The 55851-nt window shown below is 69.2% G+C and carries 55 protein-coding genes and 2 pseudogenes (1 of these 57 only partly in view); 30 read left to right on the top strand and 27 right to left on the bottom strand.

The window, feature by feature from the left end; genetic code table 11:
- Both ABZ297_RS05110 and ABZ297_RS05105 read left to right on the top strand, forming a co-directional pair.
- Positions 1-706: the 3' portion of an SDR family oxidoreductase gene (locus ABZ297_RS05110; protein WP_355339600.1), read on the top strand. The gene continues 50 nt to the left of window position 1, outside the view; the window shows 706 of its 756 coding nt (coding positions 51-756); its start codon lies off the left edge, out of view; it ends in the stop codon at positions 704-706.
- Positions 707-759: 53 nt separating this feature from the next.
- Complete coding sequence (locus tag ABZ297_RS05105; protein WP_355339597.1) at positions 760-1527, top strand: FCD domain-containing protein; 768 nt, start codon at positions 760-762, stop codon at positions 1525-1527.
- 59 nt (positions 1528-1586) lie between these two features.
- Here the strand turns inward: ABZ297_RS05105 and ABZ297_RS05100 are convergent, their stop codons facing one another.
- Together ABZ297_RS05100 and ABZ297_RS05095 are read right to left on the bottom strand one after the other, a co-directional pair.
- Positions 1587-3479, bottom strand: a complete 1893-nt coding sequence (locus ABZ297_RS05100; protein WP_355339594.1) for a hypothetical protein — start codon at positions 3477-3479, stop codon at positions 1587-1589.
- On the bottom strand, positions 3464-4216 hold the full coding sequence (locus ABZ297_RS05095) for an ABC transporter ATP-binding protein (protein WP_355339591.1): 753 nt from the start codon (positions 4214-4216) through the stop codon (positions 3464-3466). The genes ABZ297_RS05100 and ABZ297_RS05095 overlap by 16 nt, the downstream gene beginning before the upstream one ends.
- Before the next feature lie 126 nt (positions 4217-4342).
- Here ABZ297_RS05095 and ABZ297_RS05090 point away from each other — a divergent pair, with 126 nt between their 5' ends.
- The 6 genes and pseudogenes from ABZ297_RS05090 (at position 4343) to ABZ297_RS05065 (ending at position 7838) form a co-directional block, all read left to right on the top strand.
- On the top strand, positions 4343-4921 hold the full coding sequence (locus tag ABZ297_RS05090; RefSeq protein ID WP_355339588.1) for a TetR/AcrR family transcriptional regulator: 579 nt from the start codon (positions 4343-4345) through the stop codon (positions 4919-4921).
- A gap of 411 nt (positions 4922-5332) precedes the next feature.
- Positions 5333-5563 carry a hypothetical protein gene (locus tag ABZ297_RS05085; protein ID WP_355339585.1) on the top strand — a complete coding sequence of 77 codons (231 nt, stop codon included), beginning with the start codon at positions 5333-5335 and terminating at the stop codon, positions 5561-5563.
- Between the two features lie 102 nt (positions 5564-5665).
- A pseudogene (locus ABZ297_RS05080) lies at positions 5666-6325 on the top strand (recombinase family protein).
- A 58-nt stretch (positions 6326-6383) separates the two neighbouring features.
- Positions 6384-6716, top strand: coding sequence for a hypothetical protein (locus tag ABZ297_RS05075; RefSeq protein WP_355339582.1), 333 nt, complete (start codon positions 6384-6386; stop codon positions 6714-6716).
- Positions 6713-7138 (top strand): hypothetical protein, encoded by a 426-nt coding sequence (locus ABZ297_RS05070; RefSeq protein ID WP_355339579.1) that lies wholly within the window; start codon positions 6713-6715, stop codon positions 7136-7138. Before ABZ297_RS05075 ends, ABZ297_RS05070 begins: the two co-directional genes overlap by 4 nt.
- 562 nt (positions 7139-7700) lie before the next feature.
- The gene (locus ABZ297_RS05065) at positions 7701-7838 is read left to right on the top strand and encodes a hypothetical protein (protein ID WP_355339576.1); all 138 of its coding nucleotides are present in this window, start codon (positions 7701-7703) and stop codon (positions 7836-7838) included.
- A 211-nt stretch (positions 7839-8049) separates the two neighbouring features.
- On the opposite strand, the gene ABZ297_RS05060 is transcribed toward ABZ297_RS05065, so the two are convergent.
- Entirely contained in the window at positions 8050-8337 is a 288-nt protein-coding gene (locus ABZ297_RS05060; protein ID WP_355339573.1) for a hypothetical protein, read from the bottom strand.
- 235 nt (positions 8338-8572) lie between these two features.
- Between ABZ297_RS05060 and ABZ297_RS05055 the strand changes: the two genes are divergently transcribed.
- A complete protein-coding gene (locus ABZ297_RS05055) occupies positions 8573-9820 on the top strand; it encodes a hypothetical protein (protein WP_355339570.1) in 1248 nt (415 codons plus the stop codon).
- Positions 9789-10319, top strand: a complete 531-nt coding sequence (locus ABZ297_RS05050) for an NUDIX hydrolase (RefSeq protein ID WP_355339567.1) — start codon at positions 9789-9791, stop codon at positions 10317-10319. Before ABZ297_RS05055 ends, ABZ297_RS05050 begins: the two co-directional genes overlap by 32 nt.
- Before the next feature lie 155 nt (positions 10320-10474).
- On the opposite strand, the gene ABZ297_RS05045 is transcribed toward ABZ297_RS05050, so the two are convergent.
- Positions 10475-11749 carry a DNA cytosine methyltransferase gene (locus tag ABZ297_RS05045; protein ID WP_355339564.1) on the bottom strand — a complete coding sequence of 425 codons (1275 nt, stop codon included), beginning with the start codon at positions 11747-11749 and terminating at the stop codon, positions 10475-10477.
- A gap of 85 nt (positions 11750-11834) precedes the next feature.
- Here ABZ297_RS05045 and ABZ297_RS05040 point away from each other — a divergent pair, with 85 nt between their 5' ends.
- Positions 11835-12332 carry a very short patch repair endonuclease gene (locus tag ABZ297_RS05040; RefSeq protein ID WP_355339561.1) on the top strand — a complete coding sequence of 166 codons (498 nt, stop codon included), beginning with the start codon at positions 11835-11837 and terminating at the stop codon, positions 12330-12332.
- A 43-nt stretch (positions 12333-12375) separates the two neighbouring features.
- Here the strand turns inward: ABZ297_RS05040 and ABZ297_RS05035 are convergent, their stop codons facing one another.
- From ABZ297_RS05035 to ABZ297_RS05020, 4 genes are all read right to left on the bottom strand, one after another.
- Positions 12376-12969, bottom strand: coding sequence for a hypothetical protein (locus ABZ297_RS05035; protein ID WP_355339558.1), 594 nt, complete (start codon positions 12967-12969; stop codon positions 12376-12378).
- 8 nt (positions 12970-12977) lie between these two features.
- The gene (locus ABZ297_RS05030; protein ID WP_355339555.1) at positions 12978-14735 is read right to left on the bottom strand and encodes a DEAD/DEAH box helicase family protein; all 1758 of its coding nucleotides are present in this window, start codon (positions 14733-14735) and stop codon (positions 12978-12980) included.
- Complete coding sequence (locus tag ABZ297_RS05025; protein ID WP_355339840.1) at positions 14735-17248, bottom strand: ATP-binding protein; 2514 nt, start codon at positions 17246-17248, stop codon at positions 14735-14737. Before ABZ297_RS05025 ends, ABZ297_RS05030 begins: the two co-directional genes overlap by 1 nt.
- Before the next feature lie 480 nt (positions 17249-17728).
- Entirely contained in the window at positions 17729-18268 is a 540-nt protein-coding gene (locus ABZ297_RS05020) for a hypothetical protein (protein ID WP_355339552.1), read from the bottom strand.
- A gap of 112 nt (positions 18269-18380) precedes the next feature.
- Between ABZ297_RS05020 and ABZ297_RS05015 the strand changes: the two genes are divergently transcribed.
- From ABZ297_RS05015 to ABZ297_RS04995, 5 genes are read left to right on the top strand one after another with little or no spacing between them, the layout of a single operon-like run.
- The gene (locus ABZ297_RS05015; RefSeq protein WP_355339549.1) at positions 18381-18914 is read left to right on the top strand and encodes an RNA polymerase sigma factor; all 534 of its coding nucleotides are present in this window, start codon (positions 18381-18383) and stop codon (positions 18912-18914) included.
- Positions 18898-19656 (top strand): hypothetical protein, encoded by a 759-nt coding sequence (locus ABZ297_RS05010; protein WP_355339546.1) that lies wholly within the window; start codon positions 18898-18900, stop codon positions 19654-19656. The genes ABZ297_RS05015 and ABZ297_RS05010 overlap by 17 nt, the downstream gene beginning before the upstream one ends.
- Complete coding sequence (locus ABZ297_RS05005) at positions 19653-20339, top strand: hypothetical protein (RefSeq protein ID WP_355339544.1); 687 nt, start codon at positions 19653-19655, stop codon at positions 20337-20339. Before ABZ297_RS05010 ends, ABZ297_RS05005 begins: the two co-directional genes overlap by 4 nt.
- Positions 20336-21139 (top strand): hypothetical protein, encoded by an 804-nt coding sequence (locus ABZ297_RS05000; RefSeq protein ID WP_355339542.1) that lies wholly within the window; start codon positions 20336-20338, stop codon positions 21137-21139. Before ABZ297_RS05005 ends, ABZ297_RS05000 begins: the two co-directional genes overlap by 4 nt.
- 1 nt (position 21140) lies before the next feature.
- Positions 21141-22010: an ABC transporter ATP-binding protein gene (locus ABZ297_RS04995; RefSeq protein WP_355339539.1), complete on the top strand. Its 870-nt coding sequence runs from the start codon at positions 21141-21143 to the stop codon at positions 22008-22010.
- A gap of 203 nt (positions 22011-22213) precedes the next feature.
- On the opposite strand, the gene ABZ297_RS04990 is transcribed toward ABZ297_RS04995, so the two are convergent.
- Positions 22214-23044, bottom strand: a complete 831-nt coding sequence (locus ABZ297_RS04990; RefSeq protein ID WP_355339536.1) for an NAD(P)H-binding protein — start codon at positions 23042-23044, stop codon at positions 22214-22216.
- 75 nt (positions 23045-23119) lie between these two features.
- On the opposite strand from ABZ297_RS04990, the gene ABZ297_RS04985 reads away from it, so the two are divergent.
- Positions 23120-24067: an AraC family transcriptional regulator gene (locus tag ABZ297_RS04985; RefSeq protein WP_355339533.1), complete on the top strand. Its 948-nt coding sequence runs from the start codon at positions 23120-23122 to the stop codon at positions 24065-24067.
- A gap of 131 nt (positions 24068-24198) precedes the next feature.
- Here ABZ297_RS04985 and ABZ297_RS04980 read toward each other — a convergent pair whose 3' ends face one another.
- A complete protein-coding gene (locus tag ABZ297_RS04980; RefSeq protein WP_355339530.1) occupies positions 24199-25830 on the bottom strand; it encodes a sensor histidine kinase in 1632 nt (543 codons plus the stop codon).
- A 123-nt stretch (positions 25831-25953) separates the two neighbouring features.
- On the opposite strand from ABZ297_RS04980, the gene ABZ297_RS04975 reads away from it, so the two are divergent.
- The 3 genes from ABZ297_RS04975 to ABZ297_RS04965 all read left to right on the top strand — a co-directional run bounded on the left by ABZ297_RS04975 (position 25954) and on the right by ABZ297_RS04965 (position 27390).
- A complete protein-coding gene (locus ABZ297_RS04975; RefSeq protein ID WP_355339526.1) occupies positions 25954-26325 on the top strand; it encodes a hypothetical protein in 372 nt (123 codons plus the stop codon).
- A gap of 123 nt (positions 26326-26448) precedes the next feature.
- Positions 26449-26781: a cupin domain-containing protein gene (locus tag ABZ297_RS04970; protein WP_355339523.1), complete on the top strand. Its 333-nt coding sequence runs from the start codon at positions 26449-26451 to the stop codon at positions 26779-26781.
- Positions 26782-26841: 60 nt separating this feature from the next.
- Positions 26842-27390, top strand: coding sequence for a DUF488 domain-containing protein (locus ABZ297_RS04965; protein WP_355339520.1), 549 nt, complete (start codon positions 26842-26844; stop codon positions 27388-27390).
- A 27-nt stretch (positions 27391-27417) separates the two neighbouring features.
- Here ABZ297_RS04965 and ABZ297_RS04960 read toward each other — a convergent pair whose 3' ends face one another.
- From ABZ297_RS04960 to ABZ297_RS04910, 11 genes are all read right to left on the bottom strand, one after another.
- Positions 27418-27978, bottom strand: a complete 561-nt coding sequence (locus ABZ297_RS04960) for a hypothetical protein (protein WP_355339517.1) — start codon at positions 27976-27978, stop codon at positions 27418-27420.
- A gap of 151 nt (positions 27979-28129) precedes the next feature.
- Positions 28130-28297, bottom strand: a complete 168-nt coding sequence (locus tag ABZ297_RS04955; RefSeq protein WP_355339514.1) for a hypothetical protein — start codon at positions 28295-28297, stop codon at positions 28130-28132.
- An 18-nt stretch (positions 28298-28315) separates the two neighbouring features.
- On the bottom strand, positions 28316-32416 hold the full coding sequence (locus ABZ297_RS04950; protein WP_355339511.1) for a hypothetical protein: 4101 nt from the start codon (positions 32414-32416) through the stop codon (positions 28316-28318).
- Positions 32417-32436: 20 nt separating this feature from the next.
- Positions 32437-32742, bottom strand: a complete 306-nt coding sequence (locus ABZ297_RS04945) for a hypothetical protein (protein ID WP_355339508.1) — start codon at positions 32740-32742, stop codon at positions 32437-32439.
- Positions 32743-32871: 129 nt separating this feature from the next.
- The gene (locus tag ABZ297_RS04940; protein WP_355339505.1) at positions 32872-34884 is read right to left on the bottom strand and encodes a hypothetical protein; all 2013 of its coding nucleotides are present in this window, start codon (positions 34882-34884) and stop codon (positions 32872-32874) included.
- A 109-nt stretch (positions 34885-34993) separates the two neighbouring features.
- Complete coding sequence (locus ABZ297_RS04935; RefSeq protein WP_355339502.1) at positions 34994-35557, bottom strand: LysM peptidoglycan-binding domain-containing protein; 564 nt, start codon at positions 35555-35557, stop codon at positions 34994-34996.
- 13 nt (positions 35558-35570) lie between these two features.
- Positions 35571-36470 (bottom strand): hypothetical protein, encoded by a 900-nt coding sequence (locus ABZ297_RS04930; RefSeq protein ID WP_355339499.1) that lies wholly within the window; start codon positions 36468-36470, stop codon positions 35571-35573.
- Between the two features lie 76 nt (positions 36471-36546).
- Positions 36547-36912, bottom strand: coding sequence for a YbaB/EbfC family nucleoid-associated protein (locus ABZ297_RS04925; RefSeq protein WP_355339496.1), 366 nt, complete (start codon positions 36910-36912; stop codon positions 36547-36549).
- A 295-nt stretch (positions 36913-37207) separates the two neighbouring features.
- The gene (locus ABZ297_RS04920; protein WP_355339493.1) at positions 37208-38401 is read right to left on the bottom strand and encodes an FAD-dependent monooxygenase; all 1194 of its coding nucleotides are present in this window, start codon (positions 38399-38401) and stop codon (positions 37208-37210) included.
- Positions 38398-39069 carry a TetR/AcrR family transcriptional regulator gene (locus tag ABZ297_RS04915; protein WP_355339490.1) on the bottom strand — a complete coding sequence of 224 codons (672 nt, stop codon included), beginning with the start codon at positions 39067-39069 and terminating at the stop codon, positions 38398-38400. Before ABZ297_RS04915 ends, ABZ297_RS04920 begins: the two co-directional genes overlap by 4 nt.
- 283 nt (positions 39070-39352) lie before the next feature.
- Positions 39353-40123: an amino acid racemase gene (locus ABZ297_RS04910; protein WP_355339487.1), complete on the bottom strand. Its 771-nt coding sequence runs from the start codon at positions 40121-40123 to the stop codon at positions 39353-39355.
- 211 nt (positions 40124-40334) lie between these two features.
- On the opposite strand from ABZ297_RS04910, the gene ABZ297_RS04905 reads away from it, so the two are divergent.
- Together ABZ297_RS04905 and ABZ297_RS04900 are read left to right on the top strand one after the other, a co-directional pair.
- Positions 40335-43253, top strand: coding sequence for an alpha-L-fucosidase (locus ABZ297_RS04905; RefSeq protein WP_355339484.1), 2919 nt, complete (start codon positions 40335-40337; stop codon positions 43251-43253).
- 17 nt (positions 43254-43270) lie between these two features.
- On the top strand, positions 43271-45010 hold the full coding sequence (locus ABZ297_RS04900) for a glycosyl hydrolase family 28-related protein (RefSeq protein WP_355339481.1): 1740 nt from the start codon (positions 43271-43273) through the stop codon (positions 45008-45010).
- Between the two features lie 424 nt (positions 45011-45434).
- On the opposite strand, the gene ABZ297_RS04895 is transcribed toward ABZ297_RS04900, so the two are convergent.
- Positions 45435-47336: an ABC transporter ATP-binding protein gene (locus ABZ297_RS04895; RefSeq protein WP_355339478.1), complete on the bottom strand. Its 1902-nt coding sequence runs from the start codon at positions 47334-47336 to the stop codon at positions 45435-45437.
- A 398-nt stretch (positions 47337-47734) separates the two neighbouring features.
- On the opposite strand from ABZ297_RS04895, the gene ABZ297_RS04890 reads away from it, so the two are divergent.
- Positions 47735-48529 (top strand): alpha/beta fold hydrolase, encoded by a 795-nt coding sequence (locus ABZ297_RS04890; RefSeq protein WP_355339476.1) that lies wholly within the window; start codon positions 47735-47737, stop codon positions 48527-48529.
- 155 nt (positions 48530-48684) lie between these two features.
- On the opposite strand, the gene ABZ297_RS04885 is transcribed toward ABZ297_RS04890, so the two are convergent.
- Complete coding sequence (locus ABZ297_RS04885) at positions 48685-49863, bottom strand: cytochrome P450 (protein WP_355339473.1); 1179 nt, start codon at positions 49861-49863, stop codon at positions 48685-48687.
- A gap of 48 nt (positions 49864-49911) precedes the next feature.
- On the opposite strand from ABZ297_RS04885, the gene ABZ297_RS04880 reads away from it, so the two are divergent.
- Positions 49912-50466: a TetR/AcrR family transcriptional regulator gene (locus tag ABZ297_RS04880; protein WP_355339470.1), complete on the top strand. Its 555-nt coding sequence runs from the start codon at positions 49912-49914 to the stop codon at positions 50464-50466.
- Here the strand turns inward: ABZ297_RS04880 and ABZ297_RS04875 are convergent.
- A complete protein-coding gene (locus ABZ297_RS04875; RefSeq protein WP_355339467.1) occupies positions 50463-51209 on the bottom strand; it encodes an SRPBCC domain-containing protein in 747 nt (248 codons plus the stop codon). The two genes, ABZ297_RS04880 and ABZ297_RS04875, sit on opposite strands and share 4 nt — an antisense overlap.
- 227 nt (positions 51210-51436) lie before the next feature.
- On the opposite strand from ABZ297_RS04875, the gene ABZ297_RS04870 reads away from it, so the two are divergent.
- The 5 genes from ABZ297_RS04870 to ABZ297_RS04850 are packed head-to-tail and all read left to right on the top strand — an operon-like array spanning position 51437 to position 54489.
- Positions 51437-52021: a hypothetical protein gene (locus tag ABZ297_RS04870; RefSeq protein ID WP_355339465.1), complete on the top strand. Its 585-nt coding sequence runs from the start codon at positions 51437-51439 to the stop codon at positions 52019-52021.
- Positions 52022-52049: 28 nt separating this feature from the next.
- Positions 52050-53210 (top strand): histidine kinase, encoded by a 1161-nt coding sequence (locus ABZ297_RS04865; RefSeq protein ID WP_355339462.1) that lies wholly within the window; start codon positions 52050-52052, stop codon positions 53208-53210.
- Positions 53207-53860 carry a response regulator transcription factor gene (locus ABZ297_RS04860; protein ID WP_355339459.1) on the top strand — a complete coding sequence of 218 codons (654 nt, stop codon included), beginning with the start codon at positions 53207-53209 and terminating at the stop codon, positions 53858-53860. The genes ABZ297_RS04865 and ABZ297_RS04860 overlap by 4 nt, the downstream gene beginning before the upstream one ends.
- A gap of 28 nt (positions 53861-53888) precedes the next feature.
- Positions 53889-54239 carry a nuclear transport factor 2 family protein gene (locus tag ABZ297_RS04855; protein ID WP_355339456.1) on the top strand — a complete coding sequence of 117 codons (351 nt, stop codon included), beginning with the start codon at positions 53889-53891 and terminating at the stop codon, positions 54237-54239.
- Between the two features lie 37 nt (positions 54240-54276).
- The gene (locus tag ABZ297_RS04850; RefSeq protein WP_350807983.1) at positions 54277-54489 is read left to right on the top strand and encodes a hypothetical protein; all 213 of its coding nucleotides are present in this window, start codon (positions 54277-54279) and stop codon (positions 54487-54489) included.
- Between the two features lie 3 nt (positions 54490-54492).
- Here the strand turns inward: ABZ297_RS04850 and ABZ297_RS04845 are convergent, their stop codons facing one another.
- Positions 54493-55017 carry a GNAT family N-acetyltransferase gene (locus tag ABZ297_RS04845; RefSeq protein ID WP_355339452.1) on the bottom strand — a complete coding sequence of 175 codons (525 nt, stop codon included), beginning with the start codon at positions 55015-55017 and terminating at the stop codon, positions 54493-54495.
- Between the two features lie 17 nt (positions 55018-55034).
- Positions 55035-55250, bottom strand: a complete 216-nt coding sequence (locus tag ABZ297_RS04840) for a hypothetical protein (RefSeq protein WP_355339449.1) — start codon at positions 55248-55250, stop codon at positions 55035-55037.
- On the opposite strand from ABZ297_RS04840, the gene ABZ297_RS04835 reads away from it, so the two are divergent.
- Positions 55239-55475, top strand: a complete 237-nt coding sequence (locus ABZ297_RS04835; protein WP_355339446.1) for a 3-oxoacyl-[acyl-carrier-protein] synthase III C-terminal domain-containing protein — start codon at positions 55239-55241, stop codon at positions 55473-55475. The genes ABZ297_RS04840 and ABZ297_RS04835 overlap by 12 nt on opposite strands.
- Before the next feature lie 89 nt (positions 55476-55564).
- Here ABZ297_RS04835 and ABZ297_RS04830 read toward each other — a convergent pair.
- Positions 55565-55851, bottom strand: a pseudogene (locus ABZ297_RS04830) (glycosyltransferase); the annotation flags it as partial.

Here is a 55851-nt window from a genome sequence, read left to right as displayed (position 1 = left end):
CATCGGCGCCGCCATGGCCGCCGAGCTGACCCGCCGGGGCGCCCATGTCACGCTGCTCGACGTCAAGTCCCCGGACGAGGCGCAGGAGTGGATCACCACGGCCTCCGCGTACGGCGAGGTGGGCTACGTGCGAGCCGACGTACGGGACCGGCCGGCTCTGGACACGGCGCTGGAGCGACTCGGCAAGCTGGACATCGCGATCGCCAACGCGGGGATCGTCGAATCCGCCCCCTTCCTGGAGATCACCGCCGAGCAGTGGGAGCGCCACCTGGACATCAACCTCACCGGCACCTTCCACACCGCCCAAGCCGCCGCCCGGCGCATGGTCACCCAAGGCGGCGGGGGCCGCATCGTCCTGACGGGATCCTGGGTGGGCACGGTTCCATGGCCGGAGATCGCGGCCTACAGCGCGTCCAAGGCGGGGGTGGCGATGCTGGCCCGTTCGATGGCCAAGGAGCTGGCACCGCACGGCATCCTGGTCAACGCCCTCGCACCCGGGATCGTAGCTGCGGGCCTGGCCAAGTGGCAGTTCGAGAACGAGCCGGCCTACGCCGCGCGGGCGAGCACGGCGATCCCCCTTGGGGCGCCGCAGACCGCGCAGCAGGTGGCCAAGGCGGCGGCGTTCCTGTGTTCGCCGGACTCCGACTACATCACCGGCACAACGCTGCTGGCCGACGGTGGCTGTTCACTGTTCAACCAGGAATGATCGGATTTCACCGGAGGGTGTCGGTCCTCGATCTTGAAGGTAGCGTGGCAGGGATGATGGCAAGCGAAGACGCCTCCGCGCGCGACAGGCGCCCCCCAACCAAGGAGGCCGTGGCCAGACGGCTCGAGCTGGAACTCCTGTCCGGGCAGCACCCGGCCGGATCGAAGCTGGAGTCGGAACGGGTGCTCTCCCAGCGGTTCGGCGTGAGCCGCCCGATGATCAGGGAGGTGCTCCGGGGGCTGGAGCAGCAGGGCATCATCGAGGTCGTCCCGGGCCGGGGCAGCTTCGTCCGCGACGTGCGGATCACCGACGCGGTCCGCCCGCTCGACGCGCTTTACCGGCAGCGCAAGCCGACCTCACGTGACGTGATCAGCGCCCGGATGATGCTTGAGCGCGAGACCGCCGCACTCGCCGCCCAGCACGCGACCCCCGAGGACCTGCGTGTCATCGAGGAGATGCTGCTGCGCTTCGATGAGGCTCGCGACCTGGTCTCCCGAGCCCGAGCCGACGTCGCCTTCCACGCCGCCGTCGCGGCGGCGTCGCGCAACCCGGTGATCGAGGCCATGTTCGGCTCGATCGCCACGCTCACCTTCGAGCTCATGCTCCGCAGCCTGGGCGACCCTTCGGTCTCCCGCGAGGGCGTGCCGTACCACCAGGAGATCCTCGACGCGATCAAGGCCCGCGACCCGGAGGCCGCGAGCGACGCCATGGCCGCTCACCTTGAGGTGGCCCTGCGTACCTACGGCGACGACCTCGACCGGAGCCTCGACCTGGTCGCCCAGCGAAAGATCGAGCAGCTCATGGACCTGTCCGAGGACTGACCCCGGCATCCCACGCTCGCCTCCCTGTCCGGTACCGAGCGATTGACCTGGCCTTCTAGCTAGACGCCGACGCGGCGTGATTTGACCAGATAGTAGAGGCCCGTCGCCAGGCCGGTGGTCAGCAGGACGAGCCCTATGCCGATCATGGCGATGATCGTCGCCCAGCGCAGACCTTCCGGCAGGTGCAATGCCAGGAACCATGAGCGATTGGCCTCTCCTGTGGCGAGCATGATCGCGGGGACGACCCCTTGGGCGACTAGTGGCACCCAGCACAGGGTCAAGCTGGCGACGACGTAGGCCCGTCGTCCGGTGGGGGCAAGGTCAAGACCGAGCCGTTGCAGGCCCAAGTCGGGCCTGGGCAGGCCGACGTCGTGGTTGTGGTGCCTAGCGGGGACGGGCTGCAGGTTCCTGTGTGCGGGCCGGGCGCCGGAGCGGAAGTAGTGGAGGAGTTCGGGGGCGGTGCTGTGGAGTCTGGCGATGGCGATTCGGCCCAGCAGCCACGCCAGCGCCGTGCCACTGATCACGCCTGCCACCGGCCCCGCCCAGGTGGGGCCGAGCCGTACGGCGAAGAAGGCCGGAGTGGCGGTGGCTGCGGTCAGGACCAGCATCAGCAGGACCTGGGTGAAGTCGGTGCCGTTGTCCAGCAGGTTGCCGCTCCTGCGATGTGGGTCGGCCAGCGGGACAGGGCGCAGCACTGACACCAGCACGCTTACGCCCGCGCCGCCGCCCAGCACTGCGGGGACGAGCGCGGCCAGCCATGGCCACTGCTCGTACTGGCCGGAGACGAAGACCAGGCCGATCGTGAGGATCACGGTGGGCGGCGCGGTGACCAGGAGCCAGCCGACCTGGCGGCCGCGCACGTCGTGCCCGATCGCGCCGGAAATCATGATCTTGCCCCACAGTTCGGTGCCATCGTCGCTGTAGAGGTTGGCGCAGATCGCGGACATCCACAGTGCGAACAACAGCCCGGTCCATGGCAGGAAGAGCGATGCGCCGACGGCCAGCGGCAGCATGCAGAACACCAGCGCATAGCCCATTGCGAAGCAGACCAGGTGGAAGCGGTGCAGGTCGCGAGTGTAGGTGCGCAGTTCCCTGGCGGCGACCGCGGTGACCGGGCCACGCGCCCACCGATCGGCGGCGACCTTGGCGGGGCGTCCATGTGCGCGGCGGGTGGTCAGCCGTCGCCGCATCAGGACGGCCCAGCCGTACAGGCACCCGGTCCCGAGCAGCGCCAGAGCGGCCAGAGCGGCGAGCGCGACGGGCCACTCAGCGCGCCCGGCTGCCTCGACGGCGGCCAGACCCCATCCTGACGGCAGGATGCGCATCCCCGTGGCCAGCCCGCTGGGGAATCCCGTGTTCAGGGTCGCGCTCACCAGGGGCGACAGCACCCAGCCCGAATGGAGGGCGGCCAGGGTGGCCGCGCTGATGAACGCCGCCAGTGCGGCACCTAGCCGCGAGCGCATGACCTGGCCGAAGACGGCGGTGACCAGCCGGGAGGCCAGCACGCTGAAGATTAGCTGAAGCGGGACTGAGAGCACACCGACGATGATCGCGCCCGGGCCGAGTCCGGCGGAGACAGCCCCGACCACGAGCCCGGTGAAGGCCACCAGAGTCACCACCGGGGTGACACCGACGAAGGCTGCCGCGGTCAGGCCGGCCGTCAGCGCGCGCGGGGTCAGCCCGTAGTGGGCGAAGTGCTCGGGGCGCAGGGTCTCATCCCCGCCGCCGAACAGGGCCGGCCCCAGCAGCCATCCTGCCGTCCAGACGGCCAGCGCGGCGCCGAGCAGGTCGAAGCGCAGCGACGCGAGCGGGTAGTCGCGGCTGGCGAGTAGGAGTACGGCGGCCGCGAGAGCCAGGCCGACCAGACCACCGACGATCATCTGGGCGGCGCGTTGGCTGGTCATGGAGTTGCGCTGGACGGCCAGCTTCATCCGGATCAGGATGCCAACCATGCCAGCTCCTCCACCTGAGGCAGCGGGCCACCGACCAGGCTCACGAACCGTTGCTCCAGGCTCAGTCCGGCGCGGACCCCCGTCAAGGACCCGGCAGCCGCGACCCGGCCGGAATTGATCACGGCTACGTGGTCACACAGGTCTTCCACCAGCGCCATCACATGACTGGACAACACCACGGTCCCGCCGCCGCCGACGAACCATTTCAAGATCTCCCTAATGGTCGCCGCGGAGACAGGGTCGACCGCTTCCAGCGGCTCATCCAGCACCAGCAGCTTGGGGGCGTGCAGCAAGGCGGAGGCCAGGCCGATCTTCTTGCGCATGCCTGTGGAGTACTCCATTACCAGGGTGCGCTCGGCTGCCTGCAGGCCCAGGGTCTCCAGCAGTTGCCCGGCGCGATCCTCGACGTCGGCGCGGTCCATGCCGCGCAGCAGACCGGTGAAGCGCAGCAGCTCGCGCCCGGTTAGCCGCTCGGGCATGGCCAGCCCGTCGGGCAGCACGCCGATCAGCGTCTTGGCGCGGACGGGGTCTGTCCACACGTCGATGCCGAAGATCTCGGCCCGGCCGGCATCCGGACGCAGCAGACCTACCGCCATCGACAGCGTGGTGGTCTTGCCCGCTCCGTTGGGCCCGACCAGGCCGAAGAACGATCCGCTCGGCACCTCAAGCTCGATGTGATCGACGACGCGGTTGCCGCCGAGCGTCTTGACCAGGCCGTCGAGCCGAAGCCCCGGCACTGTGGTTGGCGATCTCACGGGACACCCCTCATGTCTGTACGGCACGTGCCGTATCGAAAGTTGAGCATGGCAACACAGAATCCGAATTGTCAATACGGCACGTGCCGTACCGCTATCGTGGGTGACATGACCGACAAGCGCAGCCGGCGTGCCGCCGACAGAACCGAGGCCATCATGCGGACCACGCTGGAGCTGGGCCAGGAGATCGGCTACGCCAAACTCAGCATCGAAGCGGTCGCGGCCCGCGCCGGCGCCGGCAAGCACACGATCTACCGCCGTTGGCCGTCCAAGGGAGCCCTGTTCCTCGACTCGCTGCTGTCGTTGAACGAGCCCAGCTTGGACTACCCCGACACCGGCGATATCGTCGCCGACCTACGCAAGCAGATCCACGCGGCCGTCGACCTGCTGAGCACACCGCCCTTGGGCCCCCTGTACCAGGCCCTGGTTAGGGAGGCCCAGCACGATCCCCAGGTCGCCGCCGAGCTCAACGAGCGCTTCATCACCCCGCAGGCGGAAAGGACCGTCGCCCGGCTCAAGGCGGCCCGCGACCAGGGCCAGCTGTCGCCCGACTTCGATCTGGACCTGGCGATGGCGATCCTGTCCGGTCCGCTGTACTTCCAGTTCCTGATCACTCAGGAACCACTGACCCGCGACTATGTCGACCGGGTTCTCGACGCCCTCTTCAATGGGATGAGGCCACGGTAGTTGTCCGTTCTCGCTGAAGTCAGCCCAGGGTCATGCCTGGTGCGCTCGGTCGGCAGTGCCGGACTGAGCGGGCGGTGGTCGATGGGACGGTGTCGTTATTCGCCCGTCACCCGGTGGCCCTGCTTGAAGCCATGAGGCTTGGCCCTTCACTCTTCCAGCTCGGTCGCGTCCGAGATGCGGTGTAAAAGTCTTCTGTGCCCTGTTGTGACGCCCGGCGGGACGTGAAAATTGAGTAGCTGCTCGCCGACGTCGGGTTCTCTTTGGTGCCTGGTTGAGGCCGCGTAAAAGTCTGACGCTGGGAGCTGGCCAGGGGCCCCGCATTGTGCTTCGAGCACGAGAGTCCGATTCTGTTCCGCCCCACAGCTCCCGCGAGCAGCTGTTCAGATATACCGAGCGACACAGGCGGTGGTCATGGAAGAGGTCAGCGAGGAGCCGGTGGACCTGGTCGAGCGGATCTGCGCGATCGACATCGGCAAGACCACGGTAGTGGCCTGCGCGCGCGTCCCGCACGAGGTCAAGCCCGGCAGGCGAGTGCAGGAAGTGCGCGAATTCAGCACACTGACTTCATCGCTGATGGAACTGTCCGACTGGCTGCGCTGCCAGCAGGTGCGCAAGGTAGCGATGGAGTCCACTTCCACGTAATGGAAGCCGGTCTACTACCTGCTGGAGGCCGAAGGGTTCGACTGCGAACTGTTCAACGCCAGACATGTCAAGAACGTCCCGAGCCGCCCCAAGACCGACAAACTGGCCGCCGACGACCTCCTTGGCGCCGAACCCACAGTCCTCACCGGAGCGCTCGTCGGCTACGCCCGGGTCTCCACCCGCGATCAGCGCCTCGACCGACAGACCCGCGCGCTCGAAGCCGCCGGCTGCATCCGCATCTTCGCCGACAAGCTGAGCGGCAAGAACACCGACCGCGAAGAGCTCACCAAGGCCCTGGACTACCTACGGCCCGGCGACACCCTCGTCGTCCCCTCGCTCGACCGGCTCGCCCGCTCCCTGGCTGACCTCGTCACGATCGTCGCCGAGCTGCGCCGCCGCGGCGTTGGCTTCCGGTCCCTGTAGGAAGCCCTCGACACCACCACCCCCGGCGGCCGCCTCGTCTTCCACGTCTTCGCCGCCCTGGCCGAGTTCATCCGCGAGCTGATCGTCGAGGGCACCTACGAGGGCCTGGCCGCCGCCAAGGCTCGCGGCGTGCGACTCGGCCGCCCACCCGCGATGACCCCCGAGCAGGTCCGGCACGCCCGTGCCTTGCTCACCCAGCCCGATGCCACCGTGTCCTCAATTGCCCGGCTGCTGAACGTCAGCCGCTCCACGATCTACAAGTATGTGCCCGAACTCGCCACGGGCCGCCCTGCCGTCGAACAGCCGGCAGTGCGAGCCGAGCTGGAGACTGGCGGCTGATTCCCCAGGTCAGCGCCTACTTGGCGGCTGATGGCGCGTTGGTTGACGGCACCCCGTGTTGCTCGTCGAGATCTCGGTGAACGTGTCCACCCCGGCGGGCGGCGAGCGGGTCGACGCCGTGGTGTCCTGGGGGATCAAGCACGGGCTCCACCGGGTTGCCGCGCTCGACAGTGCCCTCGACGTCGCGGCGGGCTGGCGGGTGGAGTTGCCCGGCGGGACCGTGCTACGGGTCGACGGCCCGGGCGGCATGCTGTTCGACGGCGCGGTGACGCTCGCCCCCGGGTGGCGGCAGGCCGTCACCTTTGCACATTTGAGCGATCTGACCTCCTCTGTAAGTTCTCTGTGCGATCATCATCAATCGCAGTTCTGTAGGGAGAAAGGAGAGCTGTGACTGCCTTGTCGGCATTTTCCGAGGATGAGGTGAATCAGCTGCTGCATGCACCGAGGCAGGTGATGTGGGCGGCGCTGCAGGCCGAGAGCGATGGCATCATCGGGTTCGCCAAGGAGATCTATGCGGGCGGCAAGGCATTAGAGGACTCCAAGCAGCACAGCAGCGAGCTGATCAGGACGCTTGTGTCCCGCGACCCGGTGGGTGAGGCGGCCGGTTCGACGCCGGAGGAGGCCATCGCGGACGCGCTCGACAAGGTTCCGGGGGCCATCGCCCTGCTTCGCTCCAAGGTAACCGAGGAAGACGTGCACGCCTATGGACAGTGGCTGATCGAGATCGCCGTCAAGGTGTCCGAAGGCGCCAAGGGGATCTCCGGGGCTGAGCAGAAGTTCATCGACCAGCTCACCGCGGCGATCAAGGGCTGACTGCTCGTAGAGTCGCCTTTGACGGCGTGCATCTGCGAGCAGCAGAACCAGAACTACCGCAGCCGCGAGCGCTGTTCGAAGGGGAAACCGAAGACCATTCATCCTCGGTTGCTTTTCTTCGTTGAGCCTGGCAACCCGAACCGACCGCGTTCTTTGAGAATGCCGGTCGATTCGGGCGCTCGCTCGGAGGTCACCTCCTCCGCCAAGATGCGCCACCACCGCTGCAGGGCTTCGGCGTTGTGGATATTTTGTCCGGTTCTCTGGCCACGTGATGCCGAGAACAGCGACGGGCGGACCCGTACTTTATGTGAGTGGATCCGGAGATGGTGAAGGGGAGGCCCTGATCGGAAGGTAGCAGTCCGACGACGGGCGACTGGAGCCGTGCCGGACGGGTGTCGGGGTGGTCTGCCGGTCAGGCTCGCGGATCCACGGAGCGGTCTACGTTTCGCGACGGTGTGGTTACTGGTGTAGAAGTGCTGTGGCTGGTCGCTTGGGGAGGGGACCGCCGCGCACGGGCATCTAGCTAGTAAGAGACAAGGACGGGAAGACCGTAGGGGCCTACGTGCTCGCATGGCACCAGGACGGCTCCAAGATGCTCTCCATCAGAATCAACCAGGGCGCCCCGGGCCGTGATCATCAGGCGGACGCCATCGAGTTCGCCAGGCAACTCAAGCCGCTCCTCCTCACCCCAGCGCCGTGATCCAAGACCTGCAGCCCACGGCATACAGCTTGACGATCATCTCGACCGGGCTACTTCAGACGATCGGCCGTGCGATGTCGAAAGCGTCGACAAGTGCACAGCTCAGTGATGTTCAGACTCCGCCCTCGGCCAGATCGCCCAGCCCACTGATCTCCCGCCTGTCGTCCCCACCGTCCTGACCGGCCGTGCCGTAAGCGACGGCTCTCACAGATCATCGGGCCTCGCCACGGAGGAGACGCCGCCACAGCTCCATCGCCGCGGCGCTGACCAGCCAGCCGGACTCGTGGACCGTGACCCCTCCGGAGTCCCGCAGCGTGCGCCGTATGAAGAGCTGACCACCCGCCTGGCACAGCTCGAACAGTACGGAGTCGCACTCGCATGTGTGCTCCCGAACCCTGACCCTGTTGCACCGCGACACCGGCACACCCCAGTCGACCTCGACGTGCCCTGGCTGCGGCGGAGCGAAGTGAACACCGTGGAACTCACCGAAAGTCCCCATGCTGTCCTCCGAGCATTCGCCGATTTCCGTCAACTGCAAGTAGAAGGTCGGCCGAGATTGCGGTCACGGTGACATGGCAGGACAGGCACGGACACGCCCCCTCGCGTGTCGCATTCACGGGGTCCCTCTGGAGGGATCCAGATGCCGAAAGGCAGGCCAATCCCAGGAGAGGGCCTGCGTACCGGCGCACGGTCACTGACAATGAGAAGCGCCGACGAATACGAAGAGCGTTCGGATGAACACGGAGGTGCATGCCGTGGAGTCACCCCAATGGGCGGCACGGATCCGAGCCGTGCGCAAGGCGCGACTCTGGGACGTGCACACGATGGCCCGAAGGCTTCGCACAGCTGCTGGAGACGATGGCCGCGACCTACCTGATCACGAGTCGCTCGTTCGGTCCATCCGCCGGTGGGAGTCGGGGAAGATCTCCGTCCTGAGCGAGCGATACCGGCTGCTGTTCTGCCGGGCTCTCGAAGTCGCCGAGGCCAGCCTGTTCTCCGACCCCATCGAGGTTCCCGCACCTCGCCCCCAGTCGGCCGCCCATCACGATCTGGACGCGATGTCCTCCTTCCGTGGCGCCGATCGGCGCGTCGGCGGAGGCCATCTGTACGCCACCGTCATGGGATACCTGGAACAGGACGTCGCGCCCAGGCTGTTCGGCGGCTCGGACGGGGCGACAGCGTTCGTGGCCGCCGCCGCGTTCACCGAGATGGCCGGCTGGATGGCACACGACGCCGGCCAGGACGACGCCGCCCACCGCCACTTCGCTCGGGCGCTCGACCTCGCGGGCGTCGGCGGAGATCGAGAGCTTGAAGCTCACATCCTGGGCAGCATGAGCTATCTTGCCCGGCATCTTGGATGCCCTGACGATGCCGTCCAGCTCGCGCAGCGCGGGACCACCATGCTGGTCGATACCCGAACTGCGGCACCCGCGATGAAGTCACGTCTGCTGACCATGGCGGCCCGAGGGTTCGCGGCCCAGGGCGAGGCCGGTGAGTGCACACGATTGCTGATCCGAGCAGAGAAGGCCCTGGGGCAAAGGATGGGCGAGGCCGCGTCGCCGTGGACCGGACCATTCGACGAAGGCGCGCTGACGCTCGACGCGGCTCGGTGCATGCTGAGACTGGGGCATCTCGGTGAAGCACAGCGACAGGCTCGCCGCGCCATCGCGCTGCGTCCGGCCGACCGGACGCGGAGCAGGGCGTTCGGACAAGTCGTGCTTGCGAGGGTGCTGCTTGCCGAGGGGCAGCTCGACGAGGCATGCGCATTGATCATCGACGTCATCGCCGACACGCGCTCCTTGAGCTCGCTGGTCGTCACTCGACAACTGGCGGGTCTTCAGGGACTCCTGAAGGCGTACCGTGGGAACAAGACCCTCACCGAGCCTCTGAAGGTGCTGAATGGAGCGCTGCGGGAGCGGTGCTGGCTTTACCAGTGGGGAGGTTCTCGTCGTGAACCCGGAGGCCCCGCTCTACGAGCGTGACCCCGAGGCGTGGAATGCCTACCTCGCCGAGGGAAATGCGAAGCAGGCCCGCAAGCGCGTTGGGGCAGACGTTCTGATCCGCGACGAGCACGGCCGGATTCTGCTGGTGGACCCGAAGTACAAGCCGGACTGGGACCTGCCTGGAGGCATGGCCGAGGCGAACGAGTCACCCGCCGCAGCCGCTCGGCGCGAGATCAAGGAAGAGCTCGGCCTGGACCTGGAGATCGGACGGCTGCTCGTGGTGGATTGGGTACCGCCGCATGCGCCATGGGACGACTCGCTCATGTTCATCTTCGATGGCGGGACGATCGCCACAGACCTGTCCCGCTCAATCGTGCCGATGGACGACGAGATCCTTCAAGCGCGCTTCCATCCCGCAACTGACGCCCAGAACTTGCTCAGACCATACGTTTGGCGTCGGCTTCATGCGGCGCTCAACTCCCTGAAGAGCTATACGCCCACCTATCTTGAATATGGATTCCCCCATCGCGGAATCTGAAGTGTTCAGCCCTCATGGGACAACTGGTAGGGCCAATCCGGCAAAGACCATACCCAGCCTCCAACATGCCGCAAGACGTTATGTGACTCAGACTACGACGGAGCACTGTTACGCAACAGAAGGCTTTGCCCGGCGAGAAGACCTGCCTGCGACATTTAGCTAATCTTCGTTCGAAGTTGCTGGAATTGCCGGTGGCGGACATGGTCGTCCTGACCACGGAAGGCTTTGAACTCGCCGAGCCTGTATGCGGTCGAGGACTTACCATTACTTATTTCAATGTGGAAGTCGCGGCCGAGCAGGCTGATTCGACGCTCCAGTTCGTACGGCTCCAGCGGAGTCTCTATAGCCCGGGCGATCTGTGCTGCAGTCATGAAGTCAGACTTGGCACGCAAGACCCGGTAGATGGGGTCATGTTCGATATCCGGGTCGCGTTCACGCTGCTCAGCTGTCCGGTTCAAGGCGGAGGCGATTGCGGTACCGAGTGCCTTGGCTACTGGCGGAGGGAAGGCATTGCCAATTTGCCGATAGTTCGAAGTCTTCTTTCCAGTAAAAGTCCACCTGAATTCGCCGTCGTCCCAACCCTGAATTCTCGCCACCATTTCACAGGTGAGCTTCGGGCCCAATTCCGTCATTGGCCGCGTCGGAGGATAGGGAGGTGCACTGTCATGAACCCCAAAGGCGTCGACGCCCAGTGCTGCCCAGGCACGCTTCGCTCGCGTCGGCCCAAGGTCAGCACCACCGTGCTTCTTGGAGCCACCGACGATTGTGGGGGCGATGTCGTTGGCTTTTTCAGCCCAATCCTCGGCGCCGTCCCAGCCGTTCGCGGCCATCAGCGGGAAGAGGGTTTCACCCACGGTCGGAGGCTTCCCGATCGGCTCAGGCCAGTGGAAGTACGAGAAGTCCTCTGGCGCCATAGCTACGAGTACGAATCGAGGGCGAAGCTGGGGCACACCGTAGTCTGATGCCTGAAGCAGGCGCCACTCGGCGGCGTATCCGAACTCACGTAGCCGGTCGAGGACGTGCTGTCGGTAGCCGGCGAAGCGCGGCAGGCTCAGCCCGCGCACGTTCTCCAGCATGAGCGCCCGCGGCTTGATGATGTACACCAGCTCGATTGCCCAGGCGAACAGATCGCGCTCATCCGTGGCCCCGAGTTGCTTGCCCGCGATGGTGAACGGGGGACATGGAACACCACCCGCTAGGAGGTCTATAGGACGCCCACTCTCGCCCGGGGCATAGTCTTCGGGGTTCCACACGTGCACATCCGCGACATCCCCCTCAGCGATCTTCCACTGTGGGCGGTTGTGCCGCAGCGTGTTAACAGCGTTTGGGTCGAGTTCGACGGCCAGCTCGTGTTCGAAGCCGGCCCGTTCGAGGCCCAGTGCCTGCCCTCCCGCGCCGGCGCAGATCTCAATGACCCGAAGTTCAGTCACTGGAGGTTCCTTTCGTTGGTGCCGGGCGGGTGCCAGCTGTATCTTCGCGGATCCGGAAGGCCTCCGGGTAGATACTGTTGTTGACGTGTCGGGGATCGATAGAGATCAAGCGCGCAAGCAGGCCCATGCGAAGGGCCTGTACCCGGCGCCTCTCAACGAGGGGCGCTCCAGGAACATGCGTGCCAACCGCCGGGCTGATACCAAGCCCGAGGTAGTACTGCGGAGTGCACTGCACCGGCTCGGCCTCAGGTATCGCAAGGATTTCCGGCTCGATCTGAACGGTGTGAAGGTCCGCCCAGACATCGTCTTCACGGCTAAGAAGGTTGCCGTTTTCGTGGACGGCTGCTTCTGGCATGCCTGCCCGGAGCATGGGCGTGCGCCGACGACGAACGACTGGTACTGGACACCGAAGTTGCGCCGCAACGTGGAGCGGGACCGTACCGCTGACACGGCCCTCAGTGATGCTGGCTGGCAGGTTGTGCGCCTGTGGGAACACGAACCGTTGCCCTCTGCGGTAGAGGCCGTTGTTGCTGCGCTGTCGTCTCACACCGAACATGTGTGCGACGTTAGCGAGGAGGTCTGACAATTTAGATCGATCCGTGTCGGCGATCAGTCGCGAGGGCGGCTCAGCCGCGGACCAGGCTCAGCAGATGCTTCTTCTCTGCCTCTGGGATGCTCCTGTTCGCCTTTACGGTGTTCGTGACAATGCTGTGGATGTAGGACTTGTCGATCTCCACGGATCTGAGGCTGTACGTATCGGTTTCCGCCATCTTGGCAGAGACCACTGGAAGTCCTAACTCCCTCAACTCCCGGACACGCCGCTCCGCGTGGACGGCATCTGCCGTAACCACTCGCAGGTAGTCGCCAGGCACGGCCTGACCGAGGCGCTCGGCGAGAAGGCTGAACAACTCCTGGTGCGTTCGGGAGTTGTATGGGATCTTCCGTGCCCAGTCTGGGAGCAGATGGCCGTATTCGCGTTCCATCTCGTACTCCAACGTGTGGCGAACCGTCTGCCAGGCCGTTTCCTGATCGGGGATGTTAGCCCGAAGTAAGGCCTGGTAGGCCGCTGCGGACAACCGCTTCGCCGCGAGGTATGCATCAAGCAAGTCTTGGTGAGATGTGGAACCCTTCAACTGCTCTACCAAAGTCGAGTAAGCGTCCAGGAGGTCCGGCCTCAGGCGCTTCCACTGCTCTTCGAGAACTGAGTCGCCGCTGGGCATGGGGGCTCCTATCTTCGCTTGGTAGCGTCCGGCACGTATTCGGGCGGATACCGAAGAATATGCACATCTTCCCCCGCTTCTTCCACCGCTTTCAGATCACCGAGCCACTCCCGGAGGAACTGTGCACCCGCCTTGTCCTCGTCGTTGGCGTGGAGGAACGTGATCTTACTGCCAAGGCGGACTCGGGATGTCGTCCGCTCCCGAGTGGTGTCGAGCGAGTCTTGCAGGTCGAGCCCTGCGGCGAAGCGCCGGATGTCGGAGACGAAGTCCAGGACCACGACACGGTTCTTACCTGGGGCGAGGCGCAGGCCGCGACCAAGCTGCTGGACGAAGATTCTCCTGCTGTGGGTGACTCTCTGGAACACGACGATGTTGACGTCAGGGACGTCCACCCCCTCATTGAGGACATCGACCGCACAGAGGACGCCGGTCCGTCCCTCAGCGAAGTCCCAGAGGGCCTTGTTGCGGGCGACGGGGTTCATGGCTCGTCCGGTCACGGAACGTGAGTAGATGGCTTCCGCGCGCGTGAACGCCATCGCGTTGATCCGAGATGCCATCTTCTCAGCGTGATCGATCGTGCCGCAGAAGACGATGGCCCGCGGGTTCGCCTGCTCTGGCCATACCTCCGCGAGGCGTTCCACGACAGCGTCGTCCCACTCCTCGATGAACAGGCTCCGGTTGATGCCCTTCGGACTGAACCGTTCGCCCTGAAGTTGCCGCAGGGCGTCCCAATTGATGTTGTCCGTGTACATCCGGTAGTCGACATTGGCCAGGTATCCCTCACGGAGGCCACGAACGAGATCGATGTTCACCACGGGGTGGTCAAACCACTTGCCTAGAGCGCTGCCATCAGGGCGCCAAGGTGTCGCGGTCATTCCGACCAGGAAGGCGCCGCCGTCGCCCGCCGAGAGTTCGTCGAGGACTGCGTTGTACGCCAGTGTGCCCAGGTGGTGACACTCGTCCACTACCACCAGATCGAAGTGCGGAAGCTCCCGGCCAGAGGCCAAGCTGGACGCGACACTGTCGACGCAGGCGAATACGACATCCAGATCCTTCAGCGCATCCGGATCGGGCCGCTCATGGCCATTCCAAATCCCAGTGGACTGAGAGGAACGAAGCATCGGCCAGAACGATCGCTCAAGCTGGTAGACGAGCTCGTTGCGGTGTGCCAGTACGAGCGTCTTGGCACCGGGCCGAGTGAGCGCGAAGCGCCGGTAAAACTCGGCCGCTACGAAGGTCTTCCCCAAGCCTGTGGCGAGCACGATCAGAGAGCTGCGGGAACCACGAAGAAGCTCGCCCATGATTCGGTCGACGGCCTCGGCCTGATAACTGCGCAGTTCGAATCGCTCCGGCAGGCGTTGGGCCAATGACTCGTTTGCTGCGAGTTCTGCTTGTTTGAACAGCTTCCTGCTGTCCCACAGTTGCAGCGGGATACCCTGCGCGATCAGTTGGCGCTGCTGCTGATGCACCGCCTGTGTGAAACCGCTCCTGCTTACGATCACGGGGACGTCGGCCTCGTAGCGCTGACTCGCAGCCAGAGTCTCTGCGACGATGTCCGACCCCACTGCTGCCCGCCATCGCTTGACCTGGAAGAGCCACCGTCTCCCGGCTTTGGTCGCGACAACGTCTGCTCCGCCGTCACCGGAAGTTCCCGCAAGCCGCACGTGTTCGAACCCGCGTGCTATGACCAGTCGCATGACCATCCGCTCGAACGCCTGCCAGCCGGTGCCGCTGAGCAGCAGGTCACTCACAATCCGCTGGGCCATCAGAGCTTGCTGTCTAGGAAGTCCGCCGCAGCGCGCGCCCGGATGACAAGCAGGGGCTCCGGCCGCTGGTAGCGCAAGTAAGAGGCACAGTCCTCCAGGCAGCGCAGGTACTTCGTGGCGAGTTCCTCTTGAAGACCGGCGGCGACCATGGGGCCGAGGTCGTCGCTCGGCCAAGGGTCCCGCCAAACCCTCCCGCTGAACCAAGACTGCGGGAGCTTTCGAAAGAATGCCACCAGCGCGGTCGCGTCGCAGTAGCGGAGATACTCGCCAGACTGCTTCATTCGGCCGAGTTCGCTCAGGTCGATCCCAGAAGAGATCATCCCTTCGGCGAGCGAACGCTGCTGCTTCTCATCCAGGTCGGCGTAGAAGTCCTCGGCTTCAGGGATGCCGGCGAGCCGCTCAGCGATGAGCCGGAAGAGCTGTTTGATCTCCTCACGTACCCCTTCGGGCGTCTCGGCGACCAGGTCGCTCCAGGCGCGTCGCAGCACCTCAGCCATGAGGACACCCGGAGAGTGCCCGTTCTGTCCGGTTAGAGACGCGTAGTTGTCGTAGAAGAATTGCGCGGTTTCGGCAGCCACCACGTCCTCAGGGCGCATGCCCAGTTCGCTGAAGGCAGGGTGGGATCGGTCGATGAAGACGGTGATCTTGCCGATCTTCTTGTGGCTGAGGACAGGAATCGGCGCTCGGCCGTATGCGGGGATAATCGGCCGCTGCATCATCCGGGAAACGACATCCACGGGCGCACTGGTCGTGCCGTCAGCCAGGCCGATTGCCAGGCCGATTGCCGAAAGGTCGTTCCACTCCTCTGAAGCGGCAAGCAGCTCGGCCTCGCTGGCGGGGTGGGCTGAGCCGCGAACCAGCCCGCAGGTCAGACATGCATCGTCGTCGGCTGTGTTCGTATCGGCGCAGAAGGCGCAAGTCCACGGAACAATGACTTCGGGGATCTGGGAGCTGCCGCAGACGTCACAGCTCACGGCAGACTTGGCCAGCTCTGCGTCGCAGTGGGTGTTCAGGCACGCCTTGCCCACCAGGATGAAGTCACACGCCTCGCAGATCTCCGCCCTTGGGGCGTTCTGGAAAGCGCACTCAGGGCACTCGGGCAGCTCGTCGATCGGCTTGTCATTGGCGCCCTCAACGAGCTCCCACCAACGGGCGTCGTCGTAGTAGCCGGTCTCCTTTCCCTGGAACCGCGAGAGATACTCCCGCTCGACCTCGCGAGGTATGCGCTCGGCCTTCCCCTTTGCCGGGTTGTACTGCCCCATGTACATGTCGGCCCGGCCGAAGTTGCGGACCTTGCGGTAACCCTGGAAGAGCATCGACACGTAGGAGGAGTTCGTTTCGCCCGCGGCCCACTTGCTTGGCAGCAGGGAGCCACCCCGCAGGAACTCCATCGCGGTATGCCACTCGTCACTTGTCCGCTGGAAGTCCTGCTTGGAGAAGTCAACCGGGACGTGATCGAGGTGGACCTCCCCGACGATCCGGCCGTACTGCTGGTCGATCGGGTATTCCTTCTCGGCCCTCTTGGTGTTCTCGTCGATGTACTCGAAGAACGCGGACTTCTCACCGATGCGGATCGCCCGGCCGTTGCGGATCAAGTCGATGCCGTACTCATTCTGATCGTCATATCGCTGGATCCCCACCCAACCCCAGACACGCTCCGCGACCTCCCTAGACTCCGTGCCGCCGCACCTGGCGCAGGGCAGGCCGTTCATCAGAGTCCCGTCTTTAAGGCAGCGAATCGACTTGGCGAGTTCCCTGTCGAACGGAATGCGGGCGGGGATCCGACCATGTCCAGTCCGCTCAACAAACCGACTGGCGTCCCACACGCAGTGCTCGAACGCTGAGTACGACTCGCCGTTGACCGTGATCTTCGTACGGGTACCGCCCTCACCTCGCAGGAGGGTGGCGTATCGGCGAGCTAACTGCTGGCGGATGACGTTCTTTCCCAGCCCTGCGAGCTTGCGGATGAACGCGTTGTTCGGGTCGCCCTCCGGCCACCAGTCGCGAACCTCCACGATCGTCCCGTGCTCTAGCCCGTGAGGCTTGTCGATGACCTCAGCAGGCACCTCGAAGTTCCCCTGCTCAATCAGTTTGGGCAGGTCTACGGTGACTTGAAGTGCATAAGAATCCTCGACGCGGGCGGACGTGAGCCTCGTGACTCTCCCCAGCTTTCCTGTGGCGATATTGAACCCCATGCCGAACAGGCCCAGGGTGTCGAACGCGTTCTTGGAGGAGTAGCCAGCTCTCAGCGCGTTCGCAATCTGCTCCTCTGTGAGACCTGGGCCTGAATCACGCACTCGCACGTAGCCCTCGCCCCTGGCCACCTCAGATGCACCTGGCACCTCCAAGAAGATGTGGCGGAACGTGGACGGCTTGCCCAGGATGTCCGCAGCGCGGAACGAGTCGATGGCGTTGTCCACAAGCTCGCAGAGCGCATCGAGCGGATTGATGGGAGTGCGAGTGAGCGCCAATAGGACATTTGGCGTGGGCTGGATATCCACGAGCTTGTGCATGCTCACGGTGGCTCCTTGACCATCAACTCGGAAGAGAACAGGCACAGCGTACGATGCGCCTGCGACAAAAGCCGTCCACATGATTAAGCCTGCAGGGAGCGCCACGTCCGAGGCGTGGTCGGGCGGTGCAACGCTCACCGGGCGCACATGACAGGCCGCCGCAATGGCACCCCTGACCGGTTGATGGCGCGCATTCGCTCGACAAGACCTGCAACGACATCACCGCGGCCACCTGGTGCTCAGCCGAGTTTCCCAACGTCCCGCACGACAACGAGCCGAAGACCCAGGTGTTCATCGACGCCGGGAGGATGGGACTTCTCCAAGAAGAGCACGAGGAGATGCATTGACGCCGGTGTCGTCGCACGGAACGTCTACGTGATGGGCACCGCTCCCTGCAACTGGTCGTCACGGTCGCGGCGTTTCTCTCTCGGTTAGCTCCTGATCGCAAAGCGCGGTTTCCCGTCAGACCGAATCTGGCGACTACAGCCAGCTGGCCCGGACGCTGACAGCCGCTTCGTCGCCGGGCGGCCTGCCGAGCTCCCCCTTCTGCACCCTGGTGAGCAGGCGGTTGACGCTGTCGAGGATTTCGGGGACGCACGCGCGAACCCTGGCGACATCCGCCGCGATCACGTCGTCGCGCTCTATCCCGGCCTGCTCCAGCACCCCGTCGAGATCCGCCAACCTCTCCGCCAACCAGTGGAGGGGGTCGCTCGACAGCTCCTTCGTGAACACGCGCCTGCCCGGCTCCCACTCGCTGAAGACCGGGTGATGGTGGGTCCGGTCGAAGCTGCCGTACGGTCCGGCGACCGATTCCAGCAGATCGACGCGCCAGATGGGACGGTCGACGTGGATGGGTCGCGCGGAGTAGATGGACCCTTTCAGCTGCCCTTGTTCGAGCATGCGTACTTCGAGACGTACGCCTCTCTCGGCTCCTTCCTGCCCCTTGCTCGGATTCGGGTCGACGAAGTAGATGTTGCTCACGGCCACGCCGATCCGCTCGAAGCCGAAGACGTACAGCACGCGGTCCCTCCTTACGTCGGGTGTCACTCGAAGTATGAACAACGTGTCGAGTGTCTTCAAACGTTGTCGGTTGAGTGAACCGGAAGGGGGTGGTGGTGCTACTCACATACCGATGAAGGGGACTGAGCCGGATGCGGGCGTTCTGGTGCGGGTGGCCGAGGGGGATGCCGGTGCGCTGTCCGAGCTGTATGAGCGGTACGGCGGGCCGCTGTTCGCCTTCCTGTTCCGGCTGGCCGGTGACCGGGGGACGGCGGAGGAGATCCTTCAGGACACGTTGCTCGCCGTGTGGCGCTCAGCCGGGACGTTCCAGGGGCGGTCCAGCGTGAGTACGTGGCTGTTCGGGGTGGCTCGCCGTCAGGCGCACAACCGGTTACGACGGGTTCCGCCGCCTGCCGCCGCCGAGCCATGTGACCGGGCCGACGGTCTCCCCGGGCCGGAGGAGTTGGCCGTCGGAGGCGACTGGTTGGAGGCGGCGCTGGCCCGCCTGCCGCTCGCGCAGCGCGAGGTGGTCGTGCTCCACTTCCTTGACGACATGGCGCACCAGGACATCGCCGACGTGCTGGGCATCCCGGTCGGCACGGTGAAGAGCCGCCTGCACCACGCTCGTACGAAACTCAGGGAGAGCCTTGATGAACAGATGGCCTGAGCTGGACGGGGTGCCCGCTCCGCCGCCAGCGGACCAGATCGTCCCGGCGGTCCTGAGGGCGTCCGCGGTGGACGGTGGGCTCGGGGACGTGCGCGCGCACACCGTGTCGGCGCCGCGGCGGGCCTGGCAGCTACTGGTGGTGGAGGCGCGGCTGCTGAATCCGAGGGTCTGGGCCGCGTCGTTCGTGGTCATGGCCGTGTGCGTGGGGTTCTCCCTGGTGAGGGGGGTGGTTCTGGAGGCCGTCCTCAGCCTGGGGGCTCCGCTGGTCGCCGGGGTCGGGGTGGCGGGCCTGTACGGGCCGGAGCGCGATCGCGCCTTCGAGGTCGTCGCGGTCACTCCCACGTCGCCGCGAGTCCTGCTGCTGGCGCGGGTCACGCTGGTGTTCGGGTACGACCTGGCGCTGGCGCTGCTCACCTCCGCCGTGCTGGCCGTGGCCGGGGGACCTGCCACGGGGGTGGCCACGCTGGTCGCCGCCTGGCTGGGGCCCATGGCGCTCCTCGCCGGTCTCAGCCTGCTGCTGTCGGTGTGCTGGCATCCGGGGGGCGCGACGGGGGTGGCGCTGGCCGTCTGGAGTGTGCTCGCGCTGTCCCATACGGATCTGCCGATTCCACCAGAAGTCCAGCTGATCTGGTCGAGCGGTCCGTTGACGCTCGGCCTGGCCGGGCTGCTCACCGCCGCCGCCATCGCGCTGGCGGGTCGCGTTGAACCGATGCGGCGAGGCGGCGCTACCCACCGTCCGTGAAACCCCTGGATCTCTGGATGTACGAGGCGAGGCGGGCAGGGCTGGCCGCCCTGCTGGGGCCTCCGGTGCTCGCCGTCCTCACCCTGCTGCTCGCCGTCTTCGGCACCCGGCTCGGCTCGCGCGTGGAGAACACCCGCTGGTTCCTGATGGGCGCCCTGGAGATGGGGGTGCCGCTCCTGGCAGGGGTGGTCGCCGCCTCGCTGCCCGGCCGCGATCCGGCGGCCGAGATCCGGCTGAGCGTCGCTCACGGGTACCGTCCCGCTCTGCTGCGCCGCCTGGCTGTGGCGCTCGGCTGCACCGCCCTCTGCGCGCTGTCCGTCTCGGCGGCGCTGATGGCCTCCGGCTGGTGGACGTTCAAGTACGGCGGGCTGGCCGGTCAGCTCGTCTGGCTGGCTCCCGCGCTCTGGCTGGCAGCGGTCGGGTTCTTCTCGGCAACCGCCCTGCGCAGCACCGCGGCGGCCGCGTCCCTGGTCGGCATCGTCTGGACGGGCGAGCAGCTGATCGGCGGCACCCTGTCGGACAACGCGACCTACCGCCTCCTGCACCTGTTCGCCACCACCTCCAGGCTGCCCGACTGGCCGGTCAACCGCCTGTTCCTGCTGTCCACCGCGCTGGCGATGGTCGCCGGGGCGTGGTTCCTGCTCGGGAACGCCGAGCGCGTCCTCAGAGGGGAGACCGAATGATCGCCACCCTGCGCTACGAGTTCGTCATGCAGATCCGCCGCCCGTCGCTGTGGATCGTCTACGGCCTGGTCTTCGCGGTGCTCGTCGCCACGCTGTCGTACTGGTCGCTGGACCTGGGGCTGAACGACGCGCACGTGCCCAGGAGGGCGATGGCGACCGCGGCCGAGCTCCTCGTCCTGCTGCTGCCGATCGTCTACGGGTGCATGCTCGCCGACCGGCCGCAACGCGACCGGCTGCTGCGCGTCGACTCGATCCTGGACGCCACGCCGACCGGCCGGACCGCGCGGCTGGTGGGGAGGTATCTGGGGGTGTGCGCGGCGACCGCCGTGCCGTTCGCCCTGGCCTACTTCGGCCGGGTGCTGCTCTACGTGGTCGCCGAGGGGAAGCCTTCGGCGTTGGGCTGGGCGACGCTGTTCTTCCTGGGGTCCGTCCTGCCGGGGCTGCTCTTCGTCGGCGCGCTGGCGTTCGCGGGGCCGCTGCTGGTGCCGCCGATGGTGTTCCGCGTCCTGTTCGTGGCCTACTGGTTCTGGGGCAACCTCATCCCGAAGGACCTGCTGCCCACCCTGTCGCACACGATCCTCACGGCGACCGGCGAGTACGTCAGGAACGCGGTCGCGCCACGCTCGCTCGAGTACCTGCCCGGCGACCTCGAATATGCGGACGCCCCTCCTGCCGTGCTCGACTTCCTGCGTCCGGAGGCCACCCCGGCCGTCGCCTTGCTGTGGGTGGGCCTGATGGTCGCGCTCACGGTGGCCCTGCTCTCCGTCGTCCGTCTCCACGCGTCCCGAAGCGAGTCCTGACATGCGCATCGAAGTCACCGGCCTGACCAAGACCTACAAGGACGGCGCACGCGCCCTGGACGATCTCCACCTCGACGTCCCGACCGGCATCTACGGCCTGCTGGGCTCGAACGGCGCGGGCAAGACCACGTTCATGCGCATCCTGGCCGGGTTGCTCAGGCCCACCTCGGGCCGGGTGCTCGTCGGCGGTCACGACCTTGCGACCGCGGAGGGACGGCTGGCCGTCCAGCGCACGCTCGGCTACCTGCCGCAGGACCTGGGCGTCTATCCGGACCTGACCGCCCGCCGCTTCCTCGACTACATCGCCCTGCTCAAGGGGCTGCACTCCAGGCCGGAGCGGCGGCGCAGGATCAGCGAGCTGCTGGAGCTGGTCGCGCTCTCCGACGCCGCCGACCGCAGGCTCAAGGGCTTCTCCGGCGGCATGCTGCGCCGGGTCGGCGTCGCGCAGGCGTTGCTGGCCGACCCCCGCCTGCTGGTCGTGGACGAGCCGACCACGGGGCTCGACCCGGAGGAGCGGATCCGGTTCCGCATGCTCCTGTCGCAGCTGGCCGGGAACCGCACGGTCCTGCTCAGCACGCACATCGTGGACGACGTCGCGCAGACCTGCCAGCACCTCGCGGTCCTGGCCAGGGGCCGCCTGGCGTTCCAGGGCTCGGTGGCCGACCTGGTCTCCCACGCCCACCAGCGGGTGTGGACAGTGACGACGTCAGGCGCCGCGCCCACCAGCGGCCGGGTCGTATCCGCCCTGCCTGAGGGCACGGGCATGCGCTACCGGATCATCGCGTCCGCACCACCGGACCTCGGCGCCCGGCCTGCCGAACCCACCCTGGAGGACGGCTACCTGGCCCTCATGGACAGCGTCCACGCCTGAGCCCTGTTCGCGGTCATGCGCGACACCGCCACCTACGTGGCGACAACTCCGGACCGGCATTTCACCGCCCCTGTGTGGATCAGCGAGTTCGGCGCCGGCAAGTCCGCCACCGATCAGGACAAGGTGTCGGCCGGTACGGCACGCCGGACGCCCTGTACTGCCGGAAACTCTGAAAGGCCGCAGTCCCTCGTCTGCTCAGCCGGTCAGGTCCAGGCCGCTTTCACGTACTCCTCGAAGGCGCGCGGTTCGCGGCCGAGCGCGCGCTGGACGCCGTCGCTGACGTAGTCTCCGGAGCCGTGCCCGATCGCCTCCAACAGCCGGGCCAGGATGTCGGCGAGGTCGGCGGGCACGCCCCACGTCGCCAGTTCGGCGGCGTAGGCGGCTGGCTCGACGTGGCGGTAGCGGATGCTCCGCCCGCTGGACTCGGCGATCATCGAGACGGCCGTGCCGAACGACAGCGGCCGCGGTCCCGACAGCTCGTAGACCTGTCCCGCGTGCCCGTCCTGCGCCAGCGCGGCCACGGCGACGTCGGCGATGTCCTCGGCGTCCACGAACGCCTCCCTGCCCTCCCCGGTGGGAAGAGCGAGCTCGCCCGCCTGTACGGCGCCGGCGAACAGGCCCTCGCTGAAGTTCTGCGCGAACCAGGACGGCCGCAGGATCGTCCACTCCAGGCCCGACTCCCGCACCGCCCGCTCGGCGAAGGGCTCGCCCGCGTAGTCGGCATCCCTGGCCGACAGCAGCACCAGACGCCTGACCCCGCCGTCTGCCGCCGCGGCGGCGAAGGCCTGGACAGTCGCAATGTCCGGATGCTCGTTGGGGAAGACGATGTAGACGGCGCCGGCGCCGTCCAGCGTTGACGCCCAGGTGCCGGGGTCGTCCCAGTCGAACCTGGCCAAGGAGGAGTGGTGGGCCGAGGCAGATCGAGAGGCCGCCCGCACGGGCAGGCCGAGGTCGGTGAGGCGGGCGACGACCCTGCGCCCGGTCTTGCCACGCCCGCCGAGAACGAGGATCGGTGCGGTGCTGGTGAAGTTCATGATCCCGAGCCAACCGTACCGGCCTGAGACGGAACATGGTCAGAACACGTGGGGGCATATGGCATCGTCTCGGGCATGGATCTGCTCGACGACTACCTCTCGACGGTCAGGGCGCACGGCGCGCTGTTCGCCCAGTCAATCGGGACCCCGCCGTGGTCGCTGCGCTTCGTCAAGCCCGCCCCGCTGATGCTGGTCACCATGCTGCGCGGCGACGGCTGGATCGTTCCCGCCAGAGGGCGCCCGCTCCCGCTCGGCCGCGGCAGCGTCGGCCTCGTCCTGGCCGAGGGCAGCGGCGCCTGCACACTGGCCGACCAGCCCGAGACCGCGCCCCAGGTCTTCATCAACGCCGACAACCTGTGCTACGCGGCGGGCGAGGATCCGGCGAGCGCGGGCGACCACTTCAAGGTGGCTACCCGCACCTACGGCGCGGCCGACGGCAGCGACGTCGTGGTCACCGCGGCGTATTCGATGCACGGCAACGTGTGCAGGCGCCTGCTCCACTCGCTGCCTGGCGCGCTGGTGGTCCCGCACGAGCCGCAGTTCGCGCCGCTGCTCGACCTGCTGGCCACGGAGATCGCCGGTAACCGGCCAGGCCAGCAAACCACCCTGGACCGGCTGCTCGACCTGCTGCTGGTCCGGGTGCTGCGATCCTGGTTCGCCCATCCCGACGCGCGGCCGCCGGCGGGTTACCTGGCCCTGGCCGACCCCAGGATCGGGCCCGTCCTGCACCTGCTGCACCGCCACCCCGACCGGCCGTGGACGGTGGCGACGCTGGCCGGCGCGGCGGGCATGTCCAGAGCGGCCTTCGCCCGCAGGTTCACCGCCCTCGTCGGCCGCCCGCCGCTGACCTACCTCACCGACTGGCGGATGACGCTCGCCGCCGACCTGCTCCAGGAGCCGGCCACCACGATCGCCGCCGTGGCCCGCCGCGTCGGCTACCGGGACCCGTTCACCTTCAGCGCCGCCTTCAAGCGCGTGCGCGGCACCGCCCCGAGCAACCTGCGCCACCGCCACGCCACCTGACGCGCCAGGAAACACCGGCCGTCCCAGCCGCCACACGTCCTGCTCGCCCCAGCTACACCGGCTTCACCCTCTTCGGCTAACGCCGGGAGTTCCGGCCGTCAACCGGTGACGGCTTGGTGCTCCGAGGAGGCTCAAGCCCGGTTTCGGTCTTCTCTCTGAGCCGTGCCGACCAAGGTCGAGCTCTCGTCCGTTGCCTGGGACGGCTCGGGGGCGGAGAGAGGCAGCATGACCTCGACGCGGGTGCCCTTGCCCGGTTCGCTGGTGACGACGCAGATGCCGCCGAGTTCGGCGGCGCGCTCGCGCATCGAGGTGAGGCCGACGCCCGAGCGGCGCGCCTCGGGCAGGCCGCGCCCGTCGTCGCTCACCTGCACCCGCAGGGCGGACCGGTCGCGTTGGAGGACGATGCGACCGCGGCTCGCCTGGGCGTGACGCCGGATGTTGGTGAGGGCTTCCTGGACGATCCGGTAGACGGCCACCTCGACGGCCGCCGGCAGCTCCGACAGGTCCCCTTCGACCGCTACCTCGGCGGACTGTCCGGCCAGTTCCCGGACCGCGCGGGCCAGGCCGAGGTCGTCGAGGGCCGGCGGGCGCAGGCCGTAGACGAGTTCGCGGATGTCGCCGGTGACCGCGTCCATGCCGGAGCGCAGCTCCTGGAGCAGGGCGTCGGCCGAGTCTGGGGAGTTCTTCAGGGTGCTGCGGGCGATGTTGATGGCCATGGCCATGCCCGACAGGGTCTGGCCGAGCCCGTCGTGCAGGTCGCGCCGCAGGCGGCGGCGTTCCTCCTCCCGGGCGGTCAGGATGCGCTCTCTGGAACGTTGCAGGTCAGCGGACATGCGCACGGCGTGCGCGACGTCGGCGGCGTACGGCGTGAGCGTGGCGAGCACCCGCTCGTCGTGCGCCGCGGGGAAGCGGCGCGGGCCGGGCGGGCCGACGAGCAGGCGGCCGACCCGTTCGCCGTGCCAGACCAGCGGCACCTCGCGGGCGGCGTCCCCCACCCGCCCGTTCTCGACGTACTGGGGCTTGCCGTCGGCCACCTCGACGGCGACGCCCTCGACGGCGAGCCCGTCGCGCAGCACGCTCAGCACGGACGTCAGTGCCTCGGCCGGGTCGCCCCTGCGCACCGCCTGGGTCAGCCGCTCGGCGAGCACGCGGGGGTCGCCGACGCGTCCGTACAGCAGGCGGTCGACGGCCCGTTGCAGCGCGCGCCGCAGCGGCTGGAAGGACGCCCCCGCGAACAGCGCGGACGCGAGCCCGGCGACCTGGTCGTAGCCGGAGACCAGCAGGCTCGACACCGCGCCGACGCCGAAGTAGACGGCGCTGACGACGACCAGCAGCCCGGCCGCGACGAAGGCCCGGCTGATCACGGTGTCGATCCCGTAGAGCCGGTAGCGCATCACCGAGAACGCGACGGCGACGGGGATGAGCGCCGCCCAGGCGATCGCGAGCCACGCCAGCTGGGACGCGAACACACCCACGACCAGGAACACGATGTACCCGGTGAACGCGAACAGCGGCCAGCCGATCTGACGTCGCCCGACCGGGTCGGCGTGCCGCAGCCGCAGGGCCAGGGAGAGCGCCGCCACCGCCATCGAGACGTAGATGGCCGTCCACGCGAGCGTGGAGATCGTGTCGTTGTACGGCGCGAGCGCGGGAATCTGCAGGGGGTTGTGGATGACGACGGGAACGGGTAGTCGGCGGCGGGCGGGTCCGGGCGGAAGATCGCGCGGACCATCTCGGTCGTGAGGGCGGCCGTGCCCAGCCAAACGGCCAGGCGCCAGCGCGGGGAGGGCAGCCGCCCGTCGGGCGAGTACAGCGGCACCAGGGTCGTGAGTGTCAGGCCGCACGCCGCCCACCCGACCTGGCCGGGGAGGCGCAGGTAGCCGGCCGTGACGATGTCGCCGTCGGCGGCGACGCGGAGCATCAGCGCCTGGGTGAAGTCGCTGACGCCGCCCGCCAGGCCGCCGCCGCACATCAGCCAGGCCATGTTGAGGCGGGGCCGCTGGAAGAGGAGGAAGGCGCCGACGGCGGGGAACGTCAGGGCGGCGGCCGTCTGGGGGGTGGCGATGGTCGCGGGCTGCCACTCCCCGGGCAGCCGCGCGAAGATCATTAACGCGGCCGCCGCGAGGATCGGGGACACCACCGCCGTGGCGACGGCGGCGACCCGCGCCACGGTCACCTTGACCGCCCTGGAACTCCCGGCCATCCCGTCCCCCGCCCTCTCCAGCCGCCGACGGCAGGACAGGATTATGGCCCCTTAATCGTGATATTCCGCCTGTCGTGGCCGGGCTGTTACCGCCGGCCGCCTCCGGTGATCAGGAAGGATCTCGTGTCACGCGTCGGGATCCGCGGCTCGGATACGGGCTCCTGACAGACTCGGTCGCATGCAGAAAATCTCCTTGGACGCGCTCGTGCGGGAGCATCTGAAGCGCGCCGCCGCCTCCTCGACCGGGCGCAGCGCCGAAACCGTCTTCGGCGGCCACGAACACGTCCTGCGCCAGACCCTCATCACCCTGACAGCGGGCACGTCGATGGCCGAGCATGAGAACCCCGGCGAGGCGACCCTCACCGTGCTGCACGGACGGATCCGGCTACGCAGCGGCGACGTCTCCTGGGAGGGGATGGCCGGGGACTTCCTGGCGGTGCCGCCGTCCCGCCACAGCCTGGAGGCGCTGGAGGACTCCGCCGCCCTCCTCACCGTCGCCAAACTCCCCTGACCGGGTGACACGCACCCCGGAGACGGGGCCCGGGGCCGGGCTGGTGACAGACTCGGTCGCATGCAGGCACGGGAGCAGCAGAGCTCCACGACTCTGGTGACGTTCGGGCACGGCCTCGCCACCCGCGAGCAGCTGGCCGAGCTCCTGCAGGGCGCCGGCGTCCAGGCCGTCGTCGACGTCCGGACCGCTCCCGGCAGCCGGCGCAACCCGGACGCCGGACGCGACTCCCTGAGCAGGTGGATGCCGGCAGCCGGGCTCGACTACCGGTGGGAGAAGCGGCTGGGCGGCTTCCGCGAGGCCGCGCCGGACTCACCCGACGTCTTCTGGAGGAACGCCTCCTTCCGCGGGTACGCCGGACACACCCGCCACCCCGACTTCGTCGCCGCCATGGACGAGCTGCTGCGGCAGGCGGCCACCGCCCGCACGGCGGTGATGTGCGCCGAGGCCGTGTGGTGGCGCTGCCACCGGCAGCTCATCGCCGACTTCGCCGTCCTGGCCCGGCACGCGCACGTGCTGCACCTGGCGCACGACGGCGGGCTCACCGACCACCAGCCGACCTCCGGCGCCCGCCTCCGCGACGACGGGCTCCTCGTCTACGACCAGCTTTGACATCCTCCCCCGCCTGCGAGCGTCGGGCTAGCCGCGCCGCAGCTCCTCGATCGCGTGGCGGGCGGTGGCCTCGTCCACCCGGGGGCACCGGTATCCCTGGGCGGCGATGTGCGCGCACAACCCCTCGTCGGGACGGATGCGATGCTTTTCGAGGTAGTAGGTGATGGTGTCGGTCCAGATCCAGGTGCCGTCGGTGCGGAAGGTGAGCGGCACCACCTCGCCGCGCGCGGGGTCGAGGAAGTCGACGTTCGTCCCGGTGGTCGACAGGATCGGGGTGCCCGCCTTCAGGTACGCGGCCAGGCGGGGGTCGTCGTCGCGCGGATGGTCGGGCAGGAAGTACGGCTCGCCGTCACGTACCCCGTCGAACACCTTGGCCAGCGTGAGCGCGGGCATGATCTGCACGTAGCCGTTGCTCCACCCGCGCAGCTCGTCGAACGTCTCCTGCGAGGTCCAGCCGCGAGCCGTGGCCATGGTCTCGACCATCGAGCGGATCTCGGCCGAGCTGAACTCCAGCCGCCCATCGGGCTCCTGGGTGAACGTGCCGAGCACGTCGCCCGACCTGACCTCCAGCACCTTCAGCGTGCTCATGCGCCGCGCACCCCGCTCAGCCGGACGACTCCGGCCTGGTGCAGGCTCCGCAGCAGCGAGAGGTCGTCGGCCGGTGGGGCCTGCGCGGCCGAGGTGTTCCTGATGCGTGGGCTCACGCCGTCAATCCTCCAGCATCTGTCTCATCACGTCCTCAGGGGGCTGCCAGCGGGTGACCGCGAACAGGGCGGCGAGCTGGTCCCTGTCGGCCTGCCTCGGGAACGTCCTCGTACCCGTGGTAGAGCTTGAGCAGCCGCACGTGGTCGGCCACCGAGGTGCCGTAGTCGGGGACGCCGACGTGCACGTGTCCGCCGGTGTGCATGGTGACCTCCCCGCCGTGCTAGTCCCAGCCGAAGTGGTGCTCCGTCCGTCCGGCCGGGCCCGTCTCCGTCGCGATCAGCGGGGTGTCGCCCGTCGCATGCTCCGCCACGTGGTAGAGGCGGTCCATCGTGAACTCGTACTCGCGCAGCAGGTCGTGCCGCTCGAACTCGGGGCGCAGCGCCTGGATTCGCTGGGTGATCAGCTCGATGTCGCTCCTGGTGAGCGGGTTGTCGACCCAGCCGAACAGGCCGTCGGGCCGCCGCCCGAAGAAGTTCCGGGCGAACGGCTGGCCCCTGTAGATCCTGAGCCCCTCGGAGTTGTACGCCCGTGCGTGGTCGATGCCGAAGAGCCGGCCGTCGTCGGTCACCAGCAGGTTGCCCGCGTGCCGGTCCACGTTGCCGGTCAGAATGTCGAGCAGCCCGATGAGGATCGCGTCCCGCCGGGTGCGATAGCCGGGCAGGGCGTGCGCTATCTCCATGGCGGACGAGCCCTCGATGTACTCGCCGATCACGGCGCCGCGCTTGTACGGGTCGAGGATGACGTGCGCGACGTTGGCCTCGATCGCCCGCCCCACCTGCGAGACCACCGCCTCCAGGCGGGCCAGGCGCTGGGCTCCGCTGTGCATGACCTTCTTGACGGCCAGCGGCCGGCCGTCGTCCAGGACGAGGTCGACCGCCCCGTCCTCACCCCTGCCCAGCGGGACGTGGTTGACGTCCTCCGATTCGGCGGCCCGGTGCAGCGCCTCGGGGACGGCCGGCAGGTGCTGCCCGGCCGGGCGAACGTCGGCGGCCACCGCAGGGGGTTCGATCCTGGTATCGGGCACGGCGATGTGCCAGGCGCCGTCGTCGCGGCCGGGGAAGATCGGGCGGCCATCGGGGGTGTAGCCCTGGACAGCGGCGGTGTGCGCCTGACGGTCGGCGCCGATGTAGACGAGCCGGTCGCCCGCGATGATCTCGCGGCCGGTCGTGTTCGCCAGGTCCTGGAGCAGGCGGTGGTTGGTGGCGGTCTCGCAGCCGAGTACGCGCAGGGCCGCGTCCGGGTCGGCGAGCAGTCGCGGGTCGTGCACCAGCATGGTGCCCAGGTCTCTGGCGGTGAGTCGTTGCTCGCCGATCAGGAAGTGCGTGCCATCGCCGGCGATCCCGACGTCCAGGATGCCGTCGGTGGACCGCAGCAGCCTCGGGTCCGCCGTCGGCATCGTCGTGGCGGTGGGGTCCCGGTACCAGACGCCGGAGTCGGTCTCCTGCCTGAACCGCTCGATCAGCTCCCGATGCCGCGGCTGGAGGTCGGGCGCCTGTCGCACCGGCAGCGGCTCCGGGCCGAGCTCTACCATGAAGAGCCTGGTGCCCGGCTGTCCGTCGGGCGCGCGGAAGGCCTGGTGGTGGGCGCCGATGATCTTCATTTTGGTGCCCGGGGCGTGGGCCACCCGGCCGTCGCCGAGGTCCCGGCCCGTCCTGGAGTAGGTGACGACCTCCAGGGGCGCGCGGTGGTTGATGTTGTAGGCCAGCCCGCTGACGACCGTCTCGGGCAGCGTGAACTCCTTGCCCGGCTGAAACCTTCTGACCGGGATGTCCTCATCCCGGTACACGGTGCGCGCCGGCTCGGTGTCCCGGCCGAAGTGCTGCTGGGCGCCGCCCGCCCGGTCCTGTGGGTGGGCGATGAGCGGGGTGTCGCCGGTCGCGTGCCGGGCCACGTGGTAGAGCCGGTCCATCATGACGTCGTACTCGCGCAGCATGTCATGCCGCTCGAACTCGGTGCGCAGCCCGTGCAGGCGTTCCGTCATGAGCTCGACGTCCTGCCTGGTCAGCGGGTTGTCGATCCAGCCGAACGTTCCGTCAGGGCGCCGGCCAAGGAAGTTGCCGCGCAACAGCAGGTGCTCGTACACGTCGAGGCCGCTGAACTTGAGGTTGAACGATCGCCCGTGGTCGATCCCGAAGAGGCCGTCGACGGTTAAAAGCAGGTTGCCCCGATGCCTGTCGAGATTGACGACCAGCACGTCGAGCAGCTCAAGCAGGACCGCCCCCGGCCGGAACCGCACGTCCGCCCCCATGGGCGTCCGGCCCGGGACGTACTCCATCAGGACGGCGTCGGGCCGGCCAGGGTGCGGCCTGGCGTCCGCGACCGGCGCCTCTATGCTCTTCGCGACCTGCGACACCACCAGCTCGGTGGCGACCTGCTTGGCGTCCCCGTGCATGATCTTCCTGACCACGCCGGTGCCGTCGTCCAGCGTGAACAGGTCCGCCAGCCCCTCGCTGCCGGCGCCCAGCTCGTGCCACTGGCTCTCATGGGCGGCCGCGGCCGCCTGGACGGTGTCGGCGGTCAGGCCGCGCTCCGGCTCGGGCCAGACGACGGGCACCTGGGCGGGGCGCTCGGGCGGCAGGACGCGCGACTCCGGCACGGCCCGGTGCCAGGCGCCGTCGTCGCGGCCGGGGAAGATCGGGCGGCCATCGGGGGTGTAGCCCTGGACGGCGGCGGTGTGCGCCTGGCGGTCGGCGCCGATGTAGACGAGCCGGTCGCCCGCGATGATCTCGCGGCCGGTCGTGTTCGCCAGGTCCTGGAGCAGGCGGTGGTTGGTGGCGGTCTCGCAGCCGAGTACGCGTAGAGCCGCGTCCGGGTCGGCCAGCACCCGGGGGTCGTGGGCGAGCATGGTGCCCAGGTCCGTGGCGGTGAGCCGTTGCTCGCCGATCAGGAAGTGCGTGCCGTCACCGGCGATCCCGACGTCCAGGATGCCGTCGGTGGGCCGCAGCAGCCTCGGGTCCGCCGTCGGCATGACGTGCGTGGCCGGGTCCCGGTACCAGACGCCCGCCGCCACCTCATGCCTGGACTGCCTGATCAGCTCCTGCTGCCTGGCCGTGAGCTCCGGGGCCGGCCGGGGCTGCCCCTCTGCCCGGGGCCCCTCCGCCCGCGGCGGAGGCTCGGGGGAGGCGGCGGCCGGGCTGTCACCGTCCCGGCCGAAGTGGTGCGCCAGGGGGTCGATGATCGATCCGGGGCCGCCGGCGCTCTCGCCCCCTTCGGCGTTTCGCCCCCAGTTGATCATCTGGTCGATGTCGCCGGCCCGTGGCGCCCGGTGCGCGGTGGGCTCCGGGTGCGCGGTGGCCAGGGCCGTCTGACGCTCGGACGTTCCGTCCGCGGCACGCGCCACGGTCCCCTCCGGTACGGCGTACGTCGCCGGGTCGGCGAGGTCCGGCCGGTGCGGCGGGGCGGGCATGGCGTCGTCGCCGTCGCGGATCCGGATCGGGACGGTGGTCTCGGCCCCACCGAGAGCTCGGGGAGGCGTGCCGGGATCGCCTCCGCGGGGTGGCGGGTGGCCTCCGCCGTGCGGGCTCCAGCTTGCCCAGTGCGCATCGGCCCCGCCCAGCACCCCCGAGGTGAACCCCTTGGCCACTACTTCCCAGTCGATCGGTCGCCCGCTCATCGCCTCCGCCGCCAGCGTCGCACCCGCCGACGCCACCCCCGAATGCCCCATCAGCATCCACAGCGACCGCGTCGGCAGCGCCCATGCCAGCCCGGTGAGCAGCCCGCCCGTCAGCGCCCCGATGCCGGCCGAGGACCCCACCTGCGCCCAGTCGATGCCGTCGCGCCGCGTCTGGGACGCCTGCACGTACAGGTCCATCCCGCCCATCAGCAGGCCGAAGAACGCCACGTTCATCAGCAGACGCTGCGCGAACTGCCGTACCGTCCATCGCGCCGCCTGCGCCCGCACGCCGAACGTCGCCGCCGCGGTCAGGCCGCCCACGGGGTTGGCCAGGGCCCACACCAGCCACGCCATCTGCACGATGAACAGCAGCACGGCCAGCTTGATCATCCGCTTGGTGTACTGCACCTGCACGCCGAGCCCGTTGAGCCCCCGGGCCAGCGCCACCAGCTGCCCCACCAGCTTGGCCTGCCGCCCGCCGACGACCTCGCCGACCCGCTTGGCGAACGCCTTCAGCGCCTCGCCGTCCCACTCCCCTTGGACGCTGTCGGCCAGCCGGGCCCCGTCACCGCCGGCCCCGACCACGACCTTCCGCGCGGCCAGCACGCAGCCGTCGGCCAGCCGGAACAGCACCCGCTCGTCGGCCTCCGGCCAGTCGGTGCCGACCACCCAGCCGACCCAGGGCCGCAGCCATTCGGGGATCCCCATCCCATCGAGCCACAAAGAGATCAGCCCTCGGGGTTATCGGCGTTCTCGTACCCCTTGGCGCCGTTTACCAACCCGTCCCTGATTCCGTCGAGGTCGTCGATGTAGTCGGCGAACAGGTCGAAGATCGCCGCCTTGTCCGCCGGGAAGGTCTTGGCCAGCTCCGCGCCGTACTGGTCGCCGCCCAGGGGGTTGCTCTCCGCCGCGAACAGGGCCCGCAGGTCGTCGCGTACGGTCGCGACGTACTCGGCCTCCTCCCGGGCGTCCTCCCCGCGGCGACGGAGGCCGGTCCAGTTGGCGTAGTAGCCGTCGTCTCCCTTTGGCCCCAACCAGCTCTCCTCCCTCAGCGACACCAGACCACTATGCCCCCTATTTGCGCATATCGCAGCTCACGGAGCATGAAACGGTGTTCTGGAGAACAAGGCATCCAGGCTGTAGGCACACGGTGACGCTGCGACCTAGCGCTTCCTCCGCTTCCCGCGGCCGGTGTGGCGGCCGCGGGAGCCGGGGGCGTGGGTGGAGTGGAGGCGTAGGCGGCGGGGTCGGGACCTCAGAGGTTCGGCCACCAGGGCGCGCAGGTCCGCCATGGACTCCGTGGCGGGGTGGCCGGCGGCCAGGACCGTCTCGACCAGGTCGAGGGCGTCGTTTCCCGCCAGTTCCGTGAGCTGTTCCATGACCATGTCCGGGCCGCCCAGTTCCAGGACGGCGAGCAGCCCCTCAGCCATCAGCGGCAGTTGCTCGTCGGGGGCGAGGTCCTCGGGGGTCAGGTCTCCGGAGTCGAGAAGCTCCGTGACGGCGATGGGGCCGAGCGCCGGGTCGCGGCGCAGGCGCCGGAGCATCGAGCGGCCGTCGGGGCGTGACTCCGCCAGGGTGCGAAGCATGGCCGCCGCCCGGGTGCGGAACGGGCAGGCGCGGACGGCGTCCAGGAGCGGCTCGACGTCGTTCCCGTGGGCCGCGAGCCAGCCTTCGAGTTCGACGGTGGCGGTCTCAGGGGTGTAATGCTGCGCGAGCACCCCCAGGAGTTCGGCCGGCTGGGCATCGGCCAGCTCCCCGACCAGCGGGACGTCGCGGCCCTCGGCGAGCATCCGCTCCCGCATGCCGCGCAGGCCCAGGGGCGTCAGCTGGACCAGCAGGCCCGGCTCGACCAGGCGTGACAGCAGCCGCTCGCGAGCCTCACGCGGTAGTGGCTGGTCGTCGTCGTCGAGGTCGCTGGAGTACAGCTCGTCGGGGACGCCGTGGGTCAGCTCCACGGCGCCCAGTTCGGCGAGCACTTCGAAGGTGGCGAGCAGGTCCTCGTCCGCGTCTTCCCGCCAGATGTCGTCCACGTCGGGGCTCACGTCGGGCCCGTACACGAAGTAGTCCTGAAGGGACAGCCAGACGGTCTCCTGGAGACGGAGCACGGGAACGGGGCTGGGCATGCCGTACACGGTGTTCAACACGTCCGGCAGCGTCTCGTCGAAGGTCTCGACCAGCATCGAGGGGACGTCCCAGGGTGAGGCGGGCGCGCCGATCTCGGCGCCCAGATCGAAGATCGCCTCGAACGCGCGCCGCCACAGGGCTTCCGGATCGCGCAGGACGGGTGCGGCCTTCGCCACCCGCACCAGGCGTCCCTTGGTCACCCGGACCAGGCGGGCCTTCTTCGCCCAGGTGAGCAGGAGGTTCACCTGACGCAGCTCGGCCGAGCTGCGGACCTTCAGATCCTGCTCGCCGGTGCCGAGCAGTCCGGCCAGGTCGCGGGCGTCGGCCAGGCGCAGGTTCCCGGCAGCGGTGAGCGGACGCCCGTCAGGCCCCACCCAGCCGGTCAGGGCGGTGAGCCGCCGCACGATCTCGCTTCCCGCCGCCGCCTCGGCGAGCTCCGCGGCGGGCGGCAGAACCAGCGGAGGCTGGCTGAAGGCCCGCTCCTCCTCCAGCTCGGGGCTGGTGAGGCGGGCTTCCACCAGCTTGTCGAGCAGGTCGGCGTCGTACGGCACCCGCCCGGCGTCGATGTCGCGCTGGAGTCGGTCGAGCGCCCGCTGGTCGGTCAGGTCGACGCCGCTGTCGTGCGCCACTTGCGCCCAGAACTTCCCGAGGCCCTGCCGGAGCGGGTCGGCCAGCGCGTCCGGATACTCCGCGGCGGACGCGGCGACGGCCGCCTCCACCTCCGCCAGAGGGCCGCCGCGAGGATCGCGCAGCCCGGTCGCGGCGAGGTAGCGCAGCAGCGTCAGCAGGGTGTCGGGCGCGGTGTCGAGGACGTCCGGGGAGGCGACGACGTGCTGGGGAAGCCATCTCAGCAGGAATCGGCGCACCTGTTCCGGACCCCAGTAGGCCAGCCGCCCGTCGAGGGCGTGGTGCCGGGAATCCAGCGCAGCCGACAGCACCACCTCCTCGGCCCGCATGCCGCGCTCCTCGGCCCAGGCCAGGCAGCGGCGGATCAGTAGGTCCTTGGCCGCGTCGAACTCTTCGGCCTCTTCCGGCTCGAAGTACGTCCTCATCGTGTGCTCCTCGGGGAACGGGCGCCCTTTCGTGACAGCCCCACTCAGCCGTGCGCTCGCAGCAGCCTCCAGAGCCGATCCTAGGGTCCGCGGGCCACGCGCCGGCTGATCAGCGTCCCGGCTCCCCCCACACCGGACGGTCCTCCTCGGGCTCCGGGATGGTGGACAGGACGGCGGCGACGCTGTCCCAGTCGGCGACCTGAACCCGGTCGGCCATGAGGCGCAGCCGGACGGGGACGTCCTCGTGCGCCTCCAGCAGGGCCTCGACGCCTTCCATGACCCGGCCGGAGACCGCCTCGTAGCCCGTGCCGCCGCCCTGGCCCTTGAAGAAGTCGGTTCCCAGCTTGCCGCCGCCCCAGAAGTCGCCGATGCCGTTCAGCTCCTCCGCCGCCTGCCTGACGGCGGCGGCGAGCTCGCCTTTCTCGACCTCGAAGACGTGCGCGACGGACCTGAGGTGGTCCGGGTAGATCTCCATGGGCAGGCGGAGCGTCATGCCCGGCCGGATCGCGTCGGGGTCGTCGAGGACGTCCCGGTTCGCGGCGTAGATGCGCGGCCAGAGCGAGCCGTCCTCGAACAGTTCCTCGGCGATGTGCCAGAGGGTGTCGTAGGTCCCACCGGGTGGCGAGACCGTGACGGACTCCGGCCGCTGCGGCGGTTCCGGTGGTGCGGTCATGGGGGATCACTCCTCAGCCGGGCGGTTTGTGGGCCATGGTGAAGTACAGGAGGGCCCTGCCCAGCGTCTGCTTCCAGGTGGGGACGAGGTCCCAGCCGCTCTCGCCGTTCAGGGCGTCGTACGTGGGGCCGTAGCCGATCGAGCCTCCGGCCATCCGGCCCAGGAAGTTCTGCAGCTCGGGGTGCAGCTTCTTGAGGGCGGGCGCGACCGCGTCCGACACGCCGTAGAACGCCATCGAGGCGGTCCACTCCTTCAGCGCCTGCTTCGCGTTGTCGCCGAACGAGCCCGGGTCCTCGCCACGCCACTTCTTGACGCCCGCCACCGCCGTCACGTCGCCGACGGCGAAGAACGTGCTGCCGATGGCGGCCTCCGTCAGCATGGTCAGGACGATCTTCGCGATGTTGTGCTCGAGCAGCTTGGCGAGGAGTTTCGCCTGTGCTCGCCGGATCAGGAACTCCGTTATCTTGCTGGCGACCACGTGCTGCCACGGGAAGGTGGTGATGAAGATGAAGCTGGCGAAGTTCGCGAGGGCGGCGGTCCAGTAGGCGTGCTGTGCTCGCTCGATCACTTCGGCGTACTCATCGCACGCGCGGGCGTTGCGGCGGCAGGCGAGGGCGAGGCGGCCGGGGAAGCTGACCGCGGGAGGCAGCGGGTAGAGCCCGGGAGTCACGGCCTTCTTGAACGCCTCTACGGGTTCGCCCCCGTTCTTCTTCCAGACCGCCTCGGCGGACGGGTAGGTGTTGTTCGGGCTCTGTTCGAGGCGGTCGGCGAGGCGGTTCCACACGTCGCGGGCCTGGCGGGCGCGCTCAGGGTCGCCGTCGGGGTACTCGACCGCGAGCATCTTGAAGACGAACGCCGCGATGCCCGCCACCCCGGCGCCGTAGATCGCGACGCGGCCGGGTCTGTAGCTCAACGGCGCTCGACCGGCCCTCCGGCCCCCGCCGCCCGGCGGTGGGCGGCGGATGCACAGGACGACTGAGCGGATCCCCTCATCGTTCGCCTTGGGACGGCGGCAGGGGCGAGTCCAGCAGGGTGCCGGCGATGAAGGGGGTCATCAGCTCCTGTGTCTGCTGCTCGGCGTCGCGGACCGCTTCGCCGGCCGCCTGGAGGATGGCCTCGGCCAGCTCTTCGGAGCCCAGCCGCATGGCGCGGGCGTCGAGCGTGAGGCCGGCGAGCGCTCCGGTCTGCGACACCTCGGCGGTGACGCGTCCCTGCGCCGCCTCGCCGCGTCCGCGGATCGCGGCGATCCGTCCCTGGAGCTGTTCCAGCTCCGTGATCTCTCCCTGGAACTGGTTCAGCAGCCTGTCGAGCTCCTCGTCGCCGCTTCCGCGCAGCGCCTCGAAGGGGGAAGTCATAGCGCTCCCGGACGTCGGGACGGTAGGACGGCGCGAATGTCGGGAATGTCGGTCATCACCCTCCCCAACGTATCGCACGTCGCGATCAAGAAACACTACTGGTAGGTAAACTAGGTTTACGCCATCACGGTAAAGGGCTCTCCACTCGGGTCGACGCGATGGGTCCCAAGCTGTGGGTGACGTTTCAAAATCGCCTCGTAGCAGTCACGACTGGGCGATACCACACAGTATTTACATGGTCACAAATCATGGTTCTCCCTGATCTTCGGTACGGATCAGGAGAAGCTACGCGTGCTCAGTGCGGGTAGTGCGGCAGGGGCAGTCGCACGTCGGCGATGCGACCGGTGGCGCGCTTGGCGAGTAGGGGAAGCGAGAGCAGGCTGGCCAGGGTGTCTTGCAGGTGGCGGCCGAGCGGCGTCTTGGGGATGACCCAGCGGGTGGAGCGGCGTACCTTGTCCTGCTGGGCGGCGATGAAGGGCTGCAGGCGGGCCTGGTAGGCGGGGAAGGCGGTGGTGTGGTCGCCGCCGGCGGCGTGCAGTTCTCCGGCCAGCACGTAGGCGGCGGCCATGCCGAACGCCGAACCCTGCCCGGAGACAAGGGAGGGGCAGGCGGCGGCGTCGCCGGCCAGGGCCACACGGCCGTGGTGCCAGGCGGGCATGCGGGTCTGGGCCACCAGGTCGAAGTACAGATCGTCGCTGTCGCGCATCGCGTCCAGGATCTTGGGGACCTGCCAGCCGGCGTCGGCGTAGGCGGCACGGACCAGGTCGCGGTGGCGGGCGGTGTCGCGGGGCTGGAAGCGCGGTGCGGGCGAGGCAGCGAAGATCATGGAGAACGCGGTCCGGCCGTCGTCCAGGCCGTAGCACCAGGTCTGCCGGCCGGGTTCGAGGTAGCCGAGGTAGACGCCTTTGCTGCTGTCGGGGTAGTCATCCACGATGAACGCGGCCACGCAGTAGCCGAGGTAACGGAGGAACGGCTGCTCGTCGCCGAACACCAGCCGCCGGGTGCTGGAGTGCAGCCCGTCGCAGCCGATGACCAGGTCGAAGCGGCGGCTGCCGGAGCACGCGAAGTCGACCTCGACGCCGTCGTCGTCCTGCCGCAGGGCCAGGATCCGGTCGTCGAAGACGGTCTCCACGCGGTCCTCCAGCGCCTGGTAGATCACCTTGGCCAGGTCGCTGCGGGCTATCGTCAGGTACCGGTCGCTGGAGGCACCGAGAGTGCGGCGCATGTCGATGCGCTGCTTGACGCGGCCGTCCTGGCCGATCAGGTGCGTCTCATCGACGCGTATGGCGTGCCGGGACAGCTCGGGCAGCAGATCCATGCGCTGGGCGACGTCGTAGCCGGCGCCGGAGAAGTCCAGGAGGTAGCCGCCGGTGCGCAGGGCTGGCGCGCGTTCGACCAGAGTGGGGCGAAAGCCGTAGGCGGCCAGCCAGTAGGCCAGGGTGGGGCCGACGACGCCGGCGCCGCAGATGAGAATGTCGCGGTTGTTCACGGGGTTGTCTCACTCTCGAGGTGGGGGTCGTGCGTGATCGCGGCGAGCAGGAACGCGACGACCTGGTCCCGCGTCCGGTCCCGGGCGGGCTCAGCGCCGGTCAGCTGCTGCTGCAGGGCCAGGGCCGAAGGTGCCGACCAGCACATCTGCAGGGCCAGGACGGCAACCAGGCCGACATCGAGATCCGGCCGGACGGTGCCCGCCCGGTGTGCGGCGGCCAGCACGGCGGTCAACCGGGCCAGGTCGTCGGTGTCGAAGCGGCCTGCGATCTTGGCGTAGGTCTGCCAGCCTTCGGCCTGCTCCCAGCACAGCATCCGCGCCGTCTGGGGGTGCGCCAGCATGTGATCGACCAGCGCGCCCAGCACCGATCGCAGCAGCGCCGCCAGCCGCGTCCGGTCCGACGCAGCCCTCTCAAGCTCACCGGCGGGTGGCAGGACCCGGCTGCCGAGCTCGGCCACGTCCCGGTCCATGCGCTGCAGCACCTCGGTGTACAGACCGAGCTTGTCGCCGAAGTAGCGGAAGATCAGGGCCTTGTTACAGCCGGACGCCTCGGCGATCAGGTCGATGCGGGCGCCGTCGAAGCCGTGCTCGGCGAACTCCTGCGCCGCCGCCACCACGATCGCCTGCCGGGTCGCGGCCGCGTCGCGAGGCCGCTTCGAAGTCGTCATGATCTCTCCCTGAAATCGCCACGTTTGCAACTAACTAGTTACTTGCATCGTGGGCGGTCTGTCAAACCGCCAGGGCAGATCGAAAAACGATTGATTGTGATGGTGGCCGGCCACGCCTGCTACCCCGCACCCGCTCGCCCCTGTCGGCGAGACCGCCAAGGCGAACCTGGACGGCTGCTGCCAGAGCGGCACCGCCGCCCCCGCCCTCCCCGCCGCCATCAGCATCGACACGACGATCATGAGGCGTCATGATCGTCCGGATGCCTGAGCGGGTGCGCGCCGCCTACCAGACCTGTCTGCCGCGCTGAGCGCCCTTAGCCGACCGGCTCAGCTGACCGCGGCCGCCTCGCCAGGTCGGCAGGGGGCGGGCGCCGACCGCGACGTCGTAGGCGGCCGTCGCCCCGAGACGGGTCGAGTCCAGGGTGGGCAGCGGGGAGACGTCCGGTGTCACCAGGAGCGGGATCTCCGTGCACACCAGGGCGACGGCGTCGCAGCCGCGCGCGGCGAGCCCGTCGATGACGCGGACGTACTCCCGGCGGGAGCTCTCGGTGAAAACGCCGTTCACCAGCTCGTCAAAGATGATCTTGTTGATCATATGCCGGTCGGCGGGCTCCGGGAGCTCGGCGGCGATGCCCCGGTCGGCGAAGGCGCGCGGGTAGAGGGGGCCGTCCATGGTGTACCTGGTGCCGAGCACGCCGACGCGGGTGCGGCCGTCGCGCGCCGCCTGATCCGCGACCACCTCGGGCAGGTGCAGGCCCGGGAGGGCGAGGTCGGGCCCCGGGCGTTCGAGGGCGAGGTGGGCGGTGTTGTCGGGGCAGACGAAGAAGTCGGCGCCCGCGCGGGCGAGGCGATCCACGCTGACCGCCAGCGTCGCCCGTACCGTGTCGTGGTCGCCCGCGTCCCAGGCGGGCATGCTGCGGCCGAAGGCGATGTAGTCGAGCGTCACGTCGGGGTGGTCGTGGCGGCCGAGCCTGCGGAAACCCTCCTGACAGTAGGTCAGGAAGCAGAGCGCCGCGCCCTCCGTGCTGTGGGCGAGAATGCCGAGGTGGCGCATGGTGGTTCAGCCCTCCAGGGGTCGGCCGGACTGTCAACCCCACACCCGCCCCGCCGGTGACGCAAGTCATCCGATGAGTTCGCGGAAAGACCCCCCATCTAGCCGAAGAAGCCTTGACCCGCGATCACTGCTGGTGTATTCGTCGGATGTCTGAAGAGATCAGCCTTGTTGGCACCAACCCCCCAGTCAGCCCAACGAGAGAGCGATCGCCATGCAGCGCCGCACCCCCTCCAGAGCCCTCTCCGTCTGCGTCGCCTTACTTCTCGCCCTGACCGCGTCCCTGACCGCGACCGTCGCCACCGCCCCGCCCGCCGGCGCCGAGGTCGAACACCCGCGACAGCAGTGGCTGCGCAACTCCACGGCCGGCCTGTTCCTGCACTGGGGCATGTTCACCGCACCCAAACACCTCGACTGCGCCGCCTGGGAGCGGGATGTCACCGCGGGCGGCTGGACCCCCGACTACTGGGTGGACGAGGCCCGCAAGCTCGGCGCGTCCTACATCGTGCTGGCGACCTTCCACAGCAGGCTCGGCTACGCGCGCCCGTGGCCGTCGAAAATCCCCGGCAGCTGCGCCACCCAGCGCGACCTGCTCGGCGAGCTGGTCAAGGCCGGGAAGGCGAAGGACGTGCGGGTCATCCTCTACATGACGGACGACCCGCAGTGGCACAAGGAGCAGGGCGTGGAGACGCTCGACTCCGCCGCCTACTCGGCGTACAAGGGCCGGCAGGTGGACCTCACCACCAGGAACGGGTTCGGCCAGTTCAGCTACGACCTGTTCTTCGAGGTCATGGAGGACTACCCGGACCTGGCCGGGTTCTGGATCGACAACGACAACGAGTACTGGGAGCAGAACCAGCTCTACGAGCAGATCCGGGACAAGCGCCCGTCCTGGTTGCTGAGCAACAACAACGAGGACACCCCGATCATGGACACGGTCAGCAACGAGCAGAAGACCGGCATGACGCCGTCCTACGACTACCCGCAGGCGGCGTTCACGCCGATGCCGCGCCTGACCGAGGCCGACTACAAGCTGCCGACCACCGGCGACTGGTGGTACGACGGCGGCAGCCACCCGGTCGACTTCCGGCTGAGCACGGGCCGGTACGTCACGAACGCGGGCTCGTCCATGAAGTCGCTGATGGCGGAGACGCCGATGGTGAACGGCCGGTTCCCGCCGCAGCAGGAGCAGTTCAACGACTTCATGGCCGGGTGGGTGCCGCCGATCCGGTCGTCGCTGCAGGGCACCGAGGGCGGCGGCTACATGTACGGCGGCATGCAGCCGGGTTTCTGGAACGACGGCGCGCACGGGGTGGTCACCGTGGAGCGGGGCGCGAAGGTCCAGTACGTGCACGTGGTCACGAGGCCGCGGACGGATCTGGTGCGGCTGCGCGACAACGGCTACCACGTGACGAAGGTGACGGACCTGCGCACGGGCGAGCGGATGCGGTTCTCCCAGTCCGGCGGCTACCTGACGATCCTCGGCGTCACGAAATGGGACGCCTACGACACCGTGTTCAAGGTCGAGACGTCCGGCCGGCAGCACTTCTACGACCAGTCCACGCTCAAGGCGACCGCGTCGTCCTCCCTCGCGGGCCATCCGGCGAGCGCGCTGGTCGACGGCGGCTTCCAGGACTACTGGGACGCCGGCGCCAAGCTGCCCGTCTCGCTGACGCTGGACCTCGGCAAGCCCAGGAAGGCCGCCTACCTCGCGGTCAACCAGCGCGAGTGGTCGCCGACGTACGCGCGGGAGACGTTCGGCCGTCCCGAGGACTCGGCGCGGATCAAGGACTACCGGGTCTACGTGAGCGACGACGGCGAGCGGTGGGGCGAGCCGGTGCGTACGGGCGCGATGCGCAGCGCGCGCGGTGTGCAGTTCGTAGACCTGGGCGAGCAGCGGGCCCGGTACGTGAAGCTGGAGGTGCTGAACACGTGGGGCGGCCCGCAGGCGCCCCGCTTCTACCAGGAACTCCAGATCGACGAGATCGGGGTGGCGTCGGGCTACCCGGTGTCGCTCGGGACGGCCACGCCGCTGGAGGCCGAGCGGCAGTCCAGGAGCGGCTCGGCCCGCCTGGACCTGTGCGCGGCGTGCTCCGGCCTGACCCGGGTGACGGGGCTCGGCGGCGGCGCGCGCAACGCGGTCACCTACCGCGAGGTCACGGTGGCGGAGGCCGGGACGTACCGGCTCGAACTCGACCACACCGCGGGCTCGGCCACGTCCCTGTCGGTGAGCGTCAACGGCGCGACGCCGGTGGAGGTGCCCATCACCGGCGACAACCCGGACGTTCCGGCCGCCACGGCCGTGAGCGTGCCGCTGCTCGCGGGCGCCAACACGATCACGCTGTCCAGCACGGCCGAGCGCGGCCCGGGGCTCGACCGGATCGCCGTCGCGCCGCTGCCGCCGGCGTCGGACGTCCCGAGGACGACGATGACCGTGGACCCGTCGGGGCTGCAGTGGGTGGGCCCCGGCCAGCAGTCGCTCAAGGTGTCGGCGAAGCTGCGGCTCGACGTCGACGACGCGCTCGACCAGGTCAACCTGGCCCCCGTGGCCCCGGCGGGCTGGACGGTCGAGGGCCCTGCCGCGACGGCGGCCACGCTGCGGCTCGGGCAGACGCTGGAGGGCTCCTGGACTCTCACCTCGCCTCCCGGCCGGGACGCCGGCCCGGCGGACATCCCGATCACCGCGTCGTTCCAGGTGCTGGGACGGCCCAACCAGGTCACCAGGCAGTTCCGGGTGCGGACGCGCCCTGCCGACCGGGTGTTCGTCCGCGAGGCCGAGGACTCGCGCAACCGGCTCGGCAGCTCGGGCATCACGAACTGCTCACCGTGCTCGGGCGGGCAGAAGGTGCGCAACCTGGGCGGCAGCCCCGACGCGTCCGTGCTGTTCGAGAACGTCACCGTCGACACGGCCCGCGAGTACACGCTCTTCGTCGACTTCACCGTCAACGGCGACCGCTCGTTCTTCGTGACCGTCAACGACGGCGCGCCGGTCGAGGTGAAGGTGAGCGGCGTCGGCAACAACACCCCGTACACGACGTCCGTCCCGGTCACGCTGCGGGCGGGGGCCAACACGATCAAGATCCACAACGACACGGCGGCCGCACCCGACCTGGACCGGCTGTCGCTGGGCTGATCTGCCGAAGGAGCACGATGCGTCAGGACCCCTCCCTCGTGAGCCGTCGCGCGCTGATCGGCGGCGCCGCAGGCGCCGCGGTGACCAGCACAGTGACCAGCGCAGTGACCGGCGCGGTGACCAGCGTGGCCGCGTCGTCGTTCGTGGCGCCCCCCGCCGGAGCGACCGTCAGGAACCGGGACCAGGACACCTCGGCGGCGCTGCTCGACCAGTGGGCGCAGGCGGAGGGGGCGCACCCGCTGGTGCCCGACATCGCGCGGGCGGGCTACCGCCTCGGGTCCGGCCTGCCGAGGCCCCGCGTGGTGGCCAGGGTGACCGACTTCGGCGCCCGCGCCGACGGGACGACCGACTGCGCCGCCGCCTTCAACGCCGCGCTGCGCTCGGTGGGCGAGCGTGGCGGGGGCGTCGTGCTGGTGCCTCGCGGCACCTACCGGCTGTCGTCGCCGGTCTTCGTGCACTGGTCGAACGTGGTCCTGCGGGGCGCGGGACGCGACGCCACCGTCCTGCACTTCACCAGGACGCTGGACGACGGCTACCGCCAGGCCCGGCAGTCCAACGGCAACAGCCGCTGGTCATGGACCGGCGGCCAGATCTGGTTCGTCGCGGCCGAGCGGCGGGCCAGGTCGGAGGCCGAGGACTTCGCCGGCACCGAGGGCTGGCTGCTCGGCGACACGCTGACGACGGCCGGCGCCGCCTCCCGCGGCCAGCGAACGCTGTCGGTCTCCGACACGAGCAGGCTGCGCGCGGGCGACATGGTGGTCCTGGAGTGCGACAACCCGCCGGACGCGACCCTGCTGATGCACCTCGCCGGGGACGTCGCGGGCACCAGGGCGTACGACTGGCCGAAGCGGGCCCCGCAGCTCGTAACCGGGTCCGGCGGGCAGTACGTGCAGTACTCGACGCTCCAGTGGCCCGTCCGCGTGGAGGCCGTGCTGGGGCCCCAGCTGGTCAGGCTGGCCCAGCCGCTCAGGTACGACCTGCGTCCGGGCTGGCCGGCGCGGCTCAGGGCCGTCGGCCCGACCGTCCACGACAGCGGCGTCGAGGAGCTGACGGTCCGCAACGAGCTGGTGGCGATGACCGCGCACAACAAGCATCCCGGCTCGAACGGCGTGTGCTTCCAGGCGGTGCACGACTGCTGGGCCAGGGACGTCCGGGTGGAGAACTGCGACCTCGGCTTCGGTTTCACCACGGCCAAATCCAACACGCTCAGCCGGGTCGCCGTCGGCGGCCGGTCGGCGCACCACAGCTTCGCCTGCCGGATGCAGTCGCACGACAACCTCGTGGACGACTTCGAGATCGAGGCGTTCACCGTGCCGGTGCCGTCGGGGGCCGTGCACCACGGGCTCAACCTGGAGGGGCTGTCGTCGGGCAACGTGTGGCGGCGCGGGCGGATGGCCGAGGGCACCTTCGACACGCACCGGGCGCTGCCGTTCGAGAACGCGCGGACGAACATCACCCTGGTCAACAACGGCCGTGTGGGCGGCTCCGCCGCCTCCGGCCCGCTGTTCGGGGCGCGGATCGCGCACTGGAACGTCAGGATCACCAGCGGCAGCCCGTACGCCGTGACGGTCGCGGACGTGGCTCCGCGCAGTGTGACGGTCGGCGTCCAGGGCGTCAACGGGACGGTCAGCGAGCTGACGCCGGACTTCTCCGGCGACCTGGAGAGCCTCATCGCCGACACCGGGGCCCGCCCTCAGGTCACCGACCTGTACGCGGCCCAGCGCGCCCGGCTCCACCTCGAAGGAGCCGACGAGTGACCCCTTTTCGCCCATGCCGCCCTAAGTGGCAATGGCCTGACATTTACAGATTCAACGGTCTTCCTGCTCTATGCCCGACGGTGACGCGCAACCCCGCCCGGGAACCGAGGGACATCTGCCGATTCAACTGCTCTCCCTCCACCGATCACGGACGTCGGGCCGGGACTCCTCCGCGCGGGGCTTCGCGTCGTCCGCTCCCGGCTGCCGTTCGAGCAGGCACGTGAAACGGAATCCAGCACTATTGCCCACTTGGTGATACGCACGGAATAAACCCGAGTAAACGCCGCGAATGCGGCACAACACGGTTTTCGCCGCGAAATTTATCGACGTCGGATGGCACAGCCGATGAACGGCCGCTCTCGCCGGAATGAAACCGCAGGAAAGCGGGCTCTCTCCCGAAGGGAATGTCGAGCCCGCTACCTGCTCACGCCGTCACGGGTGGCCGGTGTTTGAGCCTGATCCGCGGGATCCCCCGCTGCGCCGGTCGCAGCTCGACCCGGCGCGCCGTGTCGGGAACGTGCCTGAGGTCGTGGGTGATGAGGATCGTGGTCCTGCCGGACATGAGCCGCCGCAGCGGCTTCATGATGCGCGCGGCCGTCTCCTCGTCCAGGCCGGTCATCGGCTCGTCGAGGACGAGCACCGGGGCGTCCCGCAGGATCGCCCTGGCGATGGCCAGACGCTGTCGCTGGCCACCGGACAGCAGCCTGCCCCGCTGGCCGATCGGCGTGTCGTACTTCTGCGGCAGCGCGCAGACGAAGTCGTCGATGTCGGCGAGGATCGCCGCTTCGCGGACCTCCTCCAGCGTGGCCTCGGGCCTGCCGTAGGCGATGTTGTCGCGGACGGTGCCCGAGAACAGCAGGCTCTCCTGGTGCAGCACGGTGATGTTCGCGCGCAGCGACTCCCGCGTCAGGCCGCGGATGTCCTGGCCGTCCAGCAGGACGGCGCCGGTGGTCGGGTCGTAGAACCGGAGCAGGAGCTTGGCGAGCGTCGACTTGCCGACGCCGCTCGGGCCCGTGCACACGACCAGTTCACCCGGCTCGACGGTGAACGACACCCTCTGCAGTGTCGGCCATCTGCGGTTCGGATAGGTGAAGCCGACCTGGGCGAACTCGACGCGTCCGCTGCTGCGTCCGGCCAGCGGCACGGCGTCGGGACGGTCCTTCACGGCGGGCTCGGCCCGCAGGACCTCCATCACGCGGTCGGATCCCGCCGCCGCCTGGGACACGGTGAGCGCGAGCTCTCCCAGGCTCTGCACGGACGGGTAGAGGTAGGCGAGGTAGGCGGCGAAGGCGAGCAGGCCACCGAGAGTGAGGCGGTCCTGCGCTATCTCCCAGGCGCCGAAGCCCAGGATGACGATCAGGCAGACGGTCTCCAGGATCTGCACGGCCGGGCTGTACATGCCCGCCAGCCACGCCTGGGTCAGGTTGGCGCGCAACCAGTTGCGGCCCTCCCTGTGCAGATGCCGACCCTCCGCCTGCTGGCGGTTGTAGGCCTGGACGAGGGACTGGTTGGCCAGGCCCTCCTCGATGACGCTGTTCATGCTGCCGTTGCTGAAGCGCTCCCTGGCGGCGGCCGTCCTGAATCTGGAGGCGAAGAACTTCGACACGAGCAGGAACAGCGGGACCAACGCCATGGTCACCAGGGCGAGGTCCCAGCGAATGTAGAAGGCGGCTCCGGCGAAGAACACCACGCTGGCGACGGTCGTCAGCGCCTTGACCAGCCCCGAGCCGACGAGTTGCTCGATGGCCTCGATGTCGTCGGTGAGCCTGGCCATCAGGTCACCGAGGCGCCGGTTGTCGAAGAAGTCGGGCGTCAACGTCTCGAGATGAGCGAAGACGCGGTCGCGTAGCCGGAGCAGGAAGCGTTCCGCGCCGAGCGCCGTGGCGTAGGCGCCGCCGAACGAGACCACTCCCGCGAGGGTCGCGAGACCGAGCCAGGCCAGGGCCGGCGTCCAGAACGCGCCGAGGTCCCGCTTGGCGAGGACCTCGTCGGTGATGCGCCCGAACAGGGCGATCGCGGCGACTTCACACAGAGCCGCCACGACCGCGAGCACCACTCCGGTCGCGAAGAGCCAGCGGAGTCCGCGCGTTCCCGGCCAGAATTCGCTGAACGTCTTGCGGACGGAGACCGCCGGCGCGAGCGCAGGCCGGTCTCCGGGGTCAGTGAACGAGAGCCGATGGGTGACCCGCCGGCTCTCGTTCGACCTTTCTACCACCACCACCGCCACCGGCGGAATCCGCAGCCGCCCCATCGGCGACAACCGCCACCGCAGCCGCCCCATCGACGGCGACAGCCGCCGCCGCAGCGGCCGCGGCCGCAACCCCATGTCGAGAAACCGGCTGAGGCGAATGGAGTAACCATTGCTTCCCTCCTCATGCGCGACTTTCGTACAAAAGGGACGCTAGCACCCATTCCGCCATAAATCAGCGAATACCGCCGAGGTTGGATGAGACTTGACGCGACGCGCCACGCCGTCGATGGAGCCGTCATTGCCGGTAAATGCGACGTAAAGCACCGTCGATGCCGCCGTTGCGCTATTCGTCATCAATGAAAGGGACGAAAAGCCGGACTCAACACGGCCCCCACCCCGCCCCCAAATGACTACTGTCCGCATTTGAATGGATACATTCCGCTACATAATAGAACTCCAGGCGAATACCTCCGCCCTTGACAATTATTTTTGTCGGTGGGAGAGTCGAGCCCACACCGACAAGGAGGAACGTCATGAGCACCGTCACTTCCACGGACGGCACCACGATCGCCTATGACCGGGTGGGCCAGGGCCCCGCGGTGGTCCTCGTCGACGGGGCGCTCTGCCACCGGGCCTCCGGGCCGAACACGCCGCTGGCCCAGGCGCTGTCGCGGCACTTCACCGTCTACACCTACGACCGCCGGGGGCGCGGGGAGAGCGGCGACACCGCACCGTTCGCCCCGCAACGCGAGATCGAGGACCTCGCCGCCGTGGTGGAGGAGGCCGGCGCGCCCGTGTGCCTGTACGGCATCTCGTCGGGCGCGGCCCTGGCCCTGGACGCGGTCGAGAGCGGCGTGCCCGTCGAGAAGCTCGCCGTCTACGAGCCGCCGTTCGTGCTCGACGGCACCCGCCCGCCGATCCCCGCCGACTACACCGAGCAGCTCGGCAGGCTGGTCGCCGAAGGCCGGCGCGCCGACGCGGTGCGCTACTTCATGCGCAGGGGCGTCGGCCTGCCCGGCGTCGTGGTGGCCATGATGCGCCTCATGCCCGCCTGGTCGGGCCTCAAGGCCGTCGCGCACACGCTGCCGTACGACGCCGCGTTCGTCGCCCGGTACGAGCGCGGCACCCCGATCCCGGCCGGCACGTGGTCCTCGGTCAAGGTGCCCACGCTCGCCGTCAGCGGCGGCAAGAGCCCGGCCTGGATGCGCAACGGCGTCAGGAGCCTGGCCGAGGTCCTGCCCGACGCCGAGCACCACACGCTGGAAGGCCAGACGCACATCGTCAAGCCCGAGGCCCTGGTCCCCGTCCTGGAGGCGTTCTTCCGTTGAGCCGCACCAGGCCCGTTGAGACGCGGCAGGCCCGCGCCGCATACTCGCCGTCGCCTACTCGGGGCCGCCCTCGTGCATGAGGGGGCCGCACTTCAACGGGGGCGTAGCGGGCGTCCTCGACGTCCGCGCCGGAAGAAGTCCGGCTGAGCCCGTTCTCACCAGGTGACAGGAAGCGCCAGCAGGCCCGCGGTCAGCGCGTCGGTGCGCACCTTGAGCTCCTCGACGGGCACCGCCAGTCGCATCTCCGGGAAACGCGGGATGAGCTGCGTGAACACCGACTGGAGCTCCATCCGGGCCAGCGGCGCGCCGATGCAGTAACGCGGGCCGTGGCCGAAGCCCATGTGCGGAGTGGGTCCCCTGGTGACGTCGAAGCGGTCGGGGTCGGCGAACTCCTTCGCGTCGTGGTTGGCCGAGCCGGTGTCGAGCATGACCAGCTCCCCCGCCCGCACCGTGACATCGCCGATCTCCATGTCGACGCGGGCGTACCGGGTGATGCCGCCGCTCCCGCTCAGGCCGGGCACCCGCATGATCTCCTCGACCGCGCTGGGGATCAGGCCGGGGTCCGCCAGCAGGGCCTCCCACTGGTCGTGCCCCGCCAGCAGGAACATCGCGCCCAGGCCGATCTGTACGACCGTGGTCTCGTGCCCGGCGAACAGCAGGTTCATGGCCATCCTGGCGATCTCGTCGTCGTCTTCGGCCTCGGGCATCGCGGCCATGCGGGAGATCACGTCGTCGCCCGGCTCACGCCGTTTGCGCTCCACCAGGCTCTTGCCGTACTGGTACAGCTCGGCGAGGCCCTCCATGGAGCGCTCCTGGTCGCGGGTGTTGCCCACCGCCTCCGACCAGGCGCGGAACTGCTTCCTGTCCTCGTAAGGGACGCCGAGCAGCTCGCAGATGACCAGGATCGGCAGCGGCAGCGCGAGCGCCTGGTGGAGGTCCGCGGGCGGCCCCTGGTCCTCCAGGTCGTCCAGGAGGACGGTGGTGAGCTCCTCGACACGGGGACGGAACGCGCGCATGCGCTTGGGCGAGAAGTGCGGCTGGAGCAGCGACCGCATCCTGGTGTGGTCGACGTCCTCGGTGTCGTACTCGCCGGTGGGGCCGCCGGCCAGCGCGGAGTTGCCGGTCCTGGCGGCGTTCTCGGGGTCGGGGTGCGAGCGTCCGAGGCGGTCGTCGGAGAGCAGGGCGCGCACTTCCTCGTAACCGGTGACGAGCCAGCCGTCGTGGCCCACCTGGGTCCTGACGCGGTGCACGGGCCCTTCGGCCTGCAGTTCCTTCAGCAGCGGCGCCGGCCGCAGCAGGTCCGTCCGCGCGAAGGGAAGGTTGTTTACTCGCATATAAACAACGCTAAATGTATATTTCGGAGTTAACAAGAGGAGGGCCGCATGGAGACTGTCCGGCTGCCACGAGCGGCGCGGCGGGAGCAGATCCTCGACGCCGCCACCAGGGCCTTCGCCCGCAGCGGCTTCACCGCGACCGGCCTCGAGGACGTGGCGGCCGAGGCCGGCATCAGCCGGGTGATCCTGTACCGCCACTTCGACTCCAAGACCGACCTCTATCGCGCGGTGCTCGACCGTGCCGCGGCCAGGCTGCGCGCGCAGGGCGAGGCCGACGAGTACGGCAGGAGCACGATCCCCACGCTGGTGCGCTCGGCCGCCGCCGACCCCGACGGGTTCCGGCTGCTGTTCCGCTACGCGGCGCGGGAGCCGGAGTTCCGCGACCTCGTCGACGCCTTCGCCGCCGAGTCGATCGAGATCGGCCGTCGGCAGCTGGCACCAAGGATCACCGACCCGGTCTGGGCCGGCTGGGCGGCTCGCCTGACGTTCACGGTGACCGTCGAGGGGGTCATCGCATGGCTCGACGCCGGACGGCCCGACCCTGACAGCGCCGCCGAGCGCATCTCGCGGGCCGTCCGCGGCATCATCGAGGCCGCCTCCTAGACCAGCGCCTTGTCGAGCCAGCTCTGCCAGGCCCGCTCGAACGCCTCGCCGTCGATGTCGGTGTAGGCGTGGTGCTCGACGACGACGTTGTCCTGGGCGTGGACGAACATGTACAGGCCGTCGTCCGTGCGGACGCCGACGAACTCGCCCGGCCTGGCGACCCAGTCGACGACACCGTCCTGCGGGGCGAGGCCCTCGACGCTGATCGTGACCTTGTCGCCCTGACGGATCTCGCCGGTCAGGCCGAGCGCGGTGGCCAACGCGGGCCAGGCGCGCTCGGCCGGCACCTGCGGCTTGAACAGGAACATGTTGTGGGTGGACAACCTGCTGGGGAAGTGCTCGACGTAGGCGGTGAGCTTGAGCAGGTACTGCAGGTCGCCGACCTTGAGCGCGTCGTGCTCGGCCTCCCAGTCGCCGCCGAGGAAGCCGCTGTGGACGAAGCGCAGCACGGTGCTGCCGGACTCGCGCCCCTCGATCAGGTACTCGAAGGCCATGAACGTGCCGTCCTCGTTCATGTCACCGCGGTAGGCGAGATGCTTGCCGGGTTCCCAGGCCGTGACCGTCGAGCCGGAGGGGGCCTCGCCGGGGAAGGTGTGTGAGCCCCTGCCGCCCTCGCGGGGCTCCAGCTCGGTGTGGCCCATGAACCACGAGTCGATTCCCGGCCCTTCGGAGATCGCCTTCCAGACCGCCTCAGGTGTGGCGTTGATCGTCACTTCGTGACGTACCTCGAACTCGTGTGGCATGACCGCCTCCATGTGCTGCCCTCTGTTGCGTGACCGACGATTCCACCGACAATATCTGTTGTCAAGCTCCTCCGGATTGTCGGCGAACGCATGTCCGGCCGAGCCGGATCGCCCCTGCGGGCGAGGGGTCATTCTTACGAGGGAGGCGAGAGATCGCCTGCTCCGGCGATCCCGTCGCGGCCGGAAAACCCGAGGATTGGGACGTACCCACCCTTCGAGGAGAACTCATGAAGTACCGCGCCGTCTTCGTCGCCGCCCCTCTGCTGGTCACGGCCTACGGAGCGCTCAGGATCGTCGACGGGCTCGACGGCAGCCGGGGCCCCGGCCCCGCCTGGACGGCCGGACACCTGGCCTTCCTCGCCGCCCTCGTCCTCTTTGTCCCGATATTTTGGGAAATGAGGCGCATGCTGGGACGTTCGGCGCCGGCCACTGCCGCCGTGGCGGTGGGGCTGGCCGGGATCGGCTGCGCGTTCGCGCAGTTCTCCATCGACGTCGTCGTCGGGTTCATGGCCGCCGACCACGACGCCATGACACCGCTGTTCGAGCAGGTGAAGTCCGTGCCGGGCGTGTCGGTGGCCGTCTACACCGCCGGGCCGATCCTGTTCTACCTGGCCCTGGCCGCCCTGGTCGCGGCGCTCGCCGTGCGGCGGCAGGTGGCCGCCTGGGTGCCGGTGGCCGTGCTGCTCTCGGTGCTGCTGCCGCTCGCGAGCCTGGACCTCATGCCGCTGGGCGGGCTCCTCATGTTCGCCGCCTTCCTGCCCCTGGCCCGCCAGGGGTCCTCGACGGGCCGGCACGCCTCCGTTCATGCATAAGGGCACAAATACGGAAAGATGGGGCAACGTGCCTGACCTGCCGCTTGTCGCCGTGTTGCGGAGAAGAGCGCGAGCGCTCCCTCCCCTGCTGGTGGACGGGGCGCTCGCCGCGCTGGTCGCGATCATCCAGCTCTGGCCGCTGCTGTCGCGCGAGAACCCCACGGGCATCCCCTGGGACTGGTGGGGGTACGTGGCCGCCGTCCTCGCGTCGGCGCCGCTGGTGTGGCGGCGCCGGGCGCCGGTGGTCGTGCTGATGGCCAGCCTCTGCGCCGGCGCGCTGTACGACCTCGCCGACCACGTCGCCGACCAGCCCATCTGGTACGGCTCGCTGATCGCGTTCTACACGGTCGCCGCCAACCGCCCCCGCTGGATCAGCACCATCCTGCTCGTCGTGACGATCGGTGGCGGACTCCTGGTCGCGGGCTCGTCCGCGACCGTCCTGCGCGGCAGCGTGCTCTTCTTCGCCGTGTACGCCATCGGCAGGGCGACGGCCACGTCCAGAGCGCACGCCGCCGCGCTGAAGGAGCGAGCCGCGCAGTTGGAGAGGGAGCGCCAGATGGAAGCCGAACGCGCCGCCGAGCGCGAGCGGGCCAGGATCGCCCGCGACATGCACGACATCCTCGCGCACGCGGTCAGCCTGATGGTGGTGCAGGCCGAGGCGGGTCCGGTGGTGGTCAGGAGCAACCCGGCCAGGGCCGAGGCCGCCTTCGACGCCATCGCCGCCGCCGGACGCGACGCGATGACGCAGCTGCGGCGGATGCTCGGGGTGCTCAAGGAGGACGAGGCCCCCCGCGCCCCGCAGCCCACCATCGACGATCTGGCCGCGCTGGCCGGCCACGTCTCGGGCGCGGGGCTGGAGGTCGGCTACACCGTCGAGGGCGAGCCGCGCCCGCTCGCGCCTGACTGCGCGGTCGCCGCCTACCGGGTGGCGCAGGAGGCGCTCACCAACATCGTCAAGCACGCCGGCGCCGCCCGCGCGGACATCCGGCTCACCTGGGAGGACGACAGCCTCGTGATCGACATCACCGACGACGGACGTGGGGCGTCCCGCGACCTGCCCTCCGGTGGGCACGGCCTGATCGGGATCCGCGAGCGCGCCGCCGCCTGCGGAGGCACCGCGACGGCGGGGCCCCGCGCCGACGGGCCCGGATTCGCCGTGTCGGCCCGACTCCCGCTGGCACGCGCATGACGGCCGTCCGCGTCGTCGTGGCCGACGACCAGGAACTGGTCAGGGGCGGGTTCGCGATGATCCTCGACGCCCAGCCCGACATCGACGTGGTGGCGGAGGCGGGCGACGGCCTGGAGGCGGTCGCGGCGGTGCGCGAGCACCAGCCGGACGTCCTGCTGCTCGACATCCGGATGCCGAGGATGGACGGCATCGAGGCCGCCAGGGTCGTCTGCGCGGAAACCGGCTGCCGGGTGCTCATGCTGACCACGTTCGACCTGGACGACTACGTCTACGACGCGCTGCGGGCGGGTGCGAGCGGCTTCCTGCTCAAGGACGTCCGCAGGGACGACCTGGTCAACGCGGTACGGGTGGTCGCGGCGGGCGAGTCGCTGCTGGCTCCGACGGTCACCAGGCGGCTCATCTCCGAGTTCACCTCGCGTCCCGTCGCCCGTCCCAGCGGCGCGCTGGACGTCCTGACCGCCAGAGAGCGTGAGACGCTGCAGCTCATCGCGCGTGGCCTGTCCAACGCGGAGATCGCCGAGACCCTGGTGGTCAGCGAGCACACCGTGAAGACGCACGTCAGCAACCTGCTGGCCAAGCTCGGGCTGCGGGACAGGGTGCAGGCGGTCATCGCCGCCTATGAGTCAGGACTGACCGTTCCGGGGGCGTAAGACCAGCTCAGAAGGGTAGACGGGCATCATGACGGCGACGTCGGCGTGGATCGACGGCTACGTCCGGGCGTGGAACTCCAACGACCCGGACGACATCGCCGCGCTGTTCAGCGACGACGCCGTCTACTACACCGAGCCGTACAGCTCGCCGTGGCACGGCCGGGAAGAGATCGTCTCCAACTGGCTGGCCCGCAAGGACCAGCCCGGCGAGGCCACGTTCACCTGGCGCCCGGTGAGCGTGGCCGACGATCTCAGCGTTATCCAGGGTGTCACCACTTATCCCGACAAGACGTTCAGTAACCTGTGGGTCATCCGGTTCGGCCCCGACGGACGCTGCCGTGAGTTCACCGAATGGTGGATGGAGCATGAGTCCAGGTGATGCAATGGCCCGAGCCGCCAACACCCGAGGAGAACCGTTGAGAGACAACCTCGACCTCGCCACGAGCGCGCAGGAACTCGCCGACGCCGCTCCCGCCGGATCCGTCGACCGCGCGGCGGCGACCTCCGTCGCCATCACACTGGCCACGACGCGTGACGCCGGCCACGCCCGGCAGACCCTCGACGGTCTCGCCCCGGACGAGGTGCGGCAGGCGGCCCTGCGGCTGTTCGAGGAGCTGTCGGCAGGCTAGCCGTCAGAGCGCCATCTCGTACTCGACCTGGTCGATCAGCGTGCCGTCGCCGAAGTCGTGCTGCCTGTTCCCGCCCGACGCGGTGAAGCCGGTCTTGGTGTAGAACCTGCGTGACTGGGACGTGTCGCGCAGGGTCCACAGGTGCGCATGGCGGTAACCGTCCTCGCGGAGGGCTGACAGGGTGGCGGCCATGAGGGTCGCCGCCACGCCGGTGCCCCAGCCTGACGGGTGGTTGTAGAAGCCGAAGATCTCGGCCCAGCCGGGGCGATCGGGCGACGCGCCGAAGTAGGAGAAGGCCAGCGGGTGCCCGTCCTTCGAGGCGAGCAGCACCCTGTCCCGTCCTTGGGCGGCGTGCGCTGTTTCGGCGAGCACCGCGTGCCACTTGGCGCGGCGGTGCGCGAGCGCCTGCGTGAAGAAGTCCGCTCCGAAGAAGGACTTGTAGGCCACGGCCCAGGACTCGGCGTGGATCTCTCCCACCGCCTCGCCGTCGGCCACCGCCGCCCGACGAATCACGAAATCTGACGACATGCCAGCACCCTATGTGTCTAGAACCCGGCCAGACCGAGGCGCATCGCCACGGCGCGGCGGGCACGGGCGGGAGCCCGGTCGTCCTGGTGCAGTTGCAGGGCGTGGTTGAGCGACATGAGCACGCCGAGCAGCTCGAAGACCACCTGGTCAGGGTCGGTGTCGCCGGGCAGGTCGCCCGCGTGTGCGAGCGCGGCGGCGTCGCCCCCGAGGACCTCGCCGCGGTGGTGCTGCACCAGGCGAACCTGCGCATCATCGAGCCGATCGCGCAGAAACTGGGGGTGGTCAACGCGATCGTCGCCAGGGACGTGGTGGAGTCGGGCAACACCTCGGCCGCGAGCGTCCCGCTGGCGCTGGCGAAGCTGCTGAAGCGGGGGGAGGTACGGCAGGGGGCGCCGATGCTCCTCTTCGGCTTCGGCGGCAACCTCTCGTACGCCGGCATGATCGTCCGCTGCCCCTGACGCCTCTCCCCCGCGTTTCAGGTCCGGCCCCCACCCGCACGCGGCCCCCGACTGTGGCCGGCGGGCCGCTCACGCACGCCGACCTTGACTCAGGGGCGGTGGTCGGCGAGGACGGCGCGCATGTCGGCGATCGCACGCAGCGTGCCGCGGACGGTGCCGGTCACCTTGGAGCGGCCGGCCCGCGGAAGGTAGTCGACCTCCGTCTCGGCGATCCGCCAGCCCGCCGCCGCGGCCCGGAGCACCATCTCCAGCGGGTAGCCGAAGCGCCGGTCGGCCAGCCCCAGGTCCGTCAGCGCCGTCCGGCGGCAGGCCCGCATCGGGCCGAGGTCGTGCAGCGGCACCCCGGCCCCTCTGCGCAGCCGCCACGCGAGCACGG

The organism is Nonomuraea sp. NPDC005983 (assembly GCF_040614375.1).
Lineage (GTDB): Bacteria > Actinomycetota > Actinomycetes > Streptosporangiales > Streptosporangiaceae > Nonomuraea.
The sequence above is the reverse complement of the archived record's forward strand: the minus strand, read 5'-3'. Positions and strand labels throughout refer to the sequence as shown.

Bases quoted from the DNA above. Each gene is read 5' to 3' on its own strand.
- ABZ297_RS05000 (WP_355339542.1), top strand. From the start codon at position 20,336: ATGATCGCCACCCTGCGCTACGAGTTCGTCATGCAGATCCGCCGCCCG.
- ABZ297_RS04845 (WP_355339452.1), bottom strand. From the start codon at position 55,017: ATGTCGTCAGATTTCGTGATTCGTCGGGCGGCGGTGGCCGACGGCGAG.
- ABZ297_RS05010 (WP_355339546.1), top strand. From the start codon at position 18,898: ATGAACAGATGGCCTGAGCTGGACGGGGTGCCCGCTCCGCCGCCAGCG.
- ABZ297_RS04990 (WP_355339536.1), bottom strand. From the start codon at position 23,044: ATGAACTTCACCAGCACCGCACCGATCCTCGTTCTCGGCGGGCGTGGC.
- ABZ297_RS05025 (WP_355339840.1), bottom strand. From the start codon at position 17,248: ATGCACAAGCTCGTGGATATCCAGCCCACGCCAAATGTCCTATTGGCG.
- ABZ297_RS04905 (WP_355339484.1), top strand. From the start codon at position 40,335: ATGCAGCGCCGCACCCCCTCCAGAGCCCTCTCCGTCTGCGTCGCCTTA.
- ABZ297_RS04860 (WP_355339459.1), top strand. From the start codon at position 53,207: ATGACGGCCGTCCGCGTCGTCGTGGCCGACGACCAGGAACTGGTCAGG.
- ABZ297_RS04875 (WP_355339467.1), bottom strand. From the start codon at position 51,209: ATGCCACACGAGTTCGAGGTACGTCACGAAGTGACGATCAACGCCACA.
- ABZ297_RS04965 (WP_355339520.1), top strand. From the start codon at position 26,842: ATGCAGGCACGGGAGCAGCAGAGCTCCACGACTCTGGTGACGTTCGGG.
- ABZ297_RS04900 (WP_355339481.1), top strand. From the start codon at position 43,271: ATGCGTCAGGACCCCTCCCTCGTGAGCCGTCGCGCGCTGATCGGCGGC.
- ABZ297_RS04950 (WP_355339511.1), bottom strand. From the start codon at position 32,416: ATGGGGATCCCCGAATGGCTGCGGCCCTGGGTCGGCTGGGTGGTCGGC.
- ABZ297_RS05030 (WP_355339555.1), bottom strand. From the start codon at position 14,735: ATGGCCCAGCGGATTGTGAGTGACCTGCTGCTCAGCGGCACCGGCTGG.
- ABZ297_RS05015 (WP_355339549.1), top strand. From the start codon at position 18,381: ATGAAGGGGACTGAGCCGGATGCGGGCGTTCTGGTGCGGGTGGCCGAG.
- ABZ297_RS04915 (WP_355339490.1), bottom strand. From the start codon at position 39,069: ATGACGACTTCGAAGCGGCCTCGCGACGCGGCCGCGACCCGGCAGGCG.
- ABZ297_RS04925 (WP_355339496.1), bottom strand. From the start codon at position 36,912: ATGACTTCCCCCTTCGAGGCGCTGCGCGGAAGCGGCGACGAGGAGCTC.
- ABZ297_RS04940 (WP_355339505.1), bottom strand. From the start codon at position 34,884: ATGAGGACGTACTTCGAGCCGGAAGAGGCCGAAGAGTTCGACGCGGCC.
- ABZ297_RS04995 (WP_355339539.1), top strand. From the start codon at position 21,141: ATGCGCATCGAAGTCACCGGCCTGACCAAGACCTACAAGGACGGCGCA.
- ABZ297_RS04910 (WP_355339487.1), bottom strand. From the start codon at position 40,123: ATGCGCCACCTCGGCATTCTCGCCCACAGCACGGAGGGCGCGGCGCTC.
- ABZ297_RS05060 (WP_355339573.1), bottom strand. From the start codon at position 8,337: ATGGGGACTTTCGGTGAGTTCCACGGTGTTCACTTCGCTCCGCCGCAG.
- ABZ297_RS05090 (WP_355339588.1), top strand. From the start codon at position 4,343: ATGACCGACAAGCGCAGCCGGCGTGCCGCCGACAGAACCGAGGCCATC.
- ABZ297_RS04895 (WP_355339478.1), bottom strand. From the start codon at position 47,336: ATGGGGTTGCGGCCGCGGCCGCTGCGGCGGCGGCTGTCGCCGTCGATG.
- ABZ297_RS05055 (WP_355339570.1), top strand. From the start codon at position 8,573: ATGAACACGGAGGTGCATGCCGTGGAGTCACCCCAATGGGCGGCACGG.
- ABZ297_RS04970 (WP_355339523.1), top strand. From the start codon at position 26,449: ATGCAGAAAATCTCCTTGGACGCGCTCGTGCGGGAGCATCTGAAGCGC.
- ABZ297_RS04960 (WP_355339517.1), bottom strand. From the start codon at position 27,978: ATGAGCACGCTGAAGGTGCTGGAGGTCAGGTCGGGCGACGTGCTCGGC.
- ABZ297_RS05035 (WP_355339558.1), bottom strand. From the start codon at position 12,969: ATGCCCAGCGGCGACTCAGTTCTCGAAGAGCAGTGGAAGCGCCTGAGG.
- ABZ297_RS05085 (WP_355339585.1), top strand. From the start codon at position 5,333: ATGGAAGAGGTCAGCGAGGAGCCGGTGGACCTGGTCGAGCGGATCTGC.
- ABZ297_RS05105 (WP_355339597.1), top strand. From the start codon at position 760: ATGATGGCAAGCGAAGACGCCTCCGCGCGCGACAGGCGCCCCCCAACC.
- ABZ297_RS04890 (WP_355339476.1), top strand. From the start codon at position 47,735: ATGAGCACCGTCACTTCCACGGACGGCACCACGATCGCCTATGACCGG.
- ABZ297_RS04955 (WP_355339514.1), bottom strand. From the start codon at position 28,297: ATGCACACCGGCGGACACGTGCACGTCGGCGTCCCCGACTACGGCACC.
- ABZ297_RS04855 (WP_355339456.1), top strand. From the start codon at position 53,889: ATGACGGCGACGTCGGCGTGGATCGACGGCTACGTCCGGGCGTGGAAC.
- ABZ297_RS04985 (WP_355339533.1), top strand. From the start codon at position 23,120: ATGGATCTGCTCGACGACTACCTCTCGACGGTCAGGGCGCACGGCGCG.
- ABZ297_RS04880 (WP_355339470.1), top strand. From the start codon at position 49,912: ATGGAGACTGTCCGGCTGCCACGAGCGGCGCGGCGGGAGCAGATCCTC.
- ABZ297_RS05100 (WP_355339594.1), bottom strand. From the start codon at position 3,479: ATGGTTGGCATCCTGATCCGGATGAAGCTGGCCGTCCAGCGCAACTCC.
- ABZ297_RS04935 (WP_355339502.1), bottom strand. From the start codon at position 35,557: ATGACCGCACCACCGGAACCGCCGCAGCGGCCGGAGTCCGTCACGGTC.
- ABZ297_RS04870 (WP_355339465.1), top strand. From the start codon at position 51,437: ATGAAGTACCGCGCCGTCTTCGTCGCCGCCCCTCTGCTGGTCACGGCC.
- ABZ297_RS04885 (WP_355339473.1), bottom strand. From the start codon at position 49,863: ATGCGAGTAAACAACCTTCCCTTCGCGCGGACGGACCTGCTGCGGCCG.